Below are 57,671 nucleotides of genomic sequence, written 5' to 3' on the forward strand. Positions count from 1 at the left end.
TAGGCAGATCGGTAGGGTATCAGACTAGTTGGGATGCAGATGGCACAATGAAAGTAACCTTTAGTGAAAGACTGGCTGCCGGTACGTATGTGGCTATTCTGGTAGCAAAAGATGGATCTTCTTCTTCACGATTTAAATTTGTAGTTCAGTAGTAAGTTAATTTTAACATAAAGTCTAACAAATCACCCGATTTGGTGTCACTATCTGGCATTGAGTCGGGCGATTTTGTTTTGTCTCGACTAATCTATGATAGACAATTATTGATTTAAGAGAATCCATAAAAAACACAACCCTTCTAGTAAATATTCCAGAAAGGTTGTGTGATGAGAGACAAACACAAAGCATCTATTTTGAGTTTACTTTGCCTTTCGGATATAAATGTTGCCATGCATGTTCTTGGCCATGATTTCAGGCCCCCCTCCATTAATCTTCCCATATGTCCAGTCGTCTACACTGACACGATACATCCCATTCTGACTTGATTTGTCTACTTTGGGCTGAGTTTTATCTACTGCAATATCAAAGTCACTATAAATTTCACCCTGATCTGATTTAAGTTTTACATTAGCTTTTACATTGGATGGTAGTGTTACATCTACTTTACCATTCAATGTCGAAAATGCCATAGGTGTATTTGGGGTAATGTCTTTGAAAATGGCAATAAGTGCCCCATTAACTGTATTAGCAACTGCAGATCCTTCAATATTGGTAAGTTCAATTTTTCCATTAACATTCGTAATTTCCAGCTCACCATTTACATTTTCAACCAGGATATCACCATTGTTAACTGTACTAAGTTTTAGCGAGAATCGTTGCGGCACTTTAATTGTCAGGTCGATAGCTCTTATATGGCTGTTTGTATTTACAGAGATACGATTGCTACGCTCTTCTACTGTCAGTTCCATACTGTTAGTTTTGGCGATTCGACGCATGCCATTAGCACTAACAGCATCATCTTCTTTGTGCTTTTTAGAACCACCAACTGCTCCTTCTATAATCACTTCTTTATTACTATGAGAAGTTACACGGATAGAACCATTTACCAGGCCTACTTCCAGAAATCCAGGTTTATTGGGATCACTGAGAGGAATGACAAGTTGTTCTTTTACTTCATTTTGTGCTGACAATGGCAAGCTTACTGTCAGAAGAAGTAGAAATACAGGAAGAATATATTTTCTGAATAGACCGGATAGATTCATTTCTCGTTGGATTTGGGACGTTTTCATCAGGATTGCTTTTTAATATATATGTTTCCGTTAAATGTTTCAAAAAAGAAAGTTTTACCTCCTTTTCCGACTTTCATAGAGGTGTTTTTAGTAAGTTTATAGATAGTGCTGTTAGCCTTTTTCTCTTCATTCTTAATAATATGAGCTGGTAGCACCTCCACATTTGGAAAGTCTGTGTAAAATTCTCCCTGAAAGCTTTTAAACTCCAGTAAGGCTGATAGTGAAGCTGGGTAAATGATACGAATATCGCCATTGAGTGTATAATAGGAGGATTGTTCAGGGGGGGCACTAATATAATTGATCTCTACATCGCCATTAATTGTACGTACATCTGTGGCTCCCTTTGCATTGGTTAATGTGATAGGTCCATTGACATTATAAGCATGTAGGCTACCTGTGACGTCTTTTATTGCTACATCTCCTTGGTTTACAGTCGATACATGCAGATTCATACTATACGGAACTTTAATCGTGAAGTCGAGTGCATAATGATAGCGAATAGATCGGTTATCACAGCAACAGCAATTACGATTGGGGCGTGAATCATAGGGAGCTGCAATATAGGCTACAATGCTATCCGCATTCTGATCAAACTGGAGCTTAAACTCTTTCTTACCTTGTTCCAGCGTTTGTGCATCCTTGGCTGATAGTTCCTGGTCTACCTCTATCTCGACTTGGCTGCCTGCATAACCTTCTATTCGTATGAATCCGGTTATGTTATAGACTGCCAGTGTAGTTGCTTTGGCTTCTTTTGATAATGTAAATGTTTTGGTCACACGTTCTTTCCATTGCTGGGTTTGGGCAAAGGCATCCCAGTGAGTCTGGCAGAGTAGTAACCCCGCCAGACAAAGCTTGGCAATAGTTTTCATAATTTTAGTAAAAGTTAAAGGTGTGGAGGTTTATGAGAGTTCTTTGATTGTCTGCTGGATCTTACTTTTGACAGTGCCGTCTACATTTTCCTGTTTCAATAACTCACGCAATAGTTCAATAGAGCGTTTCTCCTGTAGTTTGACCATTATATCTGCCAAGGCTACCTGTACCAGTGGTGAATCCTGATGGGCAAGCGACTGTACAAGTCCTTCACGTACCAAAGGATCATCAGCAAGTTCTGCCAATGCTTCCAGTGTAACCAGGCGCACATTGACATTGGAGTCATTGTTAAGTGTTGTCAGTAGTGCTTCAATGACTTTTGTGTCAACTCGCTTAATTTCCTGTGTAAGGCTTACTGCCCGTAGTCGTTCTGAGGCAGAAGGGTTTTCAAGTAATGACAACAACATCATCTGGCGCATTTCCTGCATCTGTACGGATAACGTATCAATCTGATGCTGATACCGGGAAATCTGAGGATCATTGGGTTTGTGTAACCAATATCCGGCTCCCAGGCCAATACTAATAAGCAAAAGACTATATGCCAATCGTGGCATCCATGCGGCTTGCCAGAGCTTTTTTACAAGTTGTAACAGATGGCTAGGTGAGTACGTTTGCTGTTCTTCTACTGTTGTTGCATATGTTTCCAGCATTGTCTCAAATCGTATCTTCATGGTAGGCCCTGGTTTTGGAGCAGGTAGCTGTCCCATTTGCATCCATACCTGTTGCATGGCTTGCCATTCCTGCTGACAGGCGGGACATTGCTTCAAATGGCTTTCAACCTGTGCTTGTTCTTGTGGTAATAATTGGTTTTCAAGCCAGTCAGCTAGTTTTTCCTCTATATCTTTACAATTAGTCATCTTACTGTTCCAGCTTTAAGTAAATATTTTTTAACTGATTCATTGCCCGATGTACTTTCACTTTCACTGCTCCTTCTGTTGTATTCAGGATTCGGGCTATTTCTTCATATTTAAGCTCCTGAAAGCGACTCAATACCAATATTTCACGATATTCTTCCGAAAGTTTTCCCAGTGAATCGTACAAGGTTGTCAGTTCCTGCTCCTTATAAATAGAGTCATCTGCACCAGCTCCACTACTGATTCGGTCAGAATAGTTTTGTACATCTTCATGCAAAACCGATCGCTTGTTTTTCTGACTGTGATCAGCTAATACATTGCGAGCCAGATGGTACATCCATGTTTTAAATTCTCCCTCACCTGTGAATGTATGACGATATTTCAGCATTCGAAAAAACACATTCTGCACCAGATCCTCACTTGCATCATCTTTGCCTGTCATATAATAAAGAAAGCTGAACAGTTTACGATGGTATCGTTCAAAGAGCAATCCCATCTTATTCAGATCGCCAGCTTTTACCTGGAGCATGAGTGAATTATCGGTTAGTGAGTTCAAGTCTGATTCAATGGGTTTTGCGTCTGTTACAATGAGGGAAACTGACCGAACGAAAGAAGGTTACAGTAGAAAATGATTTTTTTATGAAATATTTTTGAGTCGGCTCTAGATCGGACAGTGATATATTTTCGGACATAATTCTTAGATTATTTCCACTAGAACACAAAAACGATTTACTTCAGTTTGATGTCTTTAATTGTTAGAAAAGGAGATTATTAGTTAATTATAGAAAATATTTTCTCAAAGAACTACTTACTCCTGTTTTTGGAACAATCTTTGATGATTGTTTTCAGTAACGATTTGTATATCAGTACATTCCTTCGGGTCAAAATAGATTAGACAGTTTATTATCTGAGAATCTGGATTGTTGTACTGCTAGTGATTAATAGTAAACTGGCATGATAATTTATATTAGTTTTTTGGTGTATGGATTACACTCTTAGAATTTTAAGTACATATAAGGTCATCTGATTAATTAAAATCAATGTGTTTTAAAGTAGATTCTTAATGAGAATAAAACAGGTGATCAGGTAATTTTATCATTGAGAGTTTAATGGATAATATCAGCATAAGCATAGATGCTGAACAGCTTATTTACATCTATGGAAACAATTACACTTGCAATTAATGCGACAGGAACATTTACAAGTATTGCTATAGTTCTGGGAGTACTTTCTCTTATCTATTTTGTAATCTATTACCGTATCCGGCAACAGGTCAGTTCCAATAATAAAGCACGGGTTTGGGCTGGTATCTCTACTATTATTGGTACACCTCTTCTAACTATAATGATTGTAGGAACTACCATGGCCTATTATTATTATGAAGATGTTTTGTCCAGTAAGCCGATGAGTTATAGTTTGTATGATGTGACAGATGATATGATTCGGGAAATGAATCTGGTTGGTAAAACCAAAAAGGAGGTAGTCAATCTCTTAGGGGTAACAGATACAACCCATTCTGAATTAATTTATGACTTTTCCAGAGAAGAAGATCCGGGAGATCAGTCTGTTAAGCAGAAGTTGGGGAAATATATTCTGGTTGTTTCCTGCCAGGGAGATAGAGTGGTAAGTTACCATCGGAAGAAATAAATGACATACTTTACTCTGAGACAGCCTAAAAGTAATCTGTCTCAGAGTTTATTGAGTATTATGAATAGAGTCATGGAACTATACGCCACAGATACATGCCCTCATTCGGACTAGTAAGTGTAGTATCACCAAAAGTGGCTGATTGAATAAAGAGACCTGTAATGTAAGGGTTATTATCCTCATCCAGTGCAATTCCCCTGCCGTGATCCATGTTGGCTCCTCCTGCATTTTTGGCCCACAGAATATTTCCCATAGGATTGTACTTTACTACAAAGATATCTGCAGACCCGTTGGAGGTTAGATCCTTATTTCCAAAAGATATAGTGTTATAAAAATATCCGGTAGCATATACATTTCCAGATAGGTCAGTAGTGATAGCAAATGCATTCTCCTGACTGGCTGTTCCTGCACTAATTGCCCATTGTACCTGTCCTGAAGTAGCATACTTTACCAGAAACATGTCTGCCCATCCATTGGATGTTAGATTTCTATTGTCAAAAGTGATAGTTTTATTAAAAGATCCGGAAATATATACTCCTGAAGATCCATCTAATGCAATGCTGTATCCATAGTCTTCTTCTGTGTTACCGGCACTTTTAGCCCACTGAAACTCTCCGTCAGTTGTGAAACTGGCAATGAAAATATCTTCTTTACCTTTGGAGGTTAGTGTTGTTGATTCAAAGGTTAATGAATATTTGAATATACCGGTAATATACACATTGCCATTATTATCTACTGCAATATCTTTCCCATAAGAAGCGAGTTCATCACCTGCGGTTTTGGCCCATAGAAGTGCCCCTGAAGGAGTGTATTTGGCAATGAAAACAGTGTATCCTGTTGAGGTTAAGGTAATTGTACCAAATGTGGCATTAGTATGAAAGCTTCCGGTTATATAGATGTTTCCTGATTTGTCCAATGCAATACCTTCTGCAGATATACTGCCATCACCAGATGCTTTTTTTGCCCATTGCACATCCCCATCTGCATTGTACTTGGCCACATACATAGCCAGACCTTTGTCGTGGGTTGTCATAGTTGTTGTGCCAAAAGTAATAGAACCAAAGAAGTAACCAGTTATATACGGATTACCAGATAGATCTATAGCTATATCCAATGCAGCCGCTTGACCCGTACATCCTGCAATTTTAGCCCATAACAATTGACCAGTTGAATCATACTTAGCTATAAATATGTCATTGTTTCCTGCTGAACTAAGAACTGTGGTTTGAAAAGTACCAGTTCCATACAAGCTACCAGCAACATATGTATTACCTGATTTATCAACAGCTATAGATTGAGAGTAAATTTCTCCAGTAGCTTTGCTTGCAAAAGATGTAATTGGGTTTACTGGTTCCTGTGGTTTGGGAATAGGAGATGTGGAATCTTTTTTACAGGAAAAGAAAAATAAAGAAATACTAATGAATAGGACATATGCTGCCCATAAATGCTTTTTTTTCATAGCATGAGAGGTTATTACATGAAAAATGACAGTAACAGATACTGTTTTTTAGGAGGGAAAGAGTATGTAAGTACAAGGCTAGTACATTACTCTGCAGACACGCTAAATAGCAGAAAGGTTGTATGGATTGTGAATTTTTTGTTCTTATTATCTTAGCGGTTGAGATTTTGCTGATACTTCTTAAAAGGAGTTTAATCAAGCTAAACGTGAAAAATACGGTATAATTACCGTAAAAACACCCTCTGTTTTTATTTTTTTGGAATGCATATTACAGAAATCTATCACCGTCAGGTAGTCGTATGTATCCTCTATTTAGCGAAATGTTATTATATGCCCAATCTTGACATTATTACAGACAGTAAAGAATCTATTCAGCATTCATTTGACCGGATTGCAACAGATCTTATTCACAACTGGCACTTAAAAGTAAATGATACATTGTACTCATTTACAGAAATTGAGTTTTACTTTTTTATGACAGATATCCACCAGGATACTGCTTCTCGTGAACATAATTATGATAAAGGCTTCTGGCGTTTTCATCAGAAAGGACTTGATATAACTTTTCAGTCACAAGATAATAGTGATGGCGGTATCCTAATCAGAGGGTTGAAAACTCGTACAGAATATATTAATGGACCTGTATTGGTATTGGAGCATATTTTTCGCAAAATGGATTCTATAATTATGTTGAATAAAGAATTTGGGTTAGTGCTCAAACCAGAACCTAGTAATGAGCCTATTTACAAAACCCAGCGTCATGAATTGCCTGATAATCCGGAAAATGAGTTTAAGAAAGAGCTATATCGGTATTTTATCAATCTGGAACATTGGAATAAGCGACATATTAATCCATTAGAAAGAGCACGTATCAGGAAAAGCTCTGTATTAGTGAAAAGTCTATAGTAAACAGGAAGACCAGAAAGATGTAAAACAAATAGCTACTTTTTTGATAGTAAGAGTCTTGTAAATGCATACATAACCTGTAATTTAGCTGTGCCATTTAGTCTGACTTACTTATAACAGACGAAATCAGCTTGTTATTTAAGTATTCCGTATGCTTTTAGATATTACACCGCTTAAACGTTTTAGGGATTATCGTCTGCTTTTTTTTGGTCAGTTGATCTCCTTTTTTGGATCAATGATGACATTTGTTGTTGTACCTGTACAGATGTTTCAACTGACACATTCCAACCTATATGTAGGATTATTAGGGGTATCGGAATTTATACCTATGTTTTTACTGGCATTCGTGGGTGGAGCATTAGCCGATGCTGTGGATCGCCGTAAAATGTTACGTATCACAGAAATCGGACAGACTATTACAATCGGGATTCTACTAGCAAACTCATTATTGCCTAATCCTCAAATCTGGATTTTATTTCTGGTAGTTGCTATTCAAGCCGGACTAGCCGGACTACAACGTCCTTCCTTCGAAGCACTGATTCCTCGAATTGTGCCATCTGAGTATATGACGGCAGTTTCTGCTTTGAATTCACTGCGATTTAATATCGGCGCAATCATTAGTCCTATTGTGGGTGGATTAATTGCTTCTCAGTTTAATGCTTCCTGGGCTTACGCGATTGATCTGGTTACATTTATGGCTTCATTACTGGCTGTATGGATGATCCAGTCTGTTCCACCTCCTGACAATGCTGACCAACCTAATCTTGAATCTATAAAAAAAGGTTTCCGATACGCTATAAGTCGGCAGGAATTGCTGGGTACATACCTGATTGATATCAATGCTATGTTATTTGGTATGCCTAAAGCTTTGTTTCCAGCATTGGCAGTGAGTTTTGGGGCTAATTCTATAGGATTTTTTTATTCTGCTATTGCGGGTGGTGCATTGGTTGCAACCCTGACTTCCGGATGGGCGAAGCATACACATAAACATGGACTATTCATTGTTATTGCAGCAGCCTTATGGGGTGTGGCTATCATCTTTTTTGGTTTATCGTCTAATCTATACTATGCGTTGGTATTTTTAGGCGTAGCCGGATTTTTTGATATGATTAGTGGACTTTTTCGGGGAACTATCTGGAATCAGACAATTCCGGACCATCTGCGTGGACGGCTAGCGGGCATTGAAATGATCAGCTTTATGACAGGACCGATGCTGGGTGATGCAGAAGCCGGGTTAATAGCTTATTGGTTTGATCTGAAGACATCTATTGTTTCCGGAGGAGTTATGACTGTAGTGGGTACGATTATACTGGCATTGCTTTTACCAAAGTTTGTGACCTATGATGGACGAGAGGGATTGAAGCGAAAGATGGAAGAAGAAGAAATACGGCAAACAGAGTTGTCAGTATAAGAAAATGTGATGATATAGAATGGTTTATGGGTGTTGGGGATAGTAATAATTGTACATCTAACAATTCTTTTTTTTGAAGAAGATAATGGATAACTGCAAAAAACTGTTAGTCTATTGAATGGTAAGTATGTAGATTTGGGGTCTGAACTTGTTTTCTGCCAAGGACTTTTTGCTCAGCCTCATCTCTATATTATTACGCTTATGTCTCATGTACCTCAATTAATTATAGACCTGGCTTTGATCTTAGGTGCTGCTGGTGTCACTACTCTCTTATTTAAAGTTCTCAAACAACCTCTGGTACTAGGATATATTCTGGCTGGTGTATTGGTAGGCCCTAACTTCTCACTATTTCCAACTATTACAGATATAGAGACCATTCGGATCTGGGCTGACATCGGAGTTATTTTTTTATTGTTTGGTCTGGGACTGGAATTTAGTTTTAAGAAATTGGTTGAGGTAGGAGGAACTTCTTCCATAACTGGAATTTTTGAAGTAGGGGCTATGTTAATGCTTGGATATGGTACAGGGCAACTACTTGGTTGGTCCCGAATGGATAGTTTATTTTTAGGTGGAATTATTGCTATTTCTTCTACTACCATTATAATTCGTGCATTTGAAGAACTAAATGTCAAAAGCCAGAAGTTTGCTGGACTAGTATTTGGTATTCTGGTAATTGAAGACTTGGTTGCTATTCTGTTATTAGTATTGTTAAGTACACTAGCTGTAAGTCAGCAATTTGCTGGGATGCAGTTGCTAACCTCCATATTGAAACTTGCCTTTTTTTTAACAGTATGGTTTCTTGCTGGTATCTATCTGATCCCCACGTTTTTGCGCAAGAGCCGTAAGCACCTGACTGATGAAACGCTGCTTATCATTTCCATTGCATTGTGTTTGCTGATGGTAGTATTAGTTACAGAAGCAGGTTTTTCAGCTGCATTAGGTGCTTTTGTTATGGGATCTATCTTGTCCGAAACTATCTTTGTCGAGAAGATCGAGCATATGATGCAGCCTGTGAAAAATTTGTTTGGCGCTGTATTCTTTGTATCTGTAGGTATGTTGATTGACTATCATATGTTGATTGAACATGCCGGTCCTATTATGCTTATTGCCGGAGTAGTCATATTGGGCAAATCCCTGAATGTAACACTGGGAGCACTGATATCCGGGCAACCCTTAAAACAGGCTATCCAGACAGGAATGAGTTTGACACAGATAGGAGAATTTTCATTTATCATTGCAACTCTTGGATTGACTCTAAAAGTAACCAGTGATTTCTTATATCCTGTTGCTGTAGCTGTTTCTGCAGTCACTACTTTTACTACACCTTATATGATCAGACTGGCAGAGCCAGTATGTAACCAGATTGACAAGTGGTTGCCAGCACGATGGAGAGCGTTTTTGAATAGTTATAGTTCTGGTACACAAACAATAACTCATGTCAGTGACTGGCAGGGAGTATTAAAGAACTTTGCTCAGATCATTATCCTTAACACAGTAATCATCGTTGGTATTATTTTGTTGACTACATATTTTCTTACCGATGTGATCAAAACAAAACTGGTCGCTAATTCTTGGGGAAATATAATAACAGCTTTCATTGCTCTAGCCCTGATGCTACCTTTCTTATGGGCATTATCTGTACGTAAAATCCGTACTCATTCCTATAATGCACTCTGGTCAAACAGAATATTTAATCGTGGACCTTTAGTTGCACTGGAGGCTGGTCGTGTTATTCTTGGCATTGTACTGGTCGGTTTTTTACTGGATCAGCTTTTTTCTCCACTAATCGCCTTTGTTTCTGCAATATTGTTGATTGGAGTGGTGTTGCCTTTGTTTACGCAACGATTACAACAAACGTATGTCCGTATTGAAAAGCGTTTTCTTTATAATCTCACAGCAAAATCGCAGCCGGAAGAACCTACTCCTGTTAAGTCTCAATTGCTTCCCTGGGATGCTCACTTAACTCAGTTTGAAATTAGTCCTGACTCCCAGATTATTGGGCAAACTCTTACAGAACTTGCTTTTCGTGAAAGATATGGAGTGAATGTGGCGCAAATTGAACGTGGTAGCAGGGTTATTCTCGCTCCCAGAGGCAATGAGCATATTTATCCGGCTGATACCTTGACCGTTGTTGGAACGGATGCGCAATTGAAGCAATTCCGGACAGTTGTTGAGCCATTGCAAAATAATCAGACTGTAGTAGTTCCAGATGTCACATTAAAGCAACTGGTAGTGGATAACAAATTTCCGTTTTTAGGTAAAAGTATAAGAGAATCCCTTATACGTGAAAAAACCAAAGGTATTGTGATTGGTATTGAACGAAATGGAAATCGTATCATTAATCCTGATCCATCTACTGTTTTTGAGAATGGTGATCTGATATGGCTGGCTGGAGAAAAACACGAGATTAAGAGCATTGAATAGATAAATCAATAATTTTAAGTATTAACCGGATAATACGAATTTATCCTTATCGCCTGGACTGTTTTGGTATTTACCAGACCAGTGCAGGCGATTGGTTTTTAAAAGCAGATGATTAGCAATCTCTATTGTCTCTCAATATGTTCTAACAATTTCACTCTCTGAGGATTTTACTGTATTTATAGAGGTTTTTGAAAAAAGATGCAACTATACCTGTTTGGTTGGTGTATATTTAGAAGGGAAGAAATAATACAATAAGAGTCTGCAGCTATGAGCAAAAAACACTATTTTATCCTAATTATGATTCTGGGGTCATTGGCTACTATCAGTCCGTTTTCGATTGATATGTATCTCCCAGGATTTCCAGCTATTGCAGAAGATTTACATACTTCTATTGCCAATGTGCAGTTGTCATTGACTGCCTATCTGGTGGGTATTTCTGTTGGGCAACTGATATACGGTCCATTACTGGATCGGTTCGGACGTAAAAATCCTTTATATGTAGGATTGAGTCTTTATACCCTGGCTTCACTGGGATGTGCTATGACTACATCTGTTGAAGCTCTGATTGTAATGCGTTTTTTACAGGCTTTGGGAGGTTGTGTAGGAATTGTGGCTTCACAGGCATTAGTTCGGGATATATTTCCAGTTGAGAAAATTGCTCAGGTACTTTCTACAATTATGTTGGTTATTGCAATTTCACCTATGATTGCACCAACTGTAGGAGGATATCTAACATCTGTATTGAGTTGGCATTGGGTGTTCGTGATTCTGGCTGCCATTACAGCTATTATGTTGTTAGGCATCCGATATAAATTGCCTAGTGGTAGCCCTCCAGATACTTCCTTGTCACTTCGTCCAAAATCGGTAATTAATAACTTTCTTAGTGTAATCAAACAGCCTACTTTTTTGATTTATGCGTTGGTAGGTGGGATTGCCACTTCTGCACCCTTTGCGTACATTGCCGGATCAGCAGATGTGTTTATGAACCTGTATAAGGTAAGTGAACAGGAATATGGATGGATATTTGCTTTTCTGGCATTCGCTATGATTGGACCGACTCAGTTAAATCATATTTTACTAAGACGCTTTAAAAGCGAACAACTAATTGCTACAGCTCTCATCGGACAAGTGATTATCGGAGCAATTATGATTACAGGTGTTAGCTATAATCTGTTTGGAAAGTATGAATTGATAGGATTACTGTTTCTGTTTTTAACCGGACAGGGAATTATCAACCCTAATACATCTGCTCTCTCACTGGCACCTTTTGCCCGTCAGGCAGGTACCGCCGCTGCATTGATGGGTAGTTTTCGTATGGCTATGGGAGGACTAGTTTCTGCCGGAGTAAGTGTGATGCACAATAATACTGCCTTTCCTATGGTATTAATGATGGCTTTGTGTGCTTTCTGTGGTTTAGGTATTTTGTTATCAGGCACTCGTATGTTGTTACATGCTGATCAAAACAGCTCAGAGTCCTCAATGGCAGCATAGGAGATACATTACAGTAAATACATGAAAGTCTGGCTATTTTAGTCAGACTTTTTTGTTTGTGGATAGTTTGCTACTAAAGTTATATAGCTCTGGTATAAACTAATGAACAATAGTTGTCTGATTCAAATTCTATTTGCAACCTTTGTAGAAATACAGTCTTAACCTATATGAATATTTTAGTTGTTGAAGATGATGAAAGAGTGGCGGAGCTGATTAAAAGAGGATTGGAAGAACAGGGTTATTCTGTGACTCTCGCCTATGATGGGCAAACTGGCAAGAGATTGATACAGCAACAAGAATTTACGCTGGTAATTCTAGATATCATCTTACCAAAGATAAATGGATTGGAATTGTGCCAGCAGATTCGTAAGATCAGGTCCTCTCTTCCTATTATTATGCTTACTGCACTAGGTACTACAGATGATAAAGTGGAGGGATTTGATGCTGGTGCAGATGATTACCTGGTTAAGCCATTTGACTTGCGTGAGTTGTATGTACGCATACGTGCACGTTTGAATAGAAGTTCCTTGGATGCACAAAGTCTGGGATTTTTATTGAAGTATGCAGATCTGGAAGTGAATGTGGATACAAAAACTGTAACACGGAGTGGAAAATCCATCCAGCTTACGCCCAAGGAATATAAGTTATTGGAATATATGATGCGTAATGCAGGCCGTTTATTAACCCGGACAGAAATTGCTGAGAAGGTATGGGATACATTTTTTGATACAGGAACTAACTTTATTGATGTATACATCAATTATCTTCGAAAAAAAATTGATAAAGACTTTGATGTAAAACTCATTCATACCAAGACAGGGATGGGATTTATTTTCAGAGAAGAACCCCTGACATGAAAATTCGTACCCGGCTCACCTTGCTGTTTACAGCTGTGATAGCTATGTTATTAGTGGCGTTTGCTCTGGTGATTTATCTGGCGTATTCAGATAATCGAGAAGAGGAATTTTTTAAACGTATCAGACAACAGGCTATCACCAGAGCTGATTTACTATTGAATGCCCGAGTGTCGCCTAAAACTTTGCAGATCATTTATGATAATACGCCCAATGCTCTTTCCCGTGAAGAAGTAGCCATTTTCGACTCAACACATACCTTGTTGTATCACGATGCGGTAGAAAGTGATCTAATTAAAGAAACTCCTGAAATGATGCAGAAGATCGAGCAGAAAAAGCAGATACACTTTTATGAGCAGGGAAAGCAGGCAATTGGATTTATTTATTATCATAACCGAAAACCTTATCTGATTACTGCGGCTGCATATGATGCTTATGGGTTTGCCAAGTTACACAGATTGGGGATTATACTACTGATAACGTGTCTGGTTAGTACTGTATTTATATTTCTTGCGGCTCAGTTTCTAGCCTGGCAAGCATTACAGCCTGTATCTCAATTAGTGCAGGAGGTAGAACATATTTCGGCAACCAAGTTGAATCTACGTGTACAGGAGGGTAACCGGAAAGACGAAATTGCAGAACTGGGGATTACGTTTAACCGGATGCTGGATCGTCTGGAGCAGTCGTTTAATGCTCAGAAAGCATTTGTTTCTCATATTTCGCATGAATTACGAACCCCTCTTGCTGCTATTGTTGCAGAGTTAGGCTTGGCATCTTCTAGAGATCGTTCACTGGCAGAATATCAACAGGTGGTGCAGCGTACACAGGATGATGCTCAGAAACTAGTGCGGTTGTCTAATGATTTGCTAGATTTTGCCAAAGCAAGTTATGACGAAACCGAAATTGCATTTAAGCCCCTTCGTCTGGATGAGTTGCTACTAGATGCCCAACAAAAAGTACTCAAACAACAACCTGATTATAAAGCCAGCTTTGAGTTTCATAATGAACCAGAACAAGATGAATGGATTTCTGTAAATGGTAACTGGTACCTATTGGAGGTTGCTTTTGCTAATCTTATTGAAAATGGATGCAAATTCTCTGCTGATCAACATGTGACAGTAGGAATCAGCTACTCGCAGCAGTTTACTGTACTGGAATTTAAAGATCATGGTATTGGGATTTCTCCAGAAGATCTACCATACATATTTCAACCCTTCTATAGAGGAAAAGATCATCCCACTATTACAGGGAATGGAATTGGATTGTCATTGGTTCAAAAGATTATTTCTCTTCATCACGGAATCGTTCTCGTCTCTTCGCAACCTGGTTCCGGTACAACATTTATCGTAAAGATACCTCATCTATAGTATACATCTGTCTTTTATGAGATTAAAGATCGCTCTCTCTAAAAGCTCTATCTAATGTCACTCCTAAGGAATATAAACCTGAATCTTAATTACATTTTAATAGTATTCTAACAACTTTCTAATCCCGGCAGTAGAGTCTTACTGTACATTTGCCTGTGTTGATGAATCAGCTCAGAACTATCCTTTTTTGTCAAATGTGCAGATGTTGAAGATATCAGCCAACAGAGTTGAATGAGCTGATAAGATTTATTTTGAGCAAGGCTGAAAATGTTTTACCTGTAGCTTTTGTAGTGTATATGAAGCCTCTTTTTTCTTATGTCATTGCTTTTCTATTGCTGTGCAGCCGGGTATGGGGACAGAGTGTTCTCTCAATGGCTGAGGCTGTACAGCAGGCCCGTAGCAATAATCCTACACTGAAGGTAGCTGGTTATAATCTAGGTATTGCTCAGAGTGATCAAATCACAGCTACACTGCGACCCAATCTGAGTTTGAATAACCAGTCTTTGTTTCTGCTCAGACAAAGTTTGTATCCGGAAGGGACTTCTATCTGGAATCGCCATAACCAGCAGATTTGGTGGCAGCTTACCAAAACTATCCAGTGGCCGGGGCAGCGACAAAATAAAATAGAGTTAAGTACGCAGAATTATACATACAGCCAGAAGGTATTGGCTGATCAGGAACGGAATGTTAGTCTGGATGTGGCTCAGAAGTGGTTGGATGTATGGTTATTAAGGGTGAATAAAGAATTGATTAATCAGGCAAAGACCAATGCAGATAGTCTGGTACGAATTAATACCAATCGTCTGAAAAATCAGGTTATAACACTAAACGATCTGACCCGAACGGAATTGCTGGCTGAGCAATATGCCTTACAGTTAAGTACCTCACAGCAAGAATATGTGAATGAACTGTCGCAGTTAAAATTTATGCTTGGTACAACAGACAGTCTGGACATTGCCTTCTCTGTACCGATAGAGAGTATACCTATTACTCTTTCGTTTGACAGTTTGCTTAATCAGACACTCTCCAGACGTACAGATATGGCTGTAGCTCAGGCTGGCATTAATGCTTCTGAAGTAAATATCCGGTTGCAGAAGTCTCTGGCAATACCTCAGCCGCAAATAGGTATAATCTGGAACCCTCAGAATTCAGTTCCCTATCTGGGCTTCTTTGGCACTATAGACCTGCCGTTTTTTAACCGGAATCAAGGGGAAATACAGAAGTCGAAAATAGTGCGTGAACAGGCTATCCAGAACCAGAAAGCTGTAACTATCCAGATACAAACCGAGCTACGGGCGGCCTATGATAATTACCAGGTTCAGCGAAAGAACGTAGATCGTTTTCAGACTATCCTTAATCAGTCAGATAAGGTGTTGAACACAGTTCGGTATGCTTACCTGCGTGGAGGAACCAGCATTATTGATTTTCTGGAAGCGCAGCGGTCCTGGGTTGATACCAGACAACTGTACTATAATACCGTACTCGGTTATCGTCAGAGTTATTTGCAATTGTTGTCTGTGTCAGGGCTGATCAGTCAACTGTAATTTGTATGACTTCTTTTAGTGACTATTTTATGAAACTCCAACATTTAATACTTATAGTGGTCGGTTGTCTATGGATTACGGCCTGCAGTAAAAAAAGTGAAAAAGCACCTGTACAGCAAGTTAGCCGTCCACAGGTGAAAGATGGAGGGCAGACTATTGTCTTTTCTAATGAAAAAGAGTCCGACTTCTTTAAGGGAAAAGTTATCGAGAGTTCCAGCCAGCGGGCTGATCTCAAGGCTCCTGCCCGCGTAGTGGCTACAGTGGTTCGTTCCGATAAAAATGCAGGTCAAAATCTGGTACTGTTTGATAATTCAGATTTGACTGCCAACTATACCCAATTGCTTCAACATACAATCAATATTCAGCGAATCCGTAATGTGAATATCCGTCAAAAACGTATTGAACTGGAAAGAGCGAAAGACTTACAAGCCAATGGCGCTGCATCTGGTAAAGAGGTGTTGGAGGCTCAAACTGCTCTGGCGATGGAAGAAACCAATCTGGCTAATGAAAAGGCTGCAGAGATTGAACATGAAGCGATGCTTCGATTGGCAGGCTTTCAACCTGAAATGCTGCTTAATGCAAAAAATGGTACAGTCTGGATGATATGTGAAATGCCGGAAAATCAGTCTGGAAAAGTAAAAGAGGGAGATCTATGTGTAGTTGTATTCACGTCACTTCCTAACCAACCTTACAAAGGAAAAGTAGAGAGCATTGGCAATGTAGTAGACAATGTAACCCGGATGGTAAAAATGCGCATCAGCATTGTAAATCCTGACGCACAACTACGTGCAGGCATGTTTGCTACAGTTCAGTTTGATGTATCCGAGGGAAATTATATCTCTGTTCCCAAAGAGGCTTTAGTGACTGTACAGGGCAAGGATTATGTGTTTGTGCAAAAAGATAAACACACCTTTGAACGAAGACCTGTGATGACAGGGCAACAACTGGGCTCTTCTATTATTATATACAATGGACTAGCTGCTAACGATAAGGTAGTAACTGAAGGTGCTATGCAACTGAAAGGTCTATCATTCGGCTATTAATAGTATTATCATTCGAATTTCAGTACTTCATCTTACTAAAAGTTGGTTAGTATGTTACAGGCTCAGATTTTCATTGATAAAGGTGAGCGAAAAGACTCCCGTTTATTATTTCGATATATACTTGAATTCCTGATCATCCATAAGATAGAAGGGGCGACAGTATTTGAGGGAATTGCCGGATTTGGCCCGAACCAACATATCACAGATCCTCATTCACTGTTTTCATTTGATGAGCCACCTGTTCTAATCACCTTTATCGATCAGGATGAGAAAGTTCGTCAGGTGCTGACCCTCTTGCGTCGTGAAATGTCTCATGGCCTGATTATTACTCACCAGGTGGAAATCTGGTAACGAACATTCTAAGACTTACCCTTTATGATTCGTAATACACTTGTTTTTGCCCTCACCAACCGATGGGTAGTAATTGCTATCAGCCTGGTGCTGATGGGTGTCGGATACTGGTGCTTTACCATGCTCAAGATTGAAGCCTATCCGGATATTGCAGATACCAATGTGATTGTGATTGCTACCTATCCAGGCCGGGCAGCAGAAGAAGTAGAACAACAGGTGACTATTCCTATTGAACGCGCCCTTAATAATGTGCCTCGTGTGCTGGATCGCAGGTCTCGTACTATCTTTGGACTTTCTGTTGTGCAGCTTACATTTCAGGATGGCACAGATGACTATTTTGCACGCCAGCAAGTCAATGAACGACTGGCAACTGCCGAACTTCCGGATGGTGTGAATCCTGAACTGGCTCCACTTACCACTGCTGTTGGTGAGATTTATCGGTATGTAGTGGAAGCTCCGCCTACTTATACTCCTATGCAGTTACGGGATTTGCAGGATTGGATAATCCGCCCCTACTTACTCCAGGTGCCAGGTATTGCAGATATAACAACCTTTGGCGGACCCATGAAGCAATTTCATGTTCTAACATCTCCAGATAAGTTACATAAGTATAATCTCACACTGCCAGATGTGATAGATGCTATTGAGAAGAACAACCAGAATACAGGAGGCAATGTGATTGAAAGAGGAGGACAGGGATTTGCTATTCGTGGATTAGGGGCTATCAAGACAGAGAACGATATAGAAAATATTGTACTTACTGCTGTAAGTGGTGTCCCTGTATTCGTGCGGGATGTAGCTTCTGTTGAGGTTGCTCCACCACCACCTTCTGGTATTATGGGCTATGCAGTGCCTTCTGAGGGACTAGACGTGGGTAGCGCTACAGAAGGTATTATTTTGCTAAGAAGAGGAGAAAACCCCAGTGAAGTATTAGGAAAGCTGAAAAAGCAAATTGAGACGTTGGAGACGCAACAGCTACCTGAAGGAGTAAAACTACGTGTACTCTATGACCGAAGCTTTCTGATCAATCACTCATTAGAGACTGTAGGGCATACCCTGTTTGAGGGAGTGTCTATTGTGATTATTTTACTGATTTTGTTTCTGGGAAGCTGGAGGGCAGCTCTGGTAGTGACCATCACTATTCCATTCTCTTTGTTATTTGCCTTCATTCTGATGAAGATCAGTGGGATTCCTGCAAACCTGCTGTCACTGGGTGCTATTGACTTCGGGATTATTGTAGACGGAGCCTGCGTTATGGCGGAACATCTAATCCGTAAATACCGGACAGCAACTGATGCAGAGAAACGAGAGGGTATTATTCGCATTACCATGTCCGCCGCTCAGGAAGTAGGACGTGAGATATTTTTCTCTGTCACAATTATTATCCTGGCCTATATGCCTATTCTGTTAATGACTCGGGTAGAGGGAAAACTATTTTCACCAATGGCTTTGACACTAGCTTTTGCCGTGATTGGCTCTATGGTTTGTGCTATGACATTGATTCCGGTACTGATTTCATTTGCCTATAAGAAATCGTTGACTTCTACTACCAAACCATTAAAAGAACATAAAAATCTGGTACTGGACTTTTTGGATAAAATGTATCATAAGACACTAGTATCTTTCCTAAAGAAACCCCGTGCAATTGTATTAGGTGGATTTGGTGTAGTGATACTATTAATTCTGGTAGGAGGGAGCCTGGGAACAGAGTTCCTGCCAGAGTTGGACGAAGGATCTATATTCGTGCGTTCGTTTATGCCTGCTGGAGTAACTATCCAGGAAAACGCGAAACTTGCTCCCGAAATACGCAAAATTGTCTCTGAATATAAACCCGTGTCGTATGTCATAACCCAGACGGGACGCAATGATGATGGTACAGATCCTTTTCCAACTAACCGTACAGAGATACTGATTGGATTGAAGGACTATAGTTTATGGGCAGACAGTGTTTCCAAAAAAGAACTTCTTCAGGAAATGCAGACGCGTTTGCAGAACCGTTTTCCAGGAGCTTTTTTCTCATCCGGACAGCCCATTATTGATCAGGTAATGGAGATAGTAACCGGAAGTGCTGCGGATCTGGCAATCTCTATAGTGGGTGAAGATCTGGAACTAATGCGTCCTAAAGCGGATAGCATTGCGGCAATTGTACGTAGCACTGCTGGAGCCGCTTCTGTGAATATTGAACAGGAAGGTACTCAGGATCAGTTGGCAATTGCAATAAATAGAGAGAATGCTGCTCGGTTTGGGATCAATGTATCAGACATCGAACGTATGATTGAAGCAGCAATTGGAGGTAAGACTATTTCTACGTTGTATGATGGTACCAAGCGGTATGATGTTGTAATCCGATATCTGCCTGAAAACAGAGGAAGCATCAATGATATTCAAAAGATACAGGTTCCTTCTGCTACAGGTGCATTAATCCCAATGCAACAACTGGCCGATATCCGTTTTGTAGCTGGGCAAACTAATATTTATCGTCTCAATAGCAAACGTATGGTGACTGTTCGGACGAATATTCGGGGACGAGACCAGGGCGGATTTGTGGCAGAAGTAAGCCAGAAAATCAATCAGACTATACATGTTCCCAAAGGGTATGAGGTCATCTATGGCGGACAATACGAAAACTTGGGACGTGCAGGCAAACAGTTGATTGTCACTATTCCACTGACGATTATTGTAGTGTTTGTGTTTCTGTTTATGCTTTTCAAGCAATTTAGCCATACCTTGGTTACAATGGCTTGTATCACCTTTGCATTGGCAGGGGGCATTGTAGCGCTCTGGCTGCGTGATTATCACTTTAATGTATCTGCTGGGGTAGGGTTTGTATCTATCTTTGGTATTTCTGTAATGGCCGGAGTGTTACTGGTATCGGCAATTAACAGGGAAGTAGGGTATGGACATATAGATCTGGATGATCGAATCATTCATGCCTCTGTTCATCAGCTTCGGGCTATTTTATCCATTCTGGTGGTAGCAATTATTGGATTGGTACCAGCTGCGACATCTAAAGGAATCGGTTCAGATGTCCAGCGGCCATTGGCTACCGTAATCATTGGAGGATTAACATCTACTTTATTGTTTGCTCCTGTTCTGATTCCTCCACTATACTATTGGGTAGTACGTAAAAAAGTACAGCCTGAACCACCCTCAGATGCAGAAGAAGGATCAAAAGATCTAGAGACTGTGCCTGTATAGGTTATGAAGGGTGTGGAAATTTGTGAGATTATGTTTTATGCTGTATCATTGAGATATGATTCGCTGTCTATTAGATAATCATTGTACAGAAAAAAGCGACCTGGATGTAGTTGCTTTATCTGGTTTTCGCTGGATGGACATTACTCAGCCAGACCCTGAGGAAATCCAGGAGATTGCAAATGAGTTTGGATTACCTCATTATGCAATCAAAGACTGTCTGGAACCTGATCACCTTCCTAAATATGAAAATACAGGGGCCTATAAGTTTATCATTGTACGTTTTTATAGTCCACGCAATGGTGGGGCAAAAAATGGTGAGGCTGGCAAGCATGATATACATACGGTGCAGGAACTCTCCTCCAAAATAGGATTTTTTTATAACAACGGGTTTCTGCTCACGATTCATCGCCGTCAGATCCCCTTTATAGATGAGATTAAAGAGAAATATGTAGATACAGGCTATGTAACTTCTCCTGAAGAGGCTGTTGTGAAAGTAGTATGGAATGTGTTGCATACATATGAACAAGAAGCCGAAGCTTTGGTGAGTCAGGTAGATACACTGGAACGACGAGTGTTTTTAAAAGAACGCATTCCGGATCTGCAACAACGACTCTATGTATTGAAACGAAAAGCTAGTATCTGTCAGCGCATCCTATTTGTGACCCGTGATGTATTAGCTAAAATTACTACTACTCCCAGAGATACCGCCGCCCTGCAAGATGTCAGGGATTTGCATACCAAGCTGGAAGTAGCCTACGCCCAGTTACTGGATGATATCAGTAACTTGTTGAATGTATACATTTCTCTATCTGCCCAGCGTACCAATGACATTGTAAAAGTCCTCACAATTTTTTCGGTATTTTTTATGCCTCTTACCTTTATTGCAGGTATTTACGGGATGAATTTCGATTATATGCCAGAACTAAGGCACAAGTGGGGATATCCAATATCACTAGGCGCCATGGTAGCTATTTCGTTGGGCATTTATATCTGGTTTAAGCGAAAACGTTGGTTATGATAAACTTCGCTATTGTGCTAGATAATCTAGCTTCCAGCTCAGTATGTCAATAAAATCTGTTATGAATATAATGCTCTTAGAAGAAGTAACTGAGCTGTATACACAATATACCCAAACTATACTTGCAAAAGATAATGCTCAAATGCTAGCATTTATCTATCCAAAGTTATTTGATTATATTTCGAAAGATCTGCTTCTTAAAAGCTTGAATGCTAGTCAGAAAGATAAATCATTAGAGATATCGTTTGATAATTTTGAGATAATATCAATAGATAAACAATATGTCATAAATGAAGTTGTCTATGTCTTGTTTCAAACGACAAATACAACTGTATGGAAGTTTACTGAGCATGACATAGCTCGTAATCGAAAGCAACGGCACAAGCAAAAGAAAAATGCCGATTTTGAGAAATTTATCTATATAGGATTTAAGGAAAGATATGGAGAGTCTAATGTTTCTTACAATGAAGAAAATAGCTCCATATTTGCGAAAGTTGCCAATAAGTTATTAGCGATTAAAGAAGAGAATAAATGGTATTTACTGGAGATAAAAAGTCATTTGTTAGAACTATATCAAAAATTTCTACCTCAAGACCTTGTATCTGAATGTAAATCATACTTACCTCTTGAAATAGAAAGCGAGCCTTTGGAGACCAGCCAGCAAGACATTATTAAACAAGACGTTCTATCTGCGGATAATCTGGATAGGGTTTACCTGGCAGGTTGGGAGATAAGCTTTAATGATAAGCAACAATTTGAAAATTTTGTGATTACTCAGGCTACAGACAAAGAGACAATTTTGGCTATTTATTCTGGAACTGAACTTGTTTTTGAAGACAAGAAACTCATTCAGGCATATGAGTACACTGACGGAGAAAGAAAAGAACTAGCCTTACAGAAGCATGAATTAGGTTTACCTTTGCCTGCCTTTGAACCTCATCGAATAGTGCAATTGGTTGAAGCATCTGAGGGATTACACCAGCTTGGAGGAGAAGTACCTGCCAATTTTGTACTGCCAGAGGCCAATTGTATAGTTCCTTTCCAATATCTGGGATATATAAATAATGAAGATGTCAACTTTCAATGGTTGCCTTTCCAATTACATTTGACATGTCCTATTTATTTGAACATCCAAAATGTATTTCTTGATTACTCAGATCCTTTACATCCTGTATTACTAAATCAAGACGAGGTGGAAAGTGCGGATACATCATATGATGAGCTGGATCAAAACACAGAAATTGTCTTTCATGAGATGGCATTTGATTTTGTGGAAAGCTTTGATCCTTTTGGAGATGGATATGCTGGAATACCCAATTGGGTTCAATATCCTGAGTACCCGATTTGTCCAAAGTCTGGAAAGTTGATGAGGTTTTTATGCCAGCTTGATGGAGGCATAAAAACAAAACGAACTAATGTTACACCTGAAAAAGAATGGGATAGAAAATATTATGAAACTCTAAACTTCTGGGGAGATGGAACGTTATATGTATTTTTTGAGCCAACTTCGAGAGTTGCCTGTTATTTTATTCAGAATACATAATGGAATTTTTTGATAAGAGGCCCACTATGGCCTTTTACATTTTATGAAATATTTGCTTATCATTGGCTTATTGCTATCAGTAAGTTGCCAACAGCGGACCCAACACACTATGTATACTGAACAAGATATTCTTCATGAGCTGGATGAAACAGAGAATAAATTTTTTCTTGATCTGGAGCACGGGTATTTTCATACAGCAGGTAGTCGGACTACTCTTTTTGCGGATAAATCTCGTTGGGCAATTGTAATGGAAAAGACAGGATATGGCAATAGAAGCTTGAGTATGGAAATAGACATATGCTATTATTCCAACTGCCTAGCTATGGAAGAGGACACATTAGGTTTCAATAATACAGGTGTTGAATTGTTTTCCGAAATGGACTTCAAAAATATCTGCAAGGGTTTTGAATTAGTTGACCCTAGTACAAAATTTATAACTATAAGGGGAAAACAACTCCCTATCGAACAGGATAAGAATAAGTACAAAGCGAAAGGCATTGAGATTCGTGATTACGACAATCCTGATCACCAGATTGATTTCGTAGCATTAACCCGCTATCTGGATGAGCAACACCCAAAACTGTTTCGGGCTTCTGAATCAGAAATACGTAAATATTTACCCAATGCTCTGCCTAAACTGATGACAATTGATAAATGGCACCATAAAACCTACTGGGAAATATATGATTCTAATCCGTATGGTGAAGATACCCGCCCCAGCACTTATGAAACGTTTCAGATGATAGCAAAGATATTGGTTACGAAAGATACCACTTTATGGAAACCCACACTTCCACCCAATAATGACTGGCGAAACTGGCCAGAGGCAGGCAGTTTATAACCTACTGACTACTAATAGATATGGAACAGTCATTCCCTAGTATTCTCATTCTTGTTTTTCCTGTTTTCTTTGTGTCAATATTTGTGGGAGTTATCTTCCTTATTTCGCAGTTCGGATGGGCACGACTTGCTTCTAGTTATCGAAATGATTCCCCATTTGAGGGAAAGCACATTGGCATTATCACCGCCAGAATTAATAGAGTAAATTACAAAAATTGTCTTTCTCTCAAGTGCAATGAAGAAGGACTGTACATGCGACCTATATTGTTTTTCAGACTGTTTCATCCTCCTGTTCTTATTCCCTGGAAAGACATTGTAGATGTTAAAGAGAAAAAGATTCTGTTTTTTACTACTAAAAAGCTTACTGTCGGTGAGCCTTCTGTTTCATCCATTGAAATTTCCAGATTTACTTATAGCCAGTTAGAACCTTATTATCTAAATGCTTCTGCTAACCAGAAGTCCAGATATAACTGAGCTAATAATAGAGTAGTAAACTCCATAGATTTGTCATGTTTGATTATTCCTAAAACAGAATCTGGATCAGATTGAGAGTTGGACTTCTTTAGTGATCGTAGGTTTTTGGTAATGAATAGAAATAGTCAAGGATTTGCAAGAAGCTTATGAAGCTTGCAAATCCTTGGATATAAATTCTCTATTTCTCTGTTTTATTGATTTCTTAGTGTGTGTTTATCCTGTAATGCAAAACGAGCAATCTCATCCTTTCGCTTAAACCGGACACCTTTCTGCTTTTTGACAAAACTGATAAACTCATGCATTACCTGAGTCATAGCAGGAGTGCCTCCAATACGATCATGTAAACTCACTGACATCATACGGCGTTTGGTGGCTGACTCGGCATATAGCCAGGTGAACTCATCTTTAAGCTGGTCAGCAAAATGACGGCTGGAAAAATGGCGCCCTTCCATTAGCAGAATATCATTGCAACGGAGGGTATAGGGAACTGTCACAAAGTCTTTTTCATTGACAGTTGAAATAAATGGTTCGTCACTACTTACATCATCAATATGATACAGAAAGCCAAGTTCCTGCAATACATTTAGTGTATTGACACTTCTACGCAGCCAGTTACAATTGTAACCAACAGGTGTTTGTCCGGTGACCTCTTTGATCACATCCATACCTGCTGCAACAAAAGCTTTTTCTTCACTGGCTGACATTGTGACCTGTGGTGTCCAGGACATACCATGTGCTGCCCCTTCATGTCCACGGTCTACGATTTCTTTTGCTAAAGCTGGATGATTTAACACGGCCTGGCCAACCATATGAGAAGTAACTTTAATCTGGTGCTTATCCCATAGATCAAGCATTCTGGGAATGCCTTCTTTGTAGCCATAGGCAAACCATGTACGAGCAGGCAGATCAGGTACGCCAGCTGGAAGAGAATTGCCTGAAAATGGGCTATCCGCTCCAAAGTCAGGTTCTCCGCCTGCTTCAAACTGCATCGAAAGTGAAATCACTAGTCGGGTATTATCTGGCCAGAAAGACGCTGAGTCCGAAGATGGAGCAACTAGATCTAGATAAGACAATGGAGAGCCAGATAACATAGTAAGTGCTCCTGCCATAGAAGTTTTAGATAAAAAATGTCTGCGAGTTTCCATAAACCTTTATGTATCTCTATCTAATAGAAAAAAGTTTATCCAATGAATAACGATTGAATTGGAGATTCCAGATTAGAATGAAGAAAAAGATCACATAGATCATCTGAATTCCTACTGTATGCCAGTCCTGCTTGATACACAAACCTGAAATAAGACAGATCATCAACAGGAATCCCGTTGTGAGAGATAGACGTGTAAGCAGGCCTGTCAGTAACAAAAGTCCTAGCAGGGCTTCCAGATAGGGCAGAATAGAGGCAAATGGTGATACAAGTCCTGATGTAAGCAATGTGCCTTCAAAGTTTTTAATCATCCACTCTTTGAATCCGGATACACCATTGTAAATGCGTATAAAGCCATGTAAAAAGAAATTTACTCCTAAAGTAGCTCTTAGCAGTAAATAGGCAAGTTCGTGATTGTTGGTTTCCATAAAGTTTGTTTTGATTGTGATAGTACAAAGGTAGAGCCTGGCAGATTGAGGCTTCTGGTAAAAATCCATCATAAATTGGTATCTTTGTTCGCGATCTTTAGGTTGTATGAAGACTTACAAACAATACGAACTATTTAAGATTTCCCGGTTTGAAACAACAGAATGGAAACATCCTTTGCATAATCATACCTACTTTGAGATTATTTTTATTCAAAATGGCAATGGATGGCATACAATAAATGACAATCGCTTTCCATACAAAGAAGGAAATGTGTTTTTATTGACACCAGGTGACTATCATACATTTGAAATAGAAACAACTACCCGGTTTTGTTATTTGAAATTTACTGAGCTATATCTGAAAAGTAATGGATTTTTACCAGAGCAGGATGAGTGGTTTCGACAGCTTGAATTTATACTGCATACACATAATCTGCTTCCGGGTGATGTACTCAGAAACGAACAGGACAGAATACTAGTAACACAACTGCTGGAAGTGCTTTTACATGAGTCAGATACTAGGAAAATGTACTCAGAAAGCATTGTACAAAACTGTCTTAAAAGCATGCTGGATATCATAGCCCGAAATATTATAGTAAAGAAAGAAGCAGTAAAACAACCCGATCGTGATTTGCTGACCGAATTAACTACGTATGTAAGACGGTATATATATGAACCGGAGAAGCTTCGTATTCAACACCTAGCAGAACAGTTTAATCTTTCTTCCAACTACATTGGAATTTATTTTAAACGGAAAATGGGTGAATCTCTGCAACAGTACATTCTTCAATACAAACTGAAACTGATTGAAACCCGCTTGTTGTACAGTGACCGCACTATTTCAGAGATAGGCTATGAATTAGGATTTACTGATGAGAGTCATCTCAATAAAATTTTCCGAAAGTATAAAGGCATGAGTCCTAAAGCCTTTCGTTTACAAAAGAGATCGGTCTGAAATAATTTATACAAAGACGGCTGCGAAAAGTATTAAATAAGTTATACTAAAACCGGAAAAAGTAGTAATCTTGTTTATATAATCTGACACCTGTAGTAATTATGTCCTCACCTCAGACGAACCGTCGCACACACCTCAAGCAGCTAAGTGCAGTAATGGGTCTTTCTGCACTGCCTGACTTGCAACCCATCGAAGCTACCGCAAAGCCCAACTTTATATACAGCCTGAATATGAGTACTATTCGGGGACAAAACCTCGGATTTGTCAAAGAATTGGAAGTGGCTTCCAAGGCAGGCTTTCGTTCAGTCGAAATCTGGATGGACTCTCTGCAAACTTATCTTGATAAAGGTGGGTCATTGTCAGATGCCCGAAAACGCATCTCTGATCTGGGACTGACAATTGAAAACGCCATCGGATTTGCTCAGTGGATTGTCGATGATGAGACTACACGGCAAAAGGGTGTAGAGCAGCTTAAACGCGAAATGGATAGGCTTGCTCAACTGGGATGCCATCGTACTGCAGCACCACCAATGGGAGCAACACAAGTACCCGGCCTGGATCTGAAACGTGCAGCAGAACGTTACCGAACTATTGTGGAACTAGGCGTCAAGATGACTGTAATACCTCAATTAGAACTATGGGGCTTTTCACAGAACCTGAGTCGTTTAAGTGAAGTATCCTATGTTGCTGTTGAAAGCGGACACCCTTCTGCCCGTATGTTACTGGATGTGTATCATTTGTTCAAAGGAGGTTCCAGCCTAGATAGTTTGCCATTAATTGGCAAAACGGGCATTGAAGTTTTTCATGTCAATGATTATGCTGCCTCTGCCAATCCTTCTACCATTACCGATGGCGACCGTGTTTACACAGGCGATGGCGTAGCTCCGATTGGTCGTATTTTACAAGCTCTGGCCCCAACTGATCGTCCATTGGTTATCTCACTGGAAGTATTCAATAAGAATTACTATGCTCAGGATGCTTTGCTGGTTGCACAGAATGCGCTAGCCAAAATGAAACAGGTAACAAAAAGTTTGTAGTAAGTCTGTTAATGTCTCTGAAGATCCAGTAAAACTTTTGATAGATTTACAGCTAATCAAAAGTTTTACTGAGTTTGTTATATGTTTTCGGAGATATCCATGCCTACTCTTATTCCTCTTGGATTTGAGTCCTCTCTTACTCTAAAAGAGATGATTATCCTTCTTATAATTTTACTGTTAATCGGATGGGCTATATACAAGGGTTGTGTTTATGTAATCCGCAAATGGACAGGCCTAACCAACATTCGTAAAATTCGTTTTCGTGCACTTGTTGCTACCTTTATTCTTACTCCACTGTTGATTTTGCTAGTCATAGTGGGACTGGTTTTGTATACTATTTTGAAGGAGTTTAAGAGTGATAGTAGCCAACAATCACCAGGTAGTGATATCATTAGCATTAGCATACAAGGTATTTCGCCTGAAGGTATACTGCTACTCATCACAATTCTATTGGCAACAGGTTTCCTTGCCTACCAGATGAGTTATTACGTGATCCGTCGGGGGATGAAATTATCTAATGCGCAAAAGATTCGAATTGGAGCATTTGTTACCAGCTTGATACTTACCCCATTACTGATATTTCTGCTGGTAATGGGATTTATCTGGTATAGCATTTCAAATGAGTTAGAAGGACACAGCAACCTTAGTCAGCAATTGAATGAATCTATTTATGATATGACTCGTGATAGTATAGACCAGATGCATTTGCAGGGTAAAACCAAATCCGAAGTAGTTGATTTACTAGGCGAAACAGACACAACTGGCAACGAATTAATTTATGATCTATCTATGAATAAAGAACCTTTAGAGAATGATTTAAACTATACACCGGAAGCACTCTTCCTAGTAGTTACGATTAAGAATGGAAAAGTGATACGTTATCAGCTTGAAAGAGAGAATAAAGGAAATTGAGCATATTTCCTAAAATGAGATTTCTAAAATATTGTAAAAGAGATACTTGTTATAGCGAGAACTATATTGTTATGAGAGAATGTTATATATTTGTCAAATACCAGCCATAACTGGTTGTTTTAATCTTTCGAGCAGTAGGGTATTTGAATCATACAAAAACAACAAGTGTATAATCTCTTAAGTATAAAATAAACTCAGCATTGACTTTTCAGGATTTTAATTTCGATACAAGACTGGCAGAGGGGTTGACCGCAATGGGCTTTACTCAGCCAACTCCCATACAAGAACAAAGCATTCCTCTTATCTTAGAAAACAAGGATTTAATAGCTTGTGCCCAGACAGGTACAGGAAAAACAGCTGCCTATTTGCTGCCTATCCTTGATAAAATTGTGAGAGCCCCCGAAGATAAGCGGCATTTGAATACGCTCATTCTGGCGCCTACCCGTGAACTGGCAACTCAGATTGATCAGCAGGTAGAAGGATTAGGATATTTTACGGGTGTTAGCTCGATCTCTGTATATGGAGGTGGGGATGGTGCTGCCTGGAGCCAGCAGCAGAAGGCGTTATTGGAAGGCAGTGATGTTGTGATAGCCACTCCTGGCCGCCTGATTGCTTTATTACAGATGAAAGCGATTGACTTCTCCCGATTACAGCATTTGATTCTGGACGAAGCTGACCGGATGTTGGATATGGGATTTTATGATGATATTATCCGGATTATCAGTTATCTGCCCAGAAAACGTCAGACGTTGTTGTTTTCTGCTACTATGCCGCCCAAAATTCGGACACTGGCAAATACGATTCTGATAAAGCCTGAACAGATTAATATCTCTATCTCCAAACCAGCAGAAGGTATTCGTCAGGAAGCTTATCTGGCATTTGATCATCAGAAAGTAGAACTAATCCGACATATTTTTTCGGGTGATAGCTATGCCAGTGCTGTTATATTTGCTTCTACCAAAGAAGATGTACGAAACCTTGCAGGTGAACTGCGTAAGATTGGCCTTCAGGTGAAGGCGTTTCACTCTGATTTGTTGCAAAAAGAGCGTGATGAGATATTGCGGGAGTTTAAGAATAAAACGCTGCCCGTTTTGATTGGGACAGATATTCTGTCGCGAGGTATAGATGTAGAGGGTATTAGCTTAGTGGTAAACTTTAACGTGCCTCATGAACCAGAGGATTATATACACCGAATCGGTCGTACTGCCAGAGCTGCCACAACGGGAACAGCCATTACATTGATTAATGAGAAAGATCAGCATAAGTTTGCCTCTATTGAACGGTTGATTGGCCGGGAAATTGATAAAGTACCACTTCCTGCCGAATTAGGCGAGGGACCCGTATATCACCCTCCTATATCTGTAAAAAAGAAGTTTCACAAAAAACGGCCATATGGGAAATCAGGCAATAAATCAGGAAAGAAATCTGTACAAAACAATAAGCCGAACTAGTGAAGTTCGGCTTATTGTTTTTGGGTAAATCACAGAATTACTATTTGATAACTGTCACTTTGATATGGGAGGGATATTGCTGACTGTGATAAAGTCTATGGGTCGCTTTCTGAAAATCTGCTTCCTGAGCCTCCCAGATGTGTTCTACATACTTCTGAGGATTGCGGTCTACCAATGGGAACCAACTGCTTTGTATCTGAATCATGATCCGGTGCCCTTTGGGAAAAGTATGTGCTACATCTGGTAATTCATACATTACCTGCGACACCTGGCCAGACACAAATGCTTCTGGTTTTTCAAAGCTGTTTCGGAATCGTCCCCGCATCACCTCTGCCCGTACCAGTCGTTGATAGCCGGCCATCTGAATACCTTTGGGATTTGGAGCAGGATTAGGTGTATTGTCAGGCAGTACATCAATCAGTTTCACAACAAAGTCTGCATCAGTCCCTGTCGTAGATACAAACAAATCCGCTATTAGTTTGCCTGTGAGGGTAATGTCTTCAGTAAGCACCTCTGTCTGATAAACCAGCACATCCGGACGGCGTGACGCAAATCGCTGATCATCTGTCATATATTCATTATTGCGTCTGGAATAAGTGCCATCTACATAGGGTACAGGTTTCGATGGATCACTGATGTATTCCTCAAACGAGGTTTGTTCTGAGCTTTTTTCAAATGATAAATTGCCTCCAGGTAAGAAGTACAACTCTTTTACTGTTCCTTTTTTAGGAGGAAATGCCTCATACTGTTTCCATTGATTTGTACCAGTTTCAAAAACAGTTGCTTCGGGAAGAGTAAAGGTTCCTTTGTCTTTCAGAAAGAAATTGAAAAACGGTGTTTCAATCTGTTCGCGGTAATACTTAGCTGTATTTTGGCCAAAATCGTGTGTACCATATCGTGTCCAGTCTTCCCGTGACCAGGAACCATGGGTCCAAGGACCCATCACCAGGTAATTTTTATTGTTTGGAGACTGGCTTTCAATTGCTTCATAGGTGCGAAGTGCGCCGAACAAATCCTCTGCATCAAACCATCCACCTACTACCAGTGTGGCGGGGTTTATATTTTTAAGGTGAGTACGAATGTTACGGACTTTCCAGTATTCATTATAGGTGTCATTTTGCAGATACTCATTCCAGATTTTACCCTTTCCCTTAAAGTATTGCTGATTTATATTTTTGAGTGGCCCCAGATTGAGATAGAACTCATAAGCATCTTTAATTTCTACTTGAGATAGTTGTTCATACTCTTTAACAGTTCCTTTCCGAGGTGAATCAAAGTAGTTCATAAACGAAAAGTTATCCATCAGAAAAAAGGCTCCTTTGTGGTATGCATCATCACCAATAAATTCATCTGTCACAGGTGCCTGAGGTGAAACAGCCTTTATAGCTGGATGAGCATTCGGTAACGAAGCAGTTGCATAAAACCCTGGATAGGAAATTCCCCAAAGACCAACACGTGCATTATTGCCGGGAACGTTCTTTATCAGCCATTCAACCGTATCATAGGTGTCTGTACTTTCGTCCGTTTCTTTTTTTGACTTTTTAACTGCCTTATGAGGTGTCATTTCTTCAAAATTACCTTCACTCATATAGCGTCCGCGTACATCCTGGTATACAAAAATATATTTCTCTCTCATAAGGAGTGAGTTAGCTCCCAGACGACGAGGATATTTGTCTTCTCCATAAGGCCCTACCGAATAAGGAGTCCGCATCATCAGAAACGGATATTTCTGAGCTTTATCTTTGGGTACATAGATAGCTGTAAAGAGTTTGATTCCATCCCGCATGGTAATTTGCCTTTCCAGTTTGGTGTAGTTATCTCTGACAAAGGCAGAGTCTTCTTTGCTAGCTTGTCCAAATACAGGAATAATCAGAATAAATAAGAAAAATACAGTCAGTATGTTTTTGAGCATAGGTTTAGTGGTAAAATGGTTTTTAGTTTTGCGAAGATAGAATTTTGAAAAGATATGGGAATCTAATAAGTTAAGAAAAGAATTATACAGGAGATCATGATTTCAGGCAAACGCTACCATACAGGATTTATTTCTGTCTATGATTTCATCAATCATATCTACATTCTATGCCCTAAATGTAGTAATCGTGCAGAAGTTCTTTCTGATGCAAACGATAGAGTACATACCCGAATGACATGTATACATTGTGGTATGAACCAACAATGGATGACCGATGAGGAACCCAAAGCAATATTGGTTGGTAAACCGATAGATTGCTACTTCCGCTATCCGGTATGGTTACAATGTGTTGTAGGAGAAGAAATTTTGTTTGCCTATAACTATAAACATCTAACATTCCTAGAGCAGTTTATAACTGCCAGACTCAGAGAACGCAGTAAAGATCAGTATGGTTGGCACAACAACAGTCTGCAAAGTCGACTACCTGCCTGGATGTTGAGTGCTAAGAATCGAATTAGGTTACTAAAGGCAATTGATAAACTAAAGAAGAAGTAGTATTTAGCAAAGTCTGGATAGATGATATGCTGATTAGAATAAGTTGGTCAAAGAAGTGAGGGTAGAATACTCATAAAGTAAGCTACCCTGCTATTCATACACCCTTTACAAACAATTTATCTTTCAGGCTCCTACTGTTTGCTGGGCAGGCATACGAAGCAACATACTGGACTTTTTTACAAGCCAGTGAATAAATTGCATCTTTCTGACTACACCTGCTGTAAATACTTCTGGTACCAGATCCAGTAGACCCATAGTGCGGTTCATTTCGTTGATTTTAATCCCCAATAATTCATAACGTTGTAGCATATTTAACAACTCATTTCCTGAGTTCTCAATAGGTTCATTGATAGTTAGTGCAACGTGCTCAGCCGTATCCAGAACTGCTACCATATCCAGATAAGCGCCAAAAGTCTCAGCAAAATCCTCCCAAGGGTGCATAGTAGCATAAGCACTAATATAATCTGTTTGCCAGTTTGGCTTAGGACCATTCTGATAATAGCTATTCATCGCATCTGTATAAGACGGATTTTCATGATCTCCAAACACCTGTTTAAAGGAATCTTCACATTTGCCCAGTACCAGCAATTGCCAGTAATAATGGGCAATCTCATGTCGGAAGTGGCCGATAAGGGTTCTATGTGGTTCGCCAAAGTCGACCCGAAGTTTTTCCCGTTCTACAGGATCTGCTTCAGCAATGTTGATAGTGATCTTACCATCTGCATGACCTGTATATACTTTTTCCTCAATTGTTCCTGATCCTGAAGGGTCTGAAACAACTATATCTTCTTTAAAATCAAAGGAAAGAGGTAGTTCGAAACCTTCAGCTGCAGTACCATAAGGCAGCTTAAGAATATCCAGGTTATACAATAATCTTCGTTTGGCAACCTCTATCAGATACCAACGTTCTTTATTTTTAGGATTGCTGATATCTGGAATGACATCATTGAACTTGCAATAATCGCAAAATTCATGTGTGTGTTCACCTTCGTCATGAACACAACGATTACAAACCTGATGCACAGCATAGTTAGTACATTTACGTAATTGTGTGTTACAGTTCAGGCAGGTGTATGATGTACCATCTATTGGCTCCAGAGCTCTTATTCCCTGACATTCAGGACACCAGCCTACCTCTCTTAAACAAGAGACACATTGAGAATTTTCAAAGTGAAGAGTATTGTTACATTTACAAGTATAAGTGTTCATATTCGCTACAATGGATATATCGTATAACCCATTGTATATCAATAAAATTCTGTTCCCATATTTTTATCTTGTTCTGGTAGTAAGCAACTTTCTGAGGTTCATATACCCAAAGAATAAAAAGCCTGTACGAATTCTCATTCGAGCCAATGCCGTAATCGATTGGGAAATTATATCAGGGCGATGCATTGTTTGTAATAGGTCCATGTATTCCTTTACCAAGCCAAAGTTTTCTGTAAAGAAGCATTGACGTAACAGATAACGTACTCTGTGCGCCAGCGCTTCGTTTTCTGCTTCAGAAATATTTTGTTCATATGCTTTTCTACAAACAGCTAAGGTAGATTTTAGGTGTGGATTATGATTTTTTCGATACCATTTTTGAGAATCAGAGTGGGGGGATTGTCTATATGATGTCAGCAACTCATTCAGATACCAGTATTTATATTTTCGGGCAGACCGGATAAAAAAGTCAAAATCTTCATATACCAGCGTTTCATCATAACCTTGCAGGTCATTATATACCTGTCGACGACTCATGATAGTTGGCGCACAAACGCAGTACCTATGAAGCATATCCATATAAATATCTCCGAAAGGTACATTCTCTTGCAGAATACCTTCTGGATTACGTTTGTAGAATGTACCTATAACTTTAGAGTTTTCGTCTGTCAACCAGGCATCTGAGAAGACTACTCCGTAAGAAGAATCCAGTTGCTGAAAAGTATGTACTTGTTTTTCAATACGTTCAGGATGCAGTACATCATCTCCCGCTAGATCAACAATAAATTCACCTTCTGCTAGTACAAGGCCTTTGTTAAATGCCTTGGTCATACCTATATTCTGACTAAGCCGCAGAAAAGTGACAGAAGGGTAGGGTGATAGAAAATTTGCTATAACAGATGCGCTATTGTCTGTACTACCGTCGTCAATTACAATTAATTGAATCTGGGAGTATGTCTGATTCATAACCGATTGAAGAGCTTCTATAACAAATCGTTCCTGATTGTAACAAAGACATATAATGGTAACAAGCGGATCCGAATCTTTGAGAAAAGACATAATTTGTAATGTGGGGTGAGGCCATCGTAATGCAAAAGATTATTTCTTTCGCTGATCAGATAAACGAAGTTCTAACGAAAACCGTGTCTGATTCAAATTAAGATTTAGGGCAGAGCCATGAATTAGGTATGGTGTAAATACCAATGCTTCGCCTGGCTGTGGATTAGGGCGTATCATATCCAAGGGATAGTTAGCTTTCACAATACCGGGCACATGATAAGTAAGTCCGTTAATGGATGCTCCTTTATTGCCAGTACGTAAAATATCTTTTTCATTCCACAAATGGCTACCAGGTAGTACAGGCAGAGAAGAATGTTCATTACAACCTGCTATGGGTAGCCATAAGTTGATTACATTTTCCCATAAGTCCAGATATCCGTCCCGATGCAGAGGATTGATATCAAGCGATCTAGGCCGACTGATTCTGAGAATAATAATTTCATCTTTTAATAATGGATTGTTAAAATTCACAGGTTGTTGTAAAAAATCGCTGGCTTTCTGACAGAGTGCATTCCAGTCTATCTGAAAATCAGATCGGGTTAGCCAGCGTGTTTTTTGTATTACCTTTTGATGAAGTTCCTGTGTATCAATATACTGATGATAATCTTCAATTTTAAAAGTAACAGGGAGTTCAATTTCTAGTTCAGCAAAGATAGATTGTATGATTCGTTTGACTTCATGTTGTAATGTCTTTCCCAGGGATATATCCATAAAAGAAAGAATTTCATATCCTCTATCTTTCCATGTGGACTTTTCAATTAAATTTCCTTCCTCACGAAATAAGATGCTATCCTTCCCCCAGAAGAAATCTCCTTCAAGATCATAGCTATAAGGTGTTCCATCAATAGAAAAGGCAAACTTCATGATTATATCTTTTAGGTGAGAGGGTTAGAAGGCAAGGTCGTTATGCATAGGATGTAAGGCGCGTAAATGTTCTGCCCGAATATACAATAATGTGCCTGTGATAAGTAATAGAGTGACAACCCCTATTATCATAGAAAGGTGTTTGATTCTTGGTATCCAGTGTATGGCAACAAGTACAAACGAAATATGCAAATGCCAGATAAAAAACGAAAATACTCTATACTCAGGCATGATACGTGTTATCAGAGAAAATATAATAAATACTACTATGATAACAATAATAAAATATAGCCAGATACGTATAGATTGGTCTAATCTCTTTTGAAAAAGAGTGATAAGTATACTAATGCCAATTGGAATGGCTACCAGAAATGCATGTTTGAATAACAAAAAGATTCCCAATACATATTCTGTCCATTCTGCTATAAAAACCGGATATAATCGTTGAAACATATCTGGTGCCATAGGGTGTGCAGGGCCAGTATGAATCAGACTTTCAAGACCAGAAACACCTATGACAGGTAAATAACAGATGAGTGTTCCTGCACAAATCCAGATACCAGCTTGTACAAGGTTCATAAATAGTACTTTATCTTTATACGAAATCGCATAACCTACTCCAAAAACATACAAAGCAAATAGATGTAACACATAAGTAGGTACAGTATATAATCCGAGTATACAACTAAGAATAAATAAAGGAAAATAGACCTTTTTAGAGTTTACAAGCTCACCAGACAGCAGAATAAATGTACTTATCAAACTAAACGATACAATTAATAAATGACCTCGTCCCTGAAACAGATAACGACTGCTTTCGTAAAAACTAGCTATCCATATTACACTTATCAGGGCAGTTTCATGGTTCCATCGTCGGGAAAGTTCACAAAAAAGCCATAGTAGAGTGGCTGTACCTATTACTATATTGGGAATAGTCATATCCCAAAGAGATTGTCCCGGAAGGAGCCAGGAAAACGGTAGGCACAAAAGATTATAAAATATATGATTGTTTGTATCTGGATAGTATGTAAGTATCACCCAGAATCCTTGGTCTACAAATCCCCAAAAAGACCAGGATGCATCATGATTTTCAGGAGTTGTGAGAAAAAAAAAGAATTTGATACTATAGAGCCAAATACCAGAAAATGCTAATATCCATTTATATACTACGGGAATTGTGTTCCATATCGTTTTATATCGTTGAAATATATGAATCAATTCTTGTTTCCACTGGGAAATACGTTTTATAGTATTTGTTCTGCACATAACACACACACTCACAATCCATATAGGTAATAAAGACCAGATAATGATACGAAGTAAGGGCATTCGTTGGCTATGGAAGTATTTAGAAGAATACTCCTGCTTTTCGATAGAAGTATCAAAATAATGTGGCTTTAGCAGACTTATAAGTTCTTCATAACTTGAGTTTTCTACAATGTAGATTAAATATATAGGTACAAGAAAACTTAGAATGAAACAAAGTTTGTAGAAACAGGCTTTGTGTGGCATAAATATATTTGTACGGTTCGGCCCGGATCTTTGAGGATGTTGTAAAAATGAGATAACCATCATGTTCTTATAACTACAGCCTGAACAGATGGTTAGTAGGCCTCTGACTTATATCATACACTATTGAAATATCAGATTTTTAAAGCATACCTCGTTTAAAGAGTAGTGCAGTATAATAGTAGGAAGTTGTATAAGCTATTTATTAAAGGTTGAAAATGCGTCCATCGTTTGTGCTACAACTTTGGTTCTTTAAAACAATATTCTACAACTTCCTGTGTCAAAAAGTTTAGATATGAGTAATTAATTGGCTTTCTTCTGATAATGCTTAGGATCGAGAGATGCTTTTGTCCATTGACTCAGAAAATCAAATACCTTCTCTTTATCATATCCATCTCCTTTTTCCAGATAAGCAGAGTTCTGTGTGTGTATCCTGTCTCCTTTGTCATTCAGAATCACAAATACCGGAAACCCAAAACGTTGAGGATAGCTCAATTTCTCCAAAACAGGGAGATTCTGATTCTCTTTGCTGTAATTTACATGAACAATAACATAAGACGCCTTGAATAAAGAATCTAACTGTGTATCAGTAGTACTGAATTTATTGAATTTTAAACACCATGAACACCAGTTTCCTCCGATTTGTAAAAATACGTGTTTGCCTTCTGCTTGAGCTTTTTTTACCGCAGTCTGTATTTCTGTCTGCGCATTAGCTTCTGGATTATATAATTTTGGTTTTTCCTGAGCATATGTTTGTGTAGAGACTGCTAGTATTGCAAAAAAAGTAAGAAGAACAGATTTCATAGAGTTGTTGGTTTAGATTGTTAATAAGATTTGGGTAAATATAGAAAATAAATGGATTGTTCTGCTATGAGAGGTGATTTGTAGATTTATGAAGAAGGAGGTTATATTTCTGGCAGATATAGTTTTTTTCGTTTGGCAAGAATCCGGATGCTTACAACAAGTACAACACATACCAACAGATTTGTGCTGTCATTTATACCATTATGTTTCAGACTAATGAACACAATTCCTCCAAGCAGAGAAGCTGTAGCATAAAGTTCGCCTTTTCGTAATAAGGCTGGTATCTCATTACATAAAATATCTGCTAGTAGTCCACCAAAAGTAGAGCTGATTACTCCCATTATAATTGCATAAGTAGGTGTGATACCATTTTGCAGACTTATCTTAATTCCAGACGCTGTAAATAATCCCAGTCCAATAGCATCTGTGAAAAAGATGATCCGATTAAAATGCTTCAGATTTTCTTTGAATAGGAATACACTGATAAGAGCACTAATAACCAAACCTAGTGCAATGTTGTCATTCACCCAATTAACCGGCTTAACCCCTAAGAGAATATCTCGTAGGGTGCCTCCTCCATAGGCAGTTACAAATGCCAATACAGCTCCTCCAAAAATATCCATTAAGTGTGTACGAGCTTTCAAGGCTCCTGTAACTGCAAATATGAAAGTACCTGCATATGTAATAATTTGTAACCATTCCATTCCTCTGACAATTATACTAGAATAAGCTTGGGCTAATATAATAAAGAATGAAGTTACTCCTACTGAACAACTGGAGTGAAGAAGTAAGGGTTAGGAGGTGTAGTAGATGGTTTGACCAGAAAATCTGTAAAAGCATTGGTTTCCTTTATAAAAATTATTTCCTTTGCATACCTGAACGCCAGATAAGCAGAAAGTTGCTAAAAAACACCAGAGAAACCGTTTTTGTAAACCTCTTTTCATTCGTCTACAGTTACAGTCTTTTCCATTTATTTATTATTTGGTATACATCTGGTATAGTATTTTGTTTTATATTCTTAAAGACTTTTCTCATATATTCATAAAAGAATATCTGTTTTATTAAACCTAAATCAATTATTTCATGAAAGTAGAACCTAGAACAGTAGTGTCATTGACATATGAACTGCATGTAACCGATACAGATGGTAGTGAGCCTGAATTAGTAGAAAGAGTAGAAGCAGATCAGCCACTAGTGTTTCTCTACGGTATTGGCAATATGCTGGAGAAGTTTGAGAAAAATCTGGAAGGCTTAACACAGGGAGATACGTTCGATTTTTCACTTCAGCCTACTGAAGGATATGGAGAAGTGGATGAAGAAGCCGTTGTGCGTCTGCCTATTCATATTTTCGAGGTAGATGGTAAAGTAGATACTGAAATGGTAAAAGAAGGAAATACACTTCCTATGATGGATCAGGATGGCAATCAGATGCAGGGACGTGTACTGGAAGTTGCTGATGACTCTGTACTTATGGACTTCAATCATCCATTAGCTGGTTTGAATATGCATTTTACTGGAAAAGTAATCAATATTCGTGAGGCTACTCTGGAAGAACTAAGCCACCGCCATGTGCATGGCCCAGGCGGACATCATCATTAATCATTTTTCTTGATTGAACAAAATTCCTGTTTCAGTGTGAAGTACTTCTATTGAAGAACGTAATTTTTCTGAAACAGGAATTTTTGTTTTAGAAAAACTACCAGCGAATAAGTGCAGACCCCCAGGTAAATCCACTACCAAATGCTGCCATACAAACCAGATTGCCAGATTGAATACGACCTGCTTCCCATGCTTCACTTAAGGCAATTGGAATAGATGCGGCTGTTGTATTACCATATTTCTCAATATTACTGACAATCTTTTCCTCAGGCAATCCCAGTTGTTCACCTACATATTTGGTAATCCGCAAATTGGCCTGATGAGGAATTAATACATCTATATCTGAGGTCTGTAATCCATTGGTATCTAGTGCTTCCTTAATGACTTCCGGAAAGCGAACTACTGCGTGTTTGAACACATTTTGCCCATTCATATAAACAGTTGTTCCGCCCTGATCTATCATCTCATGTGAAATCCAGCGTCCTTGGCGACTACCACCGGGATCTTTTACAATAAGTTCCTCTGCGAACCGACCATCTGCGTGTAGGTGGGTGGATAAAATCTTATGATCAGGATTGTCTGTTGCTTTAAGTACTACAGCACCTGCTCCATCTCCAAAAATAACAGCTATTCCTCGTCCTTCTGTGCTCATTTCCAGAAAAGAAGATTGTATTTCAGAGCCTACAACAAGGATATTTTTATAGGTACCGGCTTTGATGAACTGATCAGCTACAGATAATGCATAAATAAACCCCGAACATTGATTTCGGATATCCAATGCGCCAATTCCAGGAATATTTAGCTCTCTTTGTAATAATACTCCGCAACCTGGAAAGTAATAATCGGCTGTAATGGTTGCAAAGACGATAAAATCAATGTCGGAAGGCTGCATGCCTGCTCGTTCCAATGCTATCAGTGAGGCTTGAGTTGCCATACTGGTTACTGTATCCTTGCCAGGGGTAAAAAAGCGACGTTCTTTAATGCCAGTACGTTCCTGAATCCATGCATCGCTGGTATCCATCAGTTTTTCCAGATCATGGTTGGTAACCACATTGTCCGGAACATAATGTCCCACGCCAACTATTTGAGAATAAGGCATATGCTAAAATATAAAGTTGAAATAAAAGTCGGCAAAAGTACAAAAAAAGGATTGACCATACCAATGAACAATCCTATGCAATGAAAGTAAATATATCGAAATGTTAATGAGATATAAGTACTAAAACAGAAGTCTCAAGTGATTGTAAACGTGTTTCATGATTGATAAACTCACCTGTAAGTGTAGTTACATGCACACCTTTAAACTCTTTTATTAACCGATAAGGAATATTCGCATTTTTCAGTTCCTGTAGCTTTGCCACCGTTGTATAAACAATCATTGGTCTGGTATAATGTATTTGTTTGAATTCATCCAAAGTGAAATACCATTTTACATGTTGGCGAGCATAAAAGTCAAAGCTAAGGGTACGCAAGTCTCCAAAAACAGCTGTAGGGGTATTGGGATAATGCGTGTTAGTATAAAATGCAGCTTCACTAGATGCCTGATATTGAAGAACATCTGGGTAGAAAATCAGATTTAGATAAAAGGTAAAAAACAGACAGGATAAGCACGTATAATAAAATACTTTTAACCAGTAATGGATTGTGGACTTAATCAAATATACAAAAATGCCAATAAGAAATAGCGCAGCCAAAACAAACCAGAGAGATATCGTTTCTGGCCTGAAAAAATAATGGAGTATTATTGGAGCAAGTAGTAAAACTACTATGGTGAAGTATTGAGCAGATTTATAAAATAACTCTCCTTTCTTGCTAGTGCCAATAACGACTATTTCTTTAGCTGTAAATATAGCTAGGAATGGAAAAATAATGTTTGTATAATGCGGTAGCTGAAATTGTGATAATGAAAACAGTAAGATAGTAATTGTAGCACCGCCTATTGTATAAAACTCCTGATGAGCCTTTTGTATACTTTCCTTTATCTGTTTGATTAAAGCATAGTACATAAGCAGTGCCCAAGGCAAAAAGGCCCATAGAAGTGTATGAAGAAAGAAAAATTTATCTCCTTGTCCTTTGATGGGACCTGTATTAAAGAAACGACCAAACTGGCTATCCCAAAAGAAAAAACGAATACCTGAAACATGTGTTTCACCAAAAATTTCTTTCTCTGGATGCATATCAAACTGATGGTACAAACTATATAACTCAGGTGCTGTAAATAACAACGTAATTATACCAACAAGTAGCCATTTCCAGTGAAATATATCTTTCCATTGTCTTTTGGTCAGCAATTCGATAAAGATGGCTCCACCAATAGGAACAATCGTAAATATGCCTTTGGTCATAATGGCACAAGCTGCGTAAAATGCCCCTGCTACCAAATGCTTCCATGTAAATTTATGCTGTAATCGGTAGAAATGATAGGTTGATGCAATGACAAGGCCTGTCAGATAGGGTTCTGCCCGTACATCACTATTGGACATAATCAGATGAAGGGCAGTAAGCAGAATCAGTACAGCTAGGCGTGCCACTTTTGTTGAATACAATTCTTTAGCAAAACGATAGGTATAGTAAGCCGCTAACAGGATAAATAGTAAAGCAGGTAGTTTGTAGGCTATCGTATTGATACCAAAAAGAAGGAAGCTAAATGCTGTAATCCAGAAGGGAAAGTGAGGTTTATCAAGCCAGTCTTTATCATATAGATACAAGTCCCAGTAATTGCCACTTTGCACCATCTTTTTAGACAAAATTGCATACACAGCTGCATCTGGTTCCATCAAGTATATAGGCAATCCTGCTACATATAATAGTCCTATAAGACTACAAAGTGCAATAAATATAAACTGGTTGGAAATACTATCGGCTGAAAGTGGGGGAGTAGAGGTTTGGTTACCCATATAGAAATTAGGTAAATAGTCTGAACTATGGTATAAAAAAGGCATTGTTCAAGACTCATTTTTTGAACAATGCCTTTTCTATACTTAGAAGGCTTTGATAGATACTGGAAATGCGGATTGAACAAAAGAATCAATCTTTTGTTGTACCATAGCTGTACTGATGCCTGTTATACAAGGTCTTGTTACACAAGTAGTTTTTCGGTGATTGGCTGCACTTACACATGGCGAACAGGGGAGACCCAGATAAATAGGTTCGGCATTACCACCTAGTGGAAGATACAGATTAGGTGTTTCTGGACCAAAAATAACAAATGTTTTTAGGTTGGTTACAGATGCAAAGTGTGCTGGACCTGAATCGTTTGTTAGCATTAATGATGAAATACTGTAAAGAGGAACCAACTCTTCAAATTTAAATACTCCAGATGTATTGATACACCGTGAGTCGTTAATCATATCAACTACGTTCTTCACATACTCATATTCATTGGGAGCTCCGGTGGCAAGAATAATCCAGTCTGGATTGTTTTCCAGAAAATTCCGACCTATCTCTGCAAAACGTTCAGGTAACCATTTCCGTTGAGGAAGAAGGTCAGATGCATTGACATTGAGAAGAAAAATCTTCTCCTGACCAAGATCCGGATACAGATTCTTTATTTTTTGTAACACCTCTTGCTGATCTTTAGAGTCAATAACTGCTTTTTCCAGTTTTATACTTTGAAAGTCAACAGCATGTGTAGGATAAGGAGTGTCGTGAAAACCTAAAGCCGTATTAATAAGAGAAATAAAGTTAACAGAGATATGGACGTGAGCATTATAGCGAACCGGATGGGTAATAATTTTGCCACGGTAAAGACCTTCATCGTGTACACTTCCAAACCCAATGCGGGTACTGGCTCCACTCAAGGCTGTTAGCAGGGCTGTGAATCTTGAAAATAATTCAAGATCTATTACTGTGTTGATTTTTTTGCTTCGACACCAGAATATAAATTTAATGACATCAGCAGTTAGAACCCAGATGTTCTCTGATCGCATACCAAAGATATTTTCACTTGGAATCGTTTTTAGCAGATCAAGACTTTTTTTATTGGATTTAAAAATCGCAAAGTATAGTTCAGCCTGGCCTTCTGCTTTCAATTTACGCATAGCTGGGTCTGCAATAATTGCACTTCCCATTTCTGAAAGCTCAATGAATAATGTGTGATGAAGATTAGGTTTTGCAGAACGCTTTCGGAAAATAGAAGTGAAAAATAAAACTATCGAAAACAGAAATGTGAGAGGAATACCTGCCCATCTGTCGATAGTTCGCATGGAATCTGGTTTCATAAGAAAGGAAATTTCTACTCGGAAATAAGAATGGATGAATTACAGCTACAACAAAAGATTAGTGATAAACGTTGATTACTGGTCCATTTTTTTAGTGCAAAGCTACTAATAAGTACTAATAATGTAGCTGAATGAGGAGTAAATTTAACAAGACATCTTAAGATGTTTTACAACTTGTAGCTGATAGGAAGTCGATAATCAATAGTCTTATGTTGACTTCCTATCTAAATAGTATCATGCAATAGCGGATGAAGTAGTAGTACCTGTAGAGGACAAAACGATCGTTTTTGCTTCCATTGGTGGCAATACAATGTGTACACAAGTCCACTGATTCTCTTCACTTTCTACTTGGATCTGGCCATTAAGTTTTTCAATAGCCTTTTGTACTACATATAATCCCAAACCGTTCCCTTTAGAGACTTCAGAACCACGATAGAACAAATGGAAGATTTCAGGAAGCATGCTTTTGGAAATCCCAATTCCATTATCATATAGTTCGATAGCAATAGAATCCTGTATTTGTTTAATAGTTAATCTAACTACTGGCTGACGATTGGTGCGACAGTGAAAAATAACAGAATTTGCTATCAGATTTTTTAAGATGAATGTGATAAGCCGAGGTTCAGAGATGAGCCTGATATTTTTTTCTATATCTATGTCAAACTGGATTTTGGATGCATAAGCACTGATGATAGAAGAATGCTGTACCTGGCAGACCAAGTCTTCAAAATCAATTTCTCCACATTCGTATTCGTCATGATTGATAGTATTGATCATTGAAAATTTCTCCAGCATACTATCCATATTGATAGCTGTATCGTTGATTTTTTCAAAAAGCATTCTACCCGAGGCTTCATCAAAACCAAGCTTTGATACTTCAACCAATCCCATCAGGGTTGTGATTGGGCGGCGCAAATCATGTGAGGCACGGTATAGGAACATGTCAAGTTCCCGATTGACCTTACTTAGTTTAAGTGTTCTTTCTTCTACAATAGCTTCCAGATTAGTATTGATAACTCGTAACTCTTCATTTGCCTGTTGAACTTGATTCTGAATATCAAATAACTCCTGCCTTTTTTTCTCTATTTCCAGATGCATATTGCCTTGCATATTTTTTCTGCTCCACACTACAAGAACAACAAGGATAGTCAATATGATGCTTATAATAATCAGCAATGTAATATACATTCTTTGAATCTGGTTCTCTGCCTGGAGTGTTTCCACTCTTTGCTGCATTTGATCTGCAGATAATTTTGAATAAGACATCCCCTCTGTACTAACAGCCACTGCAAATGCACAAAGCAAAGATGACCTGAAAAAAGCTGGGTATAAATATTTCATAGGCAATGCTTTAACAGGAACTTCTATCGATTGGAAGATAAAGATGCAGCAATTATCTGTGAGAAAGAAATGTATCTCTTATAGATGATGTATGTTTAACATTTATTTGGAGGTAAACCGACATTACTTTTTACAAAAGATGTTTTTTTTTGAGAAAAACTCACACCTGAATTACCTGCAACTGTTTACTTTTGATCCATCTGCCGATACAAGGAAAATTTACTTCTTTTACTTTTTTCTTGTTTTTTTGATTTTCAGGCACTTAGTAACTATCATTGATTTTTTCTATCACATAATATCATTGTTTTCTTTTGATAATCAGTATATTATATAGGGGTCATATAAAAGTTATAGATGGTATTCTCACATCTGCGTTTGTATTTTTCTTATTCAAATTTTACTTATCAAGATTTTATCTGATTTGTCTTTTCTATGATTTACTACTTTTCATTACGTCTTAAACTTTTTTGAATCTATGTACTCGGAAAAAGTAGGAAATTCCGGATACCATACTGATTACCAATTTGTCTGAAAAATGACATATATAAAAACAAAGAACCCTATAAATTTAATTTACAGGGTTCTTTGTTTTTATATATAGACTTTTCTAATGTACTGTTTCCAGTTCCAGGTAATTATTAACATCGACTAATGGTAAATTCCATGCTTCTGCTACACCATTATATACTACGTCACCATTAATAACATTTAGTCCAAGCTGTAATTCGTGATTTTCACGACATGCTTTCTTCCAACCTTTGTTAGCTAATTGAAGTGCATATGGAAGAGTTGAATTTGTTAGTGCCAGGGTAGAAGTATACGGTACTGCTCCAGGCATGTTTGCTACACAATAATGTACTACATCATCTATGATATAAACAGGATCAGCATGAGTAGTCGGCTTGCTGGTTTCAAAACAACCACCCTGATCAATGGCTACATCTACCATCACAGTACCCGGTTTCATAGTTGAAAGCATATCACGTGTGATAAGACGAGGTGCTTTGGCTCCAGGAATCAGTACACCACCTATGATAAGATCAGCACTTTGTACCATCTCACGAATATTATATTCATTGGAAACCAATGTATCTACATTAGTAGGCATAATATCTTCCAGATAACGCAAACGAGCCAGACTGATATCCATAATCGTTACATTTGCTCCAAGACCAGCAGCCATCTTTGCTGCTTGAGTTCCTACAATTCCTCCACCTAATACTAGTACATTAGCTGGTTTTACACCTGCTACACCTCCCAAAAGAATACCACGCCCTTTATGAGTCTTTTCAAGATATTTAGCACCTGCCTGAATAGACATTCGTCCTGCAACCTCTGACATAGGAACCAACAAAGGAAGACTTCTATCTGATTTTTCTACTGTTTCATAAGCCAGACATATTGCCTTGCTCTTGATCATAGCGTGAGTCAGTTCTTCAGAAGATGCAAAGTGGAAGTAAGTGAATACAAGCTGATTTTCTTTGATAAGCCCATACTCACTGGCAATAGGCTCTTTTACCTTTATTATCATCTCCGCAATACCGTATGTTGCTTCAATGGTTGGGAGAATTTCTGCACCAGCCTGAATATACGTTTTATCGGCAAACCCACTGCCTTCTCCTGCGCCAGCCTGAACATATACCTGATGCCCGTGTTTTTTTAGTTCAGCTACACCTGCAGGGGTAACTGCTACACGGTTTTCATTGGTTTTAATTTCCTTAGGAACACCAATAATCATAATTAAAGAGGAATTTTAATTTGTTGATGAAGTATTTTCTATTTATCTGTATCAATACTATTGATTAATCATCTACTTTCTTTTTAAAAATTGTAATTGATTGTTTAGACCATTGTATATTTGAAGAAAAAATGGTCTAAAGCTTCTTTTACAAAATATTTTTTTACGAAAAGTGTGATATTAAAAATAATACTTCGGAGATTGTAGCCTCCGAAGTATTTCATTTTAGTTTGTTGATACGAGAATATTTGTTGATGAAGTACTGGTCTTTTATTATGACAAAGCTAAATAATGTAGCAATTATTTCCAATAGTGTTTTAATGTTTGGTAAATAAAACTTATTTTTATTGTTAATGTAGTAATATTTTATTTTCGGGGTAACTTATAAACTGTTTTTTTAGAAAAATTTTCTTTTTATGGAGGAATTAGATGACCTTGATGTTACAATCCTGCGACTGCTTCAGGAAAACGCCCATTATACCAATAAGGAAATTGCTGCCCGATTAGGTATGACTATTACTCCTGTATATGAGCGGATCAAGCGTTTGGAAAATCAGGGATATATCAAGAAATACATTACTTTACTGGATAAAGAGAAAATCGGTAAAACATTGACATCTTTCTGTAGTGTCTCTTTGCGCCATCATACAAAAGATAATGTAGAACAATTTGAAAAAGAGATTCAACAGTTCAATGAGGTACAGGAATGCTATCATGTAGCAGGAGCTACAGATTTCCTACTCAAGGTGACTGTCAAGAATATGAGTGAATATCACGATTTTGTTCGCAATAAATTATCCACTATTGAAAATATTGGTAATCTAAACAGCTCCTTTGTACTGAATGAAATAAAATATACTCTTGCTTACGATATTTAGTTCCCAATAAGGTAAGTTGATTTAATCAACTTACCTTATTGGGAACTCATAAGAAACAACGGCATTATTGTTCACACCTGCTAGCAGGATTTTTTTACCTGTCGAGGGTGAAAGTGTTTGCAGGCATCGTATATCTCCTTTTAGGTATAAACCTACCTGAGATGGTGGAACAGAAGTGAAATATCCTTTGCCATCTCCTAAGAGAAGTAATCCGTATGACGCATCATACTTTCCGAATTTTACACGAGTAGTAGACAAATTTCCTGCAAGGATAAGATCAGGTTTGGAGTCTTGGTTCACATCCTCAGATAAAATTGCGTAGATAGGGGCATATTGTGCTTCAATGGGTAAAGGTTTTAAGATAAGCTTACTGCCTGTATTTTCAATATAAACAGATTCAGCTCTCTCTGCTTTATGTACCTGGGTGGTTTTTAATAGATCTTCCGTGAAAAAATTTGTTATCTGTGCTGTAGAGTAGGTAGCATAATTGGTAAATTTTTTTCTGAGGACAGGTATCTGTTCTAACATGTCATCGCGTGAAGCCATCGGATAACTGACATCCCCTACATAATAACATAAGATAGGATCAAGAGTCCCATTATCATCAAAGTCTCTATAATATATGGAGGCAGGTTTGTTTACAGATACTTTAATCTGAGAATTTAACCCTAGATTACCTGCTACAAAATCCAAATCACCATCTTTGTCAAAGTCAGTTGCATGGATTTTATTCCAGAAGCCGGACGAAGGTTCTGAGATCCATTGGGCTGACTGATCTGTCAGCTTATTTTGTTGTTGAATAAAAACTTTGATAGGCATCCACTCTCCACACACTATCAGATCAGGAGCCTGATCTTTATTCAGGTCTACCCAAGTGGCATCCGTAATCATTCCTGCATTTTGTAGTGTAGGAGATATGTTTTGTATTTGGTTACTGAAATGACCTTGGCCATCATTGATAAGTAAAAAGCTTTGAGGGGACATCGGATATTTTCCTGGTATGAGCCTGCTTCCTACAAACAAGTCTATATCTCCATCTCTATCATAGTCTGACGCTTTGACACAGGAGCCACTTTCATATTCAACAGGAAGTGCCTGAAGTGTTTTCTGAAAATTACCCTTGCCATCATTGATATACAGCCGATCCTGTAACAATGGATCATTTTTATTAAATTCATTGCCTCCACTCACTACATATAGATCCAGATCTTTATCGCCATCACAATCAAAAAATAGCGCATCTGTATCTTCCGATAGACTATCTTGCAGGAATGTTCTCTGGGGCTTTACTGTAAATTTTCCTGCAGGATACTGAATGAATAGTTTTCCGGATGAACCTTTGGTTCCTGCAATATAAACATCCTCCAATCCATCTCTATTTACATCTGCTTTGGCAATACATGGCCCTGATCGGGAAAGCATTTGTGGAATCAAAAGCTGACTCTTGAAGTCGTTAAAGTTGTTTTCTGTATGGGTATAGGTAATGATATCTTTTCTTTCTGTAAAATATGTTTTGGTAGCCGGAGTGGTGTAATGATACATTGCCTGAGCATCAGATTCTTTTAATGTAATTGTTTGGTTGGCTTGTAGCCGAGTTATCTTCTGTGTATGATCTGATGGCCAGATAATAATCAATGAGTCAATTGTAGATTCCTGTCCAATACCAAAATGTACATTCTGATCTACTGATGATTCATATCCACGAACAGGCATCTGTTCCTGATACTGACATTTGCCTTTTGTATAAATTTTAATTTTTGCGCCGATCCCAGTGTGATTAAGTTTGGTACCAGTAAGCTTTACTGACAGATAGGTATTTTGTTGCAGGTTTGTACTATTGTTTTCATATATCGAGGCAAATTCATTAATGTTATTAACGACCAAATCCAGATCGCCATCATTGTCCAGATCTGCGTAGGCTGCGCCACTCGATACATTCTTTCCTCCAAGTCCCCATTCATCTGTTTTCTTCGTAAAAGTAAGATCACCATTGTTATGATATATATAGTTTTCGACCTCTGATGAAGGCATTTTTTCAATGATCTGGTTAATAGTGAGCTTTTCTCCTTTTAGTTGAGTATCAGTAGAGTATTTGAGAAAATCCATGTCAGTATAGTCCCGAACATAGCCATTGGTTACAAACAAATCTTTATATCCATCATTGTCATAATCACCAAACAACGCAGCCCAGCTCCAGTCTGTATTGGAAACACCTGCCAGTTGGCCTATCTCGCTGAACGTACCATTGCCATTATTCAGATGCAACATATTTCGCATGTACTGGTAGTGGAAACCTAAGTCTGTGAGCAACTGTACTTTATCATAGTTTTCTGCGCCTGAGGTCATCTTTTGTCTTTTGTTATCTTCTGGCAACATATCCAGTGTCATAATATCCGGATAACTATCATTGTTATAATCAGCTATATCGGACCCCATCGAGAAAAGAGATGTATGTCCAATCTGCTCTTTCAGTTTTTCAGAAAATGTGCCATTTTGGTTATTGATATACAGATAGTCCTGTTCATTAAAATCATTGGATATATATATGTCAGGCCAACCATCCATATTGATATCTGAAACGGCAAGTCCAAGACCAAAACTGAGCACATTGGATATAATTCCTGCTTGTTCGCTTATATCTACAAAATGGCCATTGTCATTTCTATACAACTTGTTTCCATAGGCAGGGTTCTTCTGTGTTTTTAGCTCAGCCAAAACTTTTCCAAATCCCGCATATTCACGGGTAGAGTGATTCAAAACAAAAACATCCAGATCTCCATCTTTGTCATAGTCGAAAAAACTGGCATGAGTTGAGTAACTATCATCTGCCAGACCATATTCTGCTGCTTTTTCAGTAAAGGTGTTATCATGATTATTAATAAAAAGTAGATTTTTTCGTTTTTCAGGATCTATATCTGCAGAGCGACATACATAGATATCCAGCCAACCATCCGCATTGATATCTGCCATTGTAGCTCCTGTACACCAACCCTGTTTCTCTGCTACCTGTGATTGTTGGGTAATATCTTCAAATTCAAGATTTCCCTTATTCAGATATAATCGATTTTTAACCATGTTGCCGCTAAAGAATATATCCTGAAGCCCATCATTATTAACATCTCCTACGGCTACTCCACCTCCATTGTAAAAGTAGGAGTAACGCATGATGTTCATATCCTCTGATTCCTGAATCAGGTTTCTGAAATTTATATTGGTCTGATTTTCTGAGAGCCTTGTGAATAAGGTAGAATGATCAGAGTGATGACAGGAATAGAATAGAATAAAACAGCTAAGAAAGAAATAGTGTAACCGCTTGTATAGAATAGATACGATCATGAATCAGTGGTCGGGTGGTTAGACTTTGTGAAAATATTATTTTCAGAAGGGTACATAGACTTAATTCGTACTAAAGCTTGTTCTTCATGACTGGTTAGTTGTTGAAGATATTCCTTTGAAAGTGCCGATGTTGCAGAGATAAAAGTAATAGGCTGACTGGGCTGAAAATAGGTGAAAAGGTATTTTACACGAGGCATATGGAAATCAGATGAAACAACGATAACCATTTGTAGTTTATACTGCTCTAACACTGATCTGGATAAACTGGCATCTTCAACAGTATTCTTACTTAATACAGGATTCAGGATAAGGCTGGCATCAATTCCTTGTTCAACCAGATATTGTTGAGCATACATGGCATGAGGATATTGGGTAGTATTAAAATGTTCTCCGAAACCACCCGTGCATACAATTGCAAAGGTTGAGTGTTGTTGATGAACAGTTATGCCCATTTGTAAACGATCCTGGGCAATGGTACTAAGTATTCCTTCCATGGAATTGGTGTGGCCTAAGATTAGAATAATTCCTTCCATATTTTATACCTGTGAATTAAAATAAACCCTGAAACTATCAGTTTCAGGGTTTAAAATTGTCAATCACCTTCATTAATTTTTATCCCACCAGAGAGGTGTGGTTACTTTATCCTCACCACCCAATAGTGTTTTTGCTTTTTCTACTTCTGTACCATTGGTCTGTTTTTCTACATCAAGGAATGGAATACGACGAAGAACTCCTCCGGCTGGAATATCCGGATTATCGGAATTGGGTACCGGATATAATTTAGGATAACGTGTTCTGCGGTATTCTGCCCAGCCTTCAAAACCATCTGGAAATATTGCCAGCCATTTCTGAGTAGCTATCTGCTCTCTTTGTACTTCAGTATCTGTGGTATTAAATTTAACCGGAATACTTGATAAGGCTGTAGAGTTCAAATAATCTCCAGGTGCAATAGGAGTTTTCGTGCTATTGGTGTAGGTCGCAATAGCTGCAGCATCAGTGATACCCCATTGTTTCATGGAATTTTCAATGCCTTTTTCATAAAAGTCTTTGGCTGTACCTCCCATTGACCATCCGTTTAATGCTCCTTCTGCCAACAAGAAGTAAGCTTCAGCTGTACACATTACATTCTGGGATGTCTCAAGGCCTGCACTGGCGTTCCATCTTTCTCCAACATGAGAAGTATAATCTGCTGTATTGACTAATTCGGTTAACTGAGTCGTTTTAAGACCATTACGAAGACCTTCATAGGTTCCTGTTTTCACTGTAGGCATAAAGTATTCACCAATACGTGGATCTTCATATCCTTTAAGAACTGATTCCATGGAAGCACTCATTCTAAATTCATTCCAGTCAGACATAATAGACAGTCCGTTATAATCTTGTCCTTTGGTACTTCGTTGAATAAGTGCATCATCTGTTGGACTTATTTGAAAAACGCCATTTGATACAGCTGCTTCTGCTTCACTTTTAGCACGTGTTGGATCTACTTTGGAAATGCGCAACGCTAAACGAAGCCGGAGAGTATTGGCAAACTTAATCCATTTACTTACATCACCTCCATAGATAAGATCAAAGCTTTCATAAGGTTTTGTCCCTGTTTTTGTTTTTAGAATAACAACTGATACATCTAGTTGCTTAAAGAAGTCGTCATAGATTTTGTCCTGTGCATCATAGGCAACTGAAATGGCAGGTTCTCCGGCTTTGAAATAAGGAATTGGGCCAACATAATCAGTCCACCGATGAAACGACCATACCCACCATATCCTTGCAATTGCATTCTCAGCAGAAGTAGAATCTGTATTGGCTAAGATGGATTTTAACTGAGGTACAACCTCTGTATATTGTGATGACCATGGAGATGCAAGCCAATCCATTCGGATTACAAAACGATCAGATGGAAAATAGGTCGCTACACAGGCAAAATATTGTGCATATTGGTCTGCAAAGAGATTTTGCCCAACCTGATAATACCAATAAGGAAGTGTTGCTGACGATTGCGCTTTAGCAAATAAGTATGAGATTTCCGTTGGTCCCAGGGTAGATACTTTGGTTTTGTCTGTATTGATTTCATCAAAGTTACTTGTACAGGAAATTGTTCCTAGTAAGATTCCTGTAAGCATGGCAACAATGACAAGTCTGAATATTATATAGTATGATGTTTTCATAAAGTCTGTAATTAATAATGTAGGTAATGAATTGCTTAGAAGGAAAGCTTTAGGTTTAAGCCAAGGCTTCGGGTAGATGGGAGTGTTCCATATTCTACTCCTTGAAAATTACCATTTCCTAAATTCATATCAGGATCAAACCACATGGTTCTTTTGCCAATACCAGGAATATCAAGTAGGGATTTACCTCTGTATAACCAGAATAAGTTACGGGCTACGAAGGAAAGTCGCGCAGATTTGATAAAGAGATTAGATGGCAGATTGAAGCTATAACCTGCTGAAATCTCTCTCACGCGGAAGTTTGTTGCATCATAGGCAAAAAATTCTCCCCATCCATATCTTTTTCCTGAAACAGTAGTCCAGAATGTTTGAGCATCTATAGCGTTGTCGTTAATTTCACCTGTACTAGTTACACCTGGAAGTATCCAGCCTCCTTCACGTTTTTGAGCGGTAGCTTCCGTTATACCACTGAATGCAAGATTCATTTCTGTACCAGAAACTGCAATACCACCTACTCTTCCATCAATTAGGACTCTTACAGAAAACCCTTTATAAGTAAATGTATTACTTAGACCTAACATTAACTTTGGATTAAAATTGCCTATGATTTCTTGGTCTGTAGTAGCGACAGGCAGTCCACCTCCATTCCCTTCTGCATTCGGAGCGGTTACGACATACCGACCTTGTTCATCTTTTTTCCAGCGATAAGAGATTAAATCACCAAACGATTCTCCTTCGCGAACAATAGGTGTTGCTGATCGGGCATAACTTCCTCCAAGAGTAGTCTCTTTGATATTAGGATCCAGAGATACAATTTTGTTACGGTTTCTTCCAAGGTTTAAGGTTACATCCCATGTAAAGTTGTTGGATTTAACTGGTGTCCCATTTAGAACAATCTCAATTCCTTGATTCTGGATGTTTCCTGCATTTATATATTGTTGTGAAAATCCTGAAGCAGGGGCTAGGCCTAGTTTTAATAGCTGATTTGTTGAGTTTGTTTTATAATAGGTTGCGGTTATTCCAATTCGATTTTGCAGAAAACGGATATCTGTTCCAAACTCCAGACTTTTAGTGATCTCAGGTTTTAAATTACTAATAGATTGTATCCCATCTCTTAGAATAAATCCATAACCAGATCCTTGTTTATAAGTATATAACGTTTTTAACAGATAAGGTTCTGCTCCGTTACCTACTTGTGCATAAGAAGCATTTAATTTAAAAAATGAGATAGCCTCCGGCAAATGGGCTAGCTCTGAAATGATTCCTGATAATCCAACAGAAGGGTATTGAAAGGAATAAGGTTTGGGAAGTGTAGATGACCAGTCATTACGAATACTAGCATCTAAAAATATAGCCTCCTTATAGGAGATAGTCCCTTGTCCAAATATGGATTGAGTTTGTGTATGTGCAAAATCATCACTATTGGATAAGGTAGTCCCAAATTCTAAATTGAACTTATTAGTAATATTTAATCCATCTGCATAAGAACCTGTAGACTGAAATTTGTTATCTAATAATATAGCTCCCGCTCGATAATCTATTTTAAAAAGCTCATTTATCTTATTTTGGCCAGACAAGATAATGTCAAACCATTTCTGTGTATTAATGGTATTTTGCCTGGAAAAATAACCACCAGCTTGTGTTGCCCAAAGAATTGTCCCTTGTGAATAACTTTCTTCATTTTTATCAAAATACTTATCTAAATTAGCCCTTGCTTGTATATTTAACCATGGGGTAATTTCATACTTAGCAGTTAAGAATCCTATTACCCGATCTCTGGTTTGATTCAATGCTGTTTGGTTAATCATCCAATAGGGATTCTGATAAATAGAAGACAAGGTAGAAGGCCATGGTGTAGGTTCAGATATGCCTACATTATTTATTACAGAATATTGTTTTGCATCAGCCAGACTAACATTTCTTGGTATTTGATAAATATCTATTACAGGGGCATTTTCTTCCCCTGTTCGAGGTTTATTTTTTATATCCTGACTGATATATGTTATTTTGGCATCTGTTGAGAATCGTTTGCTGATCTGATTGGACAAACGTAAATTGATAGTATGCCTCATCAGGTCATTCTTAGGTACTACTCCTTGCAGAGAATTATTTGTATAGGAGAGATAAGTCTGCATCTTTTCAGATCCCCCTGAAATACCTAGAGAGTTATTAAAGCTGGTTGCAGTACGAAAAAAATCCTTAATATTATTAGGCTGAGGTGAATAGGCACTTGTGTTTCCCAGATGATTAGTGTAGCTCTGACCTGTCATTTCCGCTCCCCAACTTTCTCCTTTTTCCACATTGAGTAAACCGCCTACACCTTGTCCATATTTATTTTGGACTTTAGGTAAAGCAAATGCATTCTCAATGGATACTCCTGAATTTAAATCAACAGTAATTTTGCCTGCTTTTCCTTTTTTTGTAGTGATAACGATGACTCCATTTGCTGCCTGACTTCCATATAGGGCAGCAGCAGATGCCCCACGTAGGATTGTCATGGATTCAATATCATCCGGGTTAATGTTTGAAGCTCCATCACTACCTGCAACAGCTCCAAAATCACTGGATGGAACCTGATTAGTACTATTGTTAATTGGTACACCATCAACTACAAAAAGAGCATTGTTGCTTTGTTGGATAGATCGGTTTCCTCGCAGTACGATACGGGAGCCGCTACCTGCACCACCAGAACCCTGAGTGATATAAGACCCAGCAATTTTCCCTTGTAGAGTGTTGATCACATTCCCATCCCGAACTTCATTGATCTGTGCAGGCTTAAGGGTTTGTGTGGCATAGGTAAGGGTTTTTTCTTCACGCTGAATACCTAAGGCTGTAACGACTACTTCGCTTAATGCGTTGATGTCCGGCATTAAGGTGACATTGATTTCAGTTTGATTTCCTACTGTAACTGTTTCTGTTGTATACCCAATAAAACTAAATGTTAACTGAGCCGTGGCAGACGGAACATTGATGCTGTATTTGCCTGAAGCATCTGTAGTTGTTCCAGTAGTTGTTCCTTTTAGTGAGACGGATACACCTGGTAGGGGCTGACTTTCTTCAGAAAGCACTTTGCCCATAATAGTACGCGACTGTGCATACACAGCATAATGGCAACTTAGCCATAGGATACCTAATACAAAATATCTTTTCAGATAATGCAATCCAAAAAGAACGTTGGATGAGTAATTTTTCATCATGTGTTGGTTAGTTAATAATAAAGGAAAGGGGATATAAGTATAGATATTATACAATATCTGTACTTTCAAAGTAAAATAAGATTTGTATTTGCAAAATACAAGTATGGTAATCCTTATTATTTAGTCTGTTTAGTATTATATAGGAAATACTAAGCTTAATTTAAAGCTGGTTGTTTGAAAAGTTCAATATGGTAATGTGTACTTTTCCCTAGTATCTGTATACCTTGATAGGTAGTTATACTTTAAATTGTGCAATATTGATAGTTGCGGCTTTATCAATATCACAGATATTCGTTTACTAACCGAAATCCTGCTTTAAGGAGAGGAATAACCCCGATAAGGAGCAATTGTGCTACGCTTATCGGGGGCAATAATTATATCTAGAATTTACTTAAAATTTCCAGCGAACAAAAGCTTCCATTGCTTCATACTCTGCTAGACCAAGTTGATTATACAAATCAGCCGTTCCTCGGTTTCTTTCTTCAGCTCTTTGCCAGAATTCGCGATCATCAGATCCCTGGAACACTACACCATCTTTTTGTGACTGGTGTTTAAAGATACCAAACCGTTTTTTCATAACCTGATCCGGACTCATTGGTACTGCCATCTCGATTTCATGGATATCCCACTCAGCCCAGGCTCCACGATACAACCATACCCAACAATCTTTCATGAAATCTTCGCTTTTCAATCTGTTTACTGCTTCTATAATAGCATCCAGGCAAACTTTGTGTGTCCCATGTGGATCGGCAAGGTCTCCGGCTGCGTAAATCTGATGAGGCTGTACCTGACGGATGATATCCATTACAATCTGAATATCAGCTTCTCCTAATGGGTTTTT

The 57,671-nt window shown here is 38.4% G+C and carries 46 protein-coding genes (1 of these 46 running past the window's edge); 22 read left to right on the plus strand and 24 right to left on the minus strand.

The features are described 5' to 3' along the window. Positions 1 to 356 precede the first annotated feature (356 nt). Genes QNI22_RS38565 through QNI22_RS38580 form a run of 4 tightly spaced genes read right to left on the minus strand, consistent with a single transcriptional unit; the run spans position 357 to position 3,479 of the window. A complete protein-coding gene (locus QNI22_RS38565; protein WP_314519751.1) occupies positions 357 to 1,226 on the minus strand; it encodes a DUF4097 family beta strand repeat-containing protein in 870 nt (289 codons plus the stop codon). Continuing rightward, positions 1,226 to 2,095: a DUF4097 family beta strand repeat-containing protein gene (locus QNI22_RS38570; RefSeq protein ID WP_314519753.1), complete on the minus strand. Its 870-nt coding sequence runs from the start codon at positions 2,093 to 2,095 to the stop codon at positions 1,226 to 1,228. The genes QNI22_RS38565 and QNI22_RS38570 overlap by 1 nt, the downstream gene beginning before the upstream one ends. 30 nt (positions 2,096 to 2,125) lie before the next feature. Then, positions 2,126 to 2,953 carry a HEAT repeat domain-containing protein gene (locus QNI22_RS38575; protein ID WP_314519755.1) on the minus strand — a complete coding sequence of 276 codons (828 nt, stop codon included), beginning with the start codon at positions 2,951 to 2,953 and terminating at the stop codon, positions 2,126 to 2,128. Position 2,954: 1 nt separating this feature from the next. Beyond that, positions 2,955 to 3,479 (minus strand): RNA polymerase sigma factor, encoded by a 525-nt coding sequence (locus tag QNI22_RS38580; RefSeq protein ID WP_314519856.1) that lies wholly within the window; start codon positions 3,477 to 3,479, stop codon positions 2,955 to 2,957. 629 nt (positions 3,480 to 4,108) lie between these two features. Here QNI22_RS38580 and QNI22_RS38585 point away from each other — a divergent pair. Then, positions 4,109 to 4,597 (plus strand): hypothetical protein, encoded by a 489-nt coding sequence (locus QNI22_RS38585; RefSeq protein WP_314519758.1) that lies wholly within the window; start codon positions 4,109 to 4,111, stop codon positions 4,595 to 4,597. Between the two features lie 70 nt (positions 4,598 to 4,667). Here the strand turns inward: QNI22_RS38585 and QNI22_RS38590 are convergent, their stop codons facing one another. Beyond that, on the minus strand, positions 4,668 to 6,056 hold the full coding sequence (locus QNI22_RS38590) for an SBBP repeat-containing protein (protein WP_314519762.1): 1,389 nt from the start codon (positions 6,054 to 6,056) through the stop codon (positions 4,668 to 4,670). A gap of 261 nt (positions 6,057 to 6,317) precedes the next feature. On the opposite strand from QNI22_RS38590, the gene QNI22_RS38595 reads away from it, so the two are divergent. The 14 genes from QNI22_RS38595 to QNI22_RS38660 all read left to right on the plus strand — a co-directional run bounded on the left by QNI22_RS38595 (position 6,318) and on the right by QNI22_RS38660 (position 24,520). Continuing rightward, complete coding sequence (locus QNI22_RS38595; protein ID WP_314519764.1) at positions 6,318 to 6,962, plus strand: hypothetical protein; 645 nt, start codon at positions 6,318 to 6,320, stop codon at positions 6,960 to 6,962. A gap of 151 nt (positions 6,963 to 7,113) precedes the next feature. Then, a complete protein-coding gene (locus QNI22_RS38600) occupies positions 7,114 to 8,373 on the plus strand; it encodes an MFS transporter (protein WP_314519766.1) in 1,260 nt (419 codons plus the stop codon). Positions 8,374 to 8,574: 201 nt separating this feature from the next. Then, on the plus strand, positions 8,575 to 10,797 hold the full coding sequence (locus QNI22_RS38605; RefSeq protein WP_314519770.1) for a monovalent cation:proton antiporter family protein: 2,223 nt from the start codon (positions 8,575 to 8,577) through the stop codon (positions 10,795 to 10,797). 267 nt (positions 10,798 to 11,064) lie between these two features. Then, the gene (locus QNI22_RS38610; protein ID WP_314519773.1) at positions 11,065 to 12,288 is read left to right on the plus strand and encodes a multidrug effflux MFS transporter; all 1,224 of its coding nucleotides are present in this window, start codon (positions 11,065 to 11,067) and stop codon (positions 12,286 to 12,288) included. Positions 12,289 to 12,455: 167 nt separating this feature from the next. Further along, positions 12,456 to 13,145, plus strand: a complete 690-nt coding sequence (locus QNI22_RS38615; RefSeq protein WP_314519775.1) for a response regulator transcription factor — start codon at positions 12,456 to 12,458, stop codon at positions 13,143 to 13,145. After that, positions 13,142 to 14,509, plus strand: coding sequence for a sensor histidine kinase (locus tag QNI22_RS38620; RefSeq protein WP_314519776.1), 1,368 nt, complete (start codon positions 13,142 to 13,144; stop codon positions 14,507 to 14,509). Before QNI22_RS38615 ends, QNI22_RS38620 begins: the two co-directional genes overlap by 4 nt. A gap of 296 nt (positions 14,510 to 14,805) precedes the next feature. After that, the gene (locus QNI22_RS38625) at positions 14,806 to 16,053 is read left to right on the plus strand and encodes a TolC family protein (protein WP_314519778.1); all 1,248 of its coding nucleotides are present in this window, start codon (positions 14,806 to 14,808) and stop codon (positions 16,051 to 16,053) included. Between the two features lie 5 nt (positions 16,054 to 16,058). After that, positions 16,059 to 17,096, plus strand: coding sequence for an efflux RND transporter periplasmic adaptor subunit (locus QNI22_RS38630; RefSeq protein ID WP_314519780.1), 1,038 nt, complete (start codon positions 16,059 to 16,061; stop codon positions 17,094 to 17,096). A gap of 51 nt (positions 17,097 to 17,147) precedes the next feature. Beyond that, positions 17,148 to 17,447, plus strand: coding sequence for a DUF190 domain-containing protein (locus tag QNI22_RS38635; RefSeq protein WP_313975828.1), 300 nt, complete (start codon positions 17,148 to 17,150; stop codon positions 17,445 to 17,447). A 24-nt stretch (positions 17,448 to 17,471) separates the two neighbouring features. Continuing rightward, positions 17,472 to 20,645, plus strand: coding sequence for an efflux RND transporter permease subunit (locus tag QNI22_RS38640; RefSeq protein ID WP_314519782.1), 3,174 nt, complete (start codon positions 17,472 to 17,474; stop codon positions 20,643 to 20,645). A gap of 55 nt (positions 20,646 to 20,700) precedes the next feature. Further along, positions 20,701 to 21,663 (plus strand): magnesium transporter CorA family protein, encoded by a 963-nt coding sequence (locus QNI22_RS38645; RefSeq protein ID WP_314002402.1) that lies wholly within the window; start codon positions 20,701 to 20,703, stop codon positions 21,661 to 21,663. Between the two features lie 61 nt (positions 21,664 to 21,724). Next, a complete protein-coding gene (locus tag QNI22_RS38650) occupies positions 21,725 to 23,206 on the plus strand; it encodes a hypothetical protein (protein WP_314519784.1) in 1,482 nt (493 codons plus the stop codon). 109 nt (positions 23,207 to 23,315) lie between these two features. Then, positions 23,316 to 24,047: a DUF7003 family protein gene (locus QNI22_RS38655; RefSeq protein ID WP_314519786.1), complete on the plus strand. Its 732-nt coding sequence runs from the start codon at positions 23,316 to 23,318 to the stop codon at positions 24,045 to 24,047. A gap of 20 nt (positions 24,048 to 24,067) precedes the next feature. After that, positions 24,068 to 24,520, plus strand: a complete 453-nt coding sequence (locus QNI22_RS38660) for a hypothetical protein (RefSeq protein WP_314519788.1) — start codon at positions 24,068 to 24,070, stop codon at positions 24,518 to 24,520. A gap of 191 nt (positions 24,521 to 24,711) precedes the next feature. Here the strand turns inward: QNI22_RS38660 and QNI22_RS38665 are convergent, their stop codons facing one another. Further along, positions 24,712 to 25,665, minus strand: coding sequence for a polysaccharide deacetylase family protein (locus QNI22_RS38665; RefSeq protein ID WP_314519790.1), 954 nt, complete (start codon positions 25,663 to 25,665; stop codon positions 24,712 to 24,714). A 16-nt stretch (positions 25,666 to 25,681) separates the two neighbouring features. Next, the gene (locus QNI22_RS38670) at positions 25,682 to 26,164 is read right to left on the minus strand and encodes a DoxX family membrane protein (RefSeq protein WP_314031448.1); all 483 of its coding nucleotides are present in this window, start codon (positions 26,162 to 26,164) and stop codon (positions 25,682 to 25,684) included. Between the two features lie 34 nt (positions 26,165 to 26,198). On the opposite strand from QNI22_RS38670, the gene QNI22_RS38675 reads away from it, so the two are divergent. From QNI22_RS38675 to QNI22_RS38690, 4 genes are all read left to right on the plus strand, one after another. Further along, complete coding sequence (locus tag QNI22_RS38675) at positions 26,199 to 27,047, plus strand: helix-turn-helix domain-containing protein (RefSeq protein ID WP_314519793.1); 849 nt, start codon at positions 26,199 to 26,201, stop codon at positions 27,045 to 27,047. Positions 27,048 to 27,148: 101 nt separating this feature from the next. Then, entirely contained in the window at positions 27,149 to 28,084 is a 936-nt protein-coding gene (locus tag QNI22_RS38680) for a sugar phosphate isomerase/epimerase family protein (protein WP_314519795.1), read from the plus strand. A gap of 99 nt (positions 28,085 to 28,183) precedes the next feature. Further along, a complete protein-coding gene (locus QNI22_RS38685) occupies positions 28,184 to 28,996 on the plus strand; it encodes a hypothetical protein (protein WP_314519798.1) in 813 nt (270 codons plus the stop codon). Positions 28,997 to 29,196: 200 nt separating this feature from the next. Further along, positions 29,197 to 30,447 (plus strand): DEAD/DEAH box helicase, encoded by a 1,251-nt coding sequence (locus tag QNI22_RS38690; protein WP_314519799.1) that lies wholly within the window; start codon positions 29,197 to 29,199, stop codon positions 30,445 to 30,447. A 40-nt stretch (positions 30,448 to 30,487) separates the two neighbouring features. Here QNI22_RS38690 and QNI22_RS38695 read toward each other — a convergent pair whose 3' ends face one another. Next, positions 30,488 to 32,359, minus strand: a complete 1,872-nt coding sequence (locus QNI22_RS38695; protein WP_314519802.1) for a CocE/NonD family hydrolase — start codon at positions 32,357 to 32,359, stop codon at positions 30,488 to 30,490. A gap of 96 nt (positions 32,360 to 32,455) precedes the next feature. On the opposite strand from QNI22_RS38695, the gene QNI22_RS38700 reads away from it, so the two are divergent. Further along, positions 32,456 to 32,914, plus strand: coding sequence for a hypothetical protein (locus tag QNI22_RS38700; RefSeq protein ID WP_314519804.1), 459 nt, complete (start codon positions 32,456 to 32,458; stop codon positions 32,912 to 32,914). A gap of 123 nt (positions 32,915 to 33,037) precedes the next feature. Here QNI22_RS38700 and QNI22_RS38705 read toward each other — a convergent pair whose 3' ends face one another. The 6 genes from QNI22_RS38705 to QNI22_RS38730 all read right to left on the minus strand — a co-directional run bounded on the left by QNI22_RS38705 (position 33,038) and on the right by QNI22_RS38730 (position 39,060). Further along, positions 33,038 to 34,123 (minus strand): zinc-binding metallopeptidase family protein, encoded by a 1,086-nt coding sequence (locus QNI22_RS38705; protein WP_314519807.1) that lies wholly within the window; start codon positions 34,121 to 34,123, stop codon positions 33,038 to 33,040. Positions 34,124 to 34,186: 63 nt separating this feature from the next. Next, complete coding sequence (locus tag QNI22_RS38710; protein WP_314519809.1) at positions 34,187 to 35,179, minus strand: glycosyltransferase family 2 protein; 993 nt, start codon at positions 35,177 to 35,179, stop codon at positions 34,187 to 34,189. A gap of 39 nt (positions 35,180 to 35,218) precedes the next feature. Next, a complete protein-coding gene (locus tag QNI22_RS38715; RefSeq protein ID WP_314519810.1) occupies positions 35,219 to 36,043 on the minus strand; it encodes a phytanoyl-CoA dioxygenase family protein in 825 nt (274 codons plus the stop codon). 24 nt (positions 36,044 to 36,067) lie between these two features. Next, on the minus strand, positions 36,068 to 37,372 hold the full coding sequence (locus tag QNI22_RS38720; protein ID WP_314519813.1) for a hypothetical protein: 1,305 nt from the start codon (positions 37,370 to 37,372) through the stop codon (positions 36,068 to 36,070). Between the two features lie 483 nt (positions 37,373 to 37,855). Then, positions 37,856 to 38,356 (minus strand): thioredoxin family protein, encoded by a 501-nt coding sequence (locus QNI22_RS38725; RefSeq protein ID WP_314519815.1) that lies wholly within the window; start codon positions 38,354 to 38,356, stop codon positions 37,856 to 37,858. Positions 38,357 to 38,457: 101 nt separating this feature from the next. Further along, complete coding sequence (locus tag QNI22_RS38730) at positions 38,458 to 39,060, minus strand: trimeric intracellular cation channel family protein (protein WP_314519816.1); 603 nt, start codon at positions 39,058 to 39,060, stop codon at positions 38,458 to 38,460. Between the two features lie 379 nt (positions 39,061 to 39,439). Here QNI22_RS38730 and QNI22_RS38735 point away from each other — a divergent pair, with 379 nt between their 5' ends. After that, on the plus strand, positions 39,440 to 39,955 hold the full coding sequence (locus QNI22_RS38735) for an FKBP-type peptidyl-prolyl cis-trans isomerase (RefSeq protein WP_314519818.1): 516 nt from the start codon (positions 39,440 to 39,442) through the stop codon (positions 39,953 to 39,955). A gap of 97 nt (positions 39,956 to 40,052) precedes the next feature. On the opposite strand, the gene QNI22_RS38740 is transcribed toward QNI22_RS38735, so the two are convergent. From QNI22_RS38740 to ald, 5 genes are all read right to left on the minus strand, one after another. After that, positions 40,053 to 41,054, minus strand: a complete 1,002-nt coding sequence (locus QNI22_RS38740) for a beta-ketoacyl-ACP synthase III (RefSeq protein WP_314519820.1) — start codon at positions 41,052 to 41,054, stop codon at positions 40,053 to 40,055. 103 nt (positions 41,055 to 41,157) lie between these two features. After that, positions 41,158 to 42,852: an ArnT family glycosyltransferase gene (locus QNI22_RS38745; RefSeq protein ID WP_314519823.1), complete on the minus strand. Its 1,695-nt coding sequence runs from the start codon at positions 42,850 to 42,852 to the stop codon at positions 41,158 to 41,160. Between the two features lie 84 nt (positions 42,853 to 42,936). Further along, on the minus strand, positions 42,937 to 44,175 hold the full coding sequence (locus QNI22_RS38750; protein WP_314519825.1) for a glycosyltransferase family 9 protein: 1,239 nt from the start codon (positions 44,173 to 44,175) through the stop codon (positions 42,937 to 42,939). Positions 44,176 to 44,409: 234 nt separating this feature from the next. Then, positions 44,410 to 45,516 carry a sensor histidine kinase gene (locus tag QNI22_RS38755; RefSeq protein WP_314519827.1) on the minus strand — a complete coding sequence of 369 codons (1,107 nt, stop codon included), beginning with the start codon at positions 45,514 to 45,516 and terminating at the stop codon, positions 44,410 to 44,412. Positions 45,517 to 46,123: 607 nt separating this feature from the next. Then, on the minus strand, positions 46,124 to 47,254 hold the full coding sequence (ald, locus tag QNI22_RS38760; RefSeq protein WP_314519829.1) for an alanine dehydrogenase: 1,131 nt from the start codon (positions 47,252 to 47,254) through the stop codon (positions 46,124 to 46,126). Positions 47,255 to 47,670: 416 nt separating this feature from the next. Between ald and QNI22_RS38765 the strand changes: the two genes are divergently transcribed. After that, on the plus strand, positions 47,671 to 48,132 hold the full coding sequence (locus QNI22_RS38765) for an Lrp/AsnC family transcriptional regulator (protein WP_313984420.1): 462 nt from the start codon (positions 47,671 to 47,673) through the stop codon (positions 48,130 to 48,132). Positions 48,133 to 48,162: 30 nt separating this feature from the next. Here QNI22_RS38765 and QNI22_RS38770 read toward each other — a convergent pair whose 3' ends face one another. The 5 genes from QNI22_RS38770 to nagB all read right to left on the minus strand — a co-directional run. After that, positions 48,163 to 51,468, minus strand: coding sequence for a VCBS repeat-containing protein (locus tag QNI22_RS38770; protein ID WP_314519832.1), 3,306 nt, complete (start codon positions 51,466 to 51,468; stop codon positions 48,163 to 48,165). Further along, positions 51,465 to 52,001: a YdcF family protein gene (locus QNI22_RS38775; RefSeq protein ID WP_314519834.1), complete on the minus strand. Its 537-nt coding sequence runs from the start codon at positions 51,999 to 52,001 to the stop codon at positions 51,465 to 51,467. The genes QNI22_RS38770 and QNI22_RS38775 overlap by 4 nt, the downstream gene beginning before the upstream one ends. 72 nt (positions 52,002 to 52,073) lie before the next feature. Continuing rightward, positions 52,074 to 53,633: a SusD/RagB family nutrient-binding outer membrane lipoprotein gene (locus QNI22_RS38780; protein ID WP_314519836.1), complete on the minus strand. Its 1,560-nt coding sequence runs from the start codon at positions 53,631 to 53,633 to the stop codon at positions 52,074 to 52,076. A 35-nt stretch (positions 53,634 to 53,668) separates the two neighbouring features. Beyond that, positions 53,669 to 56,830: a SusC/RagA family TonB-linked outer membrane protein gene (locus tag QNI22_RS38785; RefSeq protein WP_314519838.1), complete on the minus strand. Its 3,162-nt coding sequence runs from the start codon at positions 56,828 to 56,830 to the stop codon at positions 53,669 to 53,671. Positions 56,831 to 57,221: 391 nt separating this feature from the next. Beyond that, positions 57,222 to 57,671: the end of a glucosamine-6-phosphate deaminase gene (gene nagB / locus QNI22_RS38790; RefSeq protein WP_314519839.1), read on the minus strand. The gene runs 1,488 nt beyond the window's last position; only the last 450 of its 1,938 coding nucleotides appear in the window; its start codon lies off the right edge, out of view; the stop codon is at positions 57,222 to 57,224.

Source organism: Xanthocytophaga agilis, from assembly GCF_030068605.1.
In the GTDB taxonomy this organism is placed as follows: Bacteria; Bacteroidota; Bacteroidia; order Cytophagales; family 172606-1; genus Xanthocytophaga; species Xanthocytophaga agilis.

What these genes read in the sequence shown, in the direction of transcription:
- QNI22_RS38695 (WP_314519802.1), bottom strand. Translation starts at nt 32,359, where the DNA reads ATGCTCAAAAACATACTGACTGTATTTTTCTTATTTATTCTGATTATT.
- QNI22_RS38630 (WP_314519780.1), top strand. Translation starts at nt 16,059, where the DNA reads ATGACTTCTTTTAGTGACTATTTTATGAAACTCCAACATTTAATACTT.
- QNI22_RS38680 (WP_314519795.1), top strand. Translation starts at nt 27,149, where the DNA reads ATGTCCTCACCTCAGACGAACCGTCGCACACACCTCAAGCAGCTAAGT.
- QNI22_RS38600 (WP_314519766.1), top strand. Translation starts at nt 7,114, where the DNA reads ATGCTTTTAGATATTACACCGCTTAAACGTTTTAGGGATTATCGTCTG.
- QNI22_RS38640 (WP_314519782.1), top strand. Translation starts at nt 17,472, where the DNA reads ATGATTCGTAATACACTTGTTTTTGCCCTCACCAACCGATGGGTAGTA.
- QNI22_RS38620 (WP_314519776.1), top strand. Translation starts at nt 13,142, where the DNA reads ATGAAAATTCGTACCCGGCTCACCTTGCTGTTTACAGCTGTGATAGCT.
- QNI22_RS38660 (WP_314519788.1), top strand. Translation starts at nt 24,068, where the DNA reads ATGGAACAGTCATTCCCTAGTATTCTCATTCTTGTTTTTCCTGTTTTC.
- QNI22_RS38625 (WP_314519778.1), top strand. Translation starts at nt 14,806, where the DNA reads ATGAAGCCTCTTTTTTCTTATGTCATTGCTTTTCTATTGCTGTGCAGC.
- QNI22_RS38770 (WP_314519832.1), bottom strand. Translation starts at nt 51,468, where the DNA reads ATGATCGTATCTATTCTATACAAGCGGTTACACTATTTCTTTCTTAGC.
- QNI22_RS38675 (WP_314519793.1), top strand. Translation starts at nt 26,199, where the DNA reads ATGAAGACTTACAAACAATACGAACTATTTAAGATTTCCCGGTTTGAA.
- QNI22_RS38610 (WP_314519773.1), top strand. Translation starts at nt 11,065, where the DNA reads ATGAGCAAAAAACACTATTTTATCCTAATTATGATTCTGGGGTCATTG.
- QNI22_RS38685 (WP_314519798.1), top strand. Translation starts at nt 28,184, where the DNA reads ATGCCTACTCTTATTCCTCTTGGATTTGAGTCCTCTCTTACTCTAAAA.
- QNI22_RS38665 (WP_314519790.1), bottom strand. Translation starts at nt 25,665, where the DNA reads ATGGAAACTCGCAGACATTTTTTATCTAAAACTTCTATGGCAGGAGCA.
- QNI22_RS38580 (WP_314519856.1), bottom strand. Translation starts at nt 3,479, where the DNA reads ATGCTCCAGGTAAAAGCTGGCGATCTGAATAAGATGGGATTGCTCTTT.
- QNI22_RS38765 (WP_313984420.1), top strand. Translation starts at nt 47,671, where the DNA reads ATGGAGGAATTAGATGACCTTGATGTTACAATCCTGCGACTGCTTCAG.
- QNI22_RS38595 (WP_314519764.1), top strand. Translation starts at nt 6,318, where the DNA reads ATGCATATTACAGAAATCTATCACCGTCAGGTAGTCGTATGTATCCTC.
- QNI22_RS38735 (WP_314519818.1), top strand. Translation starts at nt 39,440, where the DNA reads ATGAAAGTAGAACCTAGAACAGTAGTGTCATTGACATATGAACTGCAT.
- QNI22_RS38780 (WP_314519836.1), bottom strand. Translation starts at nt 53,633, where the DNA reads ATGAAAACATCATACTATATAATATTCAGACTTGTCATTGTTGCCATG.
- QNI22_RS38605 (WP_314519770.1), top strand. Translation starts at nt 8,575, where the DNA reads ATGTCTCATGTACCTCAATTAATTATAGACCTGGCTTTGATCTTAGGT.
- QNI22_RS38785 (WP_314519838.1), bottom strand. Translation starts at nt 56,830, where the DNA reads ATGATGAAAAATTACTCATCCAACGTTCTTTTTGGATTGCATTATCTG.
- QNI22_RS38585 (WP_314519758.1), top strand. Translation starts at nt 4,109, where the DNA reads ATGGAAACAATTACACTTGCAATTAATGCGACAGGAACATTTACAAGT.
- QNI22_RS38565 (WP_314519751.1), bottom strand. Translation starts at nt 1,226, where the DNA reads ATGAAAACGTCCCAAATCCAACGAGAAATGAATCTATCCGGTCTATTC.
- QNI22_RS38755 (WP_314519827.1), bottom strand. Translation starts at nt 45,516, where the DNA reads ATGAAATATTTATACCCAGCTTTTTTCAGGTCATCTTTGCTTTGTGCA.
- QNI22_RS38670 (WP_314031448.1), bottom strand. Translation starts at nt 26,164, where the DNA reads ATGATGGATTTTTACCAGAAGCCTCAATCTGCCAGGCTCTACCTTTGT.
- QNI22_RS38725 (WP_314519815.1), bottom strand. Translation starts at nt 38,356, where the DNA reads ATGAAATCTGTTCTTCTTACTTTTTTTGCAATACTAGCAGTCTCTACA.
- QNI22_RS38700 (WP_314519804.1), top strand. Translation starts at nt 32,456, where the DNA reads ATGATTTCAGGCAAACGCTACCATACAGGATTTATTTCTGTCTATGAT.
- QNI22_RS38645 (WP_314002402.1), top strand. Translation starts at nt 20,701, where the DNA reads ATGATTCGCTGTCTATTAGATAATCATTGTACAGAAAAAAGCGACCTG.
- QNI22_RS38720 (WP_314519813.1), bottom strand. Translation starts at nt 37,372, where the DNA reads ATGCCCTTACTTCGTATCATTATCTGGTCTTTATTACCTATATGGATT.
- QNI22_RS38570 (WP_314519753.1), bottom strand. Translation starts at nt 2,095, where the DNA reads ATGAAAACTATTGCCAAGCTTTGTCTGGCGGGGTTACTACTCTGCCAG.
- QNI22_RS38745 (WP_314519823.1), bottom strand. Translation starts at nt 42,852, where the DNA reads ATGGGTAACCAAACCTCTACTCCCCCACTTTCAGCCGATAGTATTTCC.
- QNI22_RS38750 (WP_314519825.1), bottom strand. Translation starts at nt 44,175, where the DNA reads ATGAAACCAGATTCCATGCGAACTATCGACAGATGGGCAGGTATTCCT.
- QNI22_RS38655 (WP_314519786.1), top strand. Translation starts at nt 23,316, where the DNA reads ATGTATACTGAACAAGATATTCTTCATGAGCTGGATGAAACAGAGAAT.
- QNI22_RS38705 (WP_314519807.1), bottom strand. Translation starts at nt 34,123, where the DNA reads ATGAACACTTATACTTGTAAATGTAACAATACTCTTCACTTTGAAAAT.
- QNI22_RS38615 (WP_314519775.1), top strand. Translation starts at nt 12,456, where the DNA reads ATGAATATTTTAGTTGTTGAAGATGATGAAAGAGTGGCGGAGCTGATT.
- ald (WP_314519829.1), bottom strand. Translation starts at nt 47,254, where the DNA reads ATGATTATTGGTGTTCCTAAGGAAATTAAAACCAATGAAAACCGTGTA.
- QNI22_RS38635 (WP_313975828.1), top strand. Translation starts at nt 17,148, where the DNA reads ATGTTACAGGCTCAGATTTTCATTGATAAAGGTGAGCGAAAAGACTCC.
- QNI22_RS38590 (WP_314519762.1), bottom strand. Translation starts at nt 6,056, where the DNA reads ATGAAAAAAAAGCATTTATGGGCAGCATATGTCCTATTCATTAGTATT.
- QNI22_RS38715 (WP_314519810.1), bottom strand. Translation starts at nt 36,043, where the DNA reads ATGAAGTTTGCCTTTTCTATTGATGGAACACCTTATAGCTATGATCTT.
- QNI22_RS38575 (WP_314519755.1), bottom strand. Translation starts at nt 2,953, where the DNA reads ATGACTAATTGTAAAGATATAGAGGAAAAACTAGCTGACTGGCTTGAA.
- QNI22_RS38775 (WP_314519834.1), bottom strand. Translation starts at nt 52,001, where the DNA reads ATGGAAGGAATTATTCTAATCTTAGGCCACACCAATTCCATGGAAGGA.
- QNI22_RS38730 (WP_314519816.1), bottom strand. Translation starts at nt 39,060, where the DNA reads ATGGAATGGTTACAAATTATTACATATGCAGGTACTTTCATATTTGCA.
- QNI22_RS38740 (WP_314519820.1), bottom strand. Translation starts at nt 41,054, where the DNA reads ATGCCTTATTCTCAAATAGTTGGCGTGGGACATTATGTTCCGGACAAT.
- QNI22_RS38710 (WP_314519809.1), bottom strand. Translation starts at nt 35,179, where the DNA reads ATGTCTTTTCTCAAAGATTCGGATCCGCTTGTTACCATTATATGTCTT.
- QNI22_RS38650 (WP_314519784.1), top strand. Translation starts at nt 21,725, where the DNA reads ATGAATATAATGCTCTTAGAAGAAGTAACTGAGCTGTATACACAATAT.